Origin of the sequence: Methylobacterium sp. ME121, assembly GCF_000974725.1 — a bacterium.
GTDB classification, from domain to species: Bacteria; Pseudomonadota; Alphaproteobacteria; order Rhizobiales; family Beijerinckiaceae; genus Methylobacterium; species Methylobacterium radiotolerans.
Map to the genome: position 1 here is coordinate 1 of NZ_BBUX01000040.1, position 51728 is coordinate 51728.

Below are 51728 nucleotides of genomic sequence, written 5' to 3' on the forward strand. Positions count from 1 at the left end.
CACCCGCGTCGGCCGCGGCGCCCGAGGCCGCGGCGCCCTGCTCGGCGCGGGGCAGCACCAGCCGGAACCAGAAGGTCGAGCCCGCCCCCTCGCGGCTCTCGACCCCGATCTCGCCGCCCATGAGCGTCACGAGGTGCCGGGAGATCGCGAGGCCGAGGCCGGTGCCGCCGAAGCGCCGGCTGATCGAGCCGTCGACCTGGCTGAACCGCTTGAACAGCCGGTCCTGCTGCGCCGGCGCGATGCCGATGCCGGTATCGACCACCGAGAACCGGACCGTGTCGCCGGGCCGCCCGCCGGGCGCGCCGCCGTCGTCCTCCCGCTCCACGATCACCGTGACCGAGCCCTCGGGCGTGAACTTCACGGCGTTGTTCAGCAGGTTGAGCAGCACCTGACGCAGGCGCCCGGCATCGCCGACCACGAAGGTCGGCAGGGCCGGGTCGATCCGGGCCTCGATGGCGAGGCCGCTGCGGAGCGCGCTGCCCCGCACGATCGAGACCGTGCCGTCGACGATCGAGACCAGCGGGAAGGTGACCGGATCCAGGGTCAGCTCGCCCGCCTCGATCTTCGAGAAGTCGAGGATGTCGTTGACGACCGTCAGCAGGGCCGCGCCGGAGCTCTGGATCAGCTCCAGGCGGCGCCGGTCCTCGTTCTGGATCGCGTCGCCGTCGAGGAGCAGATCGGCGTAGCCCAGGATGCCGTTCAGCGGGGTGCGGATCTCGTGGCTCATGGCGGCGAGGAACTCGCTCTTGGCCGCGCTCGCCCGCTCCGCCTCGGTGCGGGCCGCCTCGGCGTCCCGCGTGGCGGTGCGCAGGGCCGCCTCGACCGCCTTGCGCTCGGTGATGTCGAGATGGAGGCCGACCATGCGCTGCGGCTGGCCGTCGGCTCCGGAGAGCGTCCGGCCCCGCGCGTAGAGCCAGCGCGCGCCGACCCGGAACTCGGCCGCGTAGGGGGTGCCGGACTCGACCGCCCGCCGGATCTCGGTCCAGACATCGGCCACGTCGTCGGGATCGATCAGCGCCGTCCACGCGGACGCCGAGATCGTGTGGGCACCGCCGGTATCCGGCAGACCGTGCATCCGCGCGCTTTCCGGGCTGAGGACGGCGAGCCCCGTGCGCATGTCCCAGTCCCAGGTGCCGGCCTCAGCGGCGTCGAGGGCGATGTCCAGCAGGCCGCGGGCCTCCTCGACGGCGAGCCGCGCCGTGACGATGTCGTCGACGTCGAGCGCGGTCCCGAGCCACTCCGCCACCGCGCCGTCCGCCGGATCGAGGCGAATCGGGATCAGCGAGAGCTTGTGCCACCGGTAGACGCCGTCGTGACGGCGGATCCGCCACTGGCCGCTGTATCCCGTGCCGGTCTCGACGGCCCGGATCCAGGCCGCTTCCATGGCGGCGGCATCCTCCGGGTGATTCCGGACGAGGCGCTCCGCGCGCTCGGGCCCGATCGGCCCGTAATAGGCCTGGAACTGCGCGTTCACGTAGGTCGCCTGGCCGTCCCCGACCCGCATGGTCCAGACGAGGAGCGGCAGAGCCTCGGCGAGGCCCCGGTAGCGCAGCTCGCTGCGGCGCACCTCGTCCTCGGCGCGCCGGCGCTCGGTCACGTCGATCAGCACGCCGAAGAGGCCGGCGCTCGCCCCCTCCCCCCGGGCCATGCCGCGCACGACGACGTCGCGGAGTTCGCCGTCCGGCCGCAGCAGCCGGGCCTCGAAATCGAACCGGGTCCGACGGGCGACCGCGTCGGCGACGATCGCCTCCAGCCGGGCACGGTCGTCGGGATGGTAGATCTCCGAGAAGACGTCGAGGTGCGGCGGCGGGGTCGCGGGGTCGCGGCCCGCGATGGCGTAGAGGCTGGCCGACCAGACCGGCTGCCCGTCCCCGAGCTCGATGCGCCAGTTCCCGACGCTGGCGAGCTGCTCGGCCATGGTGAGCTGGTGGTTCGCCGCCTCCTGGGCGCGGGCCCGCGCGTTGATCTCCCGGTGCTGCTCCCGGATGACCGCCTCGCGGATCGCCGCCTGCGCGATCTCCCGGTCGCGCCGGACATTGGCCTCCGTGAGGCGCAGATGCGCCACGACGACCTCGGCGAGGTCGCGGAGGGCAGCCGCTTCCTCGGGGGAGAAATCGGAGCGGGGCCGGGGATCGGCGAGGCAGAGGGTCCCGATCCGGAGGCCCGGCTGGAGACTCAGCGCGATGCCCGCGTAGAACCGGATCCCGCCCGGTTCGGCGGCGATGGTCAGGTCGCGGAAGCGCGCGTCGAGCCGGGCATCGGGGACCACCACGAGGGCGTCGCTGCGGATCGTGTGCTGGCAGAAGGTCTCCGCCCGCCGCAGCGTGGTCGGCAGCTCCGCGCAGGGGGTCTTGAGCCACTGATGCGTGTCGTCGAGGAAGGCCACGAACGCGGTGCGCACGCCGAACAGGCGGCGGGCCGTCCGGCAGACGGCCTCGAAATGCGGCTCGGACGGGGTCCCGAGGATCGCGAGGGCCTCGAGGGCCGCGAGCCGGTCGCGCTCGTTGTCCGGCTGTGTGTTCACGTACCGTCTCCGGGTGCCGATCGGCAGCTCGGCCGCCACCGAGCGATGCCGCGCCTAGCGCCGCGTTTCAAGCGCGCCTGCCTGCGGCGGCGTGCCCGCGCGCAACCGCGCGGCCTCCAGCGCCCAGACCATGCCCAGCATCATGTAGACGTGGCGCCACTTCTCGATGTCGATCTGGACCGCCTGCAGGAAGAACATCAGCAGCGCCGGCCAGACGATCTGGGCGTGCGCCCGGACCGGCGACGGCCGGGCCAGGAGCCGGAACCCGACGAGGCCGGTCGCCGCCACGAGGCCGATGAACACCGCGCCCCCGAGCCAGCCGCCGTTGGCGAAGGAGCCGATGTAGGAGTTGTGCGGTTCGAGCCCGAAGGTCAGCCGCCAGTGCATCGGCCCCATCCCGAACGGCCGCTCCAGCAGCATGGCGAAGCCGCGGATCTGGTTGCCGAAGCGCCCGGTCTCGCCCTGGTCGTAGTCCTGGGTCAGCGCCGCCCGGGTCTCGAACATCTTGTGGACGTGGTCGACCGAGAGCAGCCCGATCACCGCGGCGGTGCCGAGGACGAGGGTCGCGAGGGTCAGGAGCACGATGCGGCGGCGCAGGCGCGGGGAGGCGCTGCCGGCATAGACCGATCCCACCATCAGGAGCACCGCGACGACGCTCCCGCCCCAGGACCCGCGCGAGAACGACAGGAAGATGCCGGCCACGATGACCAGCAGGCCGGCGAGGGACACGAGCGGCCGGCGGGTGGAGCCGGTGAGCAGGCCGTGCATCAGGTAGAGGGCGCCCAGCGTCAGGAACGAGCCGAAGACGTTCGGGTCCTGGAAGGTGCCCGAGGCCCGGTCGTACTTGTAGAACAGGTCCTCGATCCCGAGCCATTGCAGGTAGCCGACGATGCCCAGCGCCGCCGAGAACACGCAGCTCGCCGTGTAGGCCTTGAGCGCCAGCTCCATCCGGGCGTGCGTGTCGTCCGCGAAGAACATGGCGAAGAAGATGCAGGTGATCGAGAGGTAGATCAGCTGCACGGTCCAGGTGACCGGGAAGTCCTCGTTCAGGTACGGCAGCAGCGCGGTGACGATGGCCGCGAGGTAGAGCAGGAGGAGCGCCACCAGGGGCACCGCCCCGCGGTGCAGCCGCACGCCGAGGCAGAGCCAGAGCAGGATCGTGGGGATCGCGACCGCGTCGTAGGGGGAGGTTTCCGAGAAGGCGAAGCAGGCGAAGAAGATGAACGCCGCGAACAGCGCCTTGGCCAGCCCCTCGACGGCCGCGATGAGCGGGACTCCGCCCACCGACCCGGACGGGACCGGGCCTGCGGGCGCTGCGGTGTGGGCCATGGATACGCGGGCTCCGCGGGCCGGTTACGCGGGCCCGCGCCGTCGGTGATGCCATCCAAACGTTGAGAATCGCCTTCCCGGCGCGCCGCGCCCATCGGCGGCGCACCGCCGGTTCAGGCGCGGCAGGCCTCGAAGCCCTCCTTGATCGCCGCCGGATCGAGGTTGCGGCCGATGAACACCACCCGCGAGACCCGCTCCTCGTCCTTGCCCCAGTCGCCCTGCACGTCGCCGTCGAGGATCATGTGCACGCCCTGGAAGACGAAGCGCTTCGGCTCGTCCGGGAAGGCCACGATCCCCTTGCACCGCAGGATGTCCGGCCCCTGCGACTGGGTCAGGTTCGAGATCCACGGCATGAACTTGTCCGGGTCGACCGCGCCCTCGATCTTCGCCGAGACCGAGCGGATGTCGGAATCGTGGTGGTGGTGGTGACCCGCCTCCAGGAAGTCGGGCTCGACGTCGAGGATGCGGTCGAGGTCGAAGGCGTTGCGCTCGAGCACGGCGTCGAGGGGCACCGCGCAGTTCTGCGTCCGGTGGAGCTTGGCAAGCGGGTTTATCGTGCGGATCTCGGCCTCGACGCGGTCGAGGTCGGCCGGGGAGACGAGGTCGCTCTTGTTGAGCAGGATCACGTCCGCGAAGGCGATCTGGTTCTTCGCCTCGGGCGCGTCCTTCAGGCGGTCGGACAGCCACTTGGCGTCGGCCACCGTCACCACGGCGTCGAGGCGGGCGGCCTCGCCGACATCCTGGTCGACGAAGAAGGTCTGCGCCACGGGGGCCGGGTCGGCGAGCCCGGTGGTCTCGACGATGATCGCGTCGAACTTGCCCCGGCGCTTGACCAGCCCGTCCATGATCCGGATCAGGTCGCCGCGCACCGTGCAGCAGACGCAGCCGTTGTTCATCTCGAACACCTCCTCGTCCGCGCCGACGACGAGGTCGTTGTCGATGCCGATCTCGCCGAACTCGTTGACGATCACGGCGTAGCGCTTGCCGTGGTTCTCGGTGAGGATCCGGTTGAGGAGCGTGGTCTTGCCCGCGCCGAGATAGCCGGTGAGCACGGTGACCGGGATCTTGCCGGCGGCTGAACCGGGAGCGGCCGGGACGGAAGCGTTGCTCGTATCGGACATGACGGGTTCTTCGGTGGCAGGTGCGGGATCGCGCGGGCCTGGACCCGCGAACGTTGTCATATTGTAACAAATCCCGTCAAAGGAAGACGGGGCCACACGGTTTCGCGACCGGGGCGCCGGATCGATTGCCTGTCTGACAAGCTTTGCTCTAGGCACGCGGGACCGCCGGAATCTTCCCGCGGCGCGCCATAGAAAAGCACCAGCGACCGCATTGATGTAGGCGTCGCCCGGTCACGAATCGTACTCTCGTCACGCAGCCCGGACTCTCGGCCCGGACCTAGAAGATCATCCGCATGGACGCCCGAAATCCGCTGGACCAGGACGAGGCCGTCACCGTGCCCGCGCGCGGGCGCCGGTGGCCCGGCCTGCTGGTCGCCGTCGTGCTGCTCGCGCTCGCCCTCGGCGCCGCCTTCGCGTTTCCCGACCGGACCCGCGAGACCGTCGCGCACCTCGTCGCGGCGGTGACCGGGATGTTCGCCCCGGGCAACCCCGACCCGGGCATCGACGTCGAGAAGGCCGGTCCGGTGGAGCGGGTGTTCCGGCCGTCCAAGGAGCAGCGCGCCGCCTTCGAGATCCTGCCGGTCGCCAACCTCGTGTTCCGGCCCGAAGGCACGGCCGAGGGACGCATCGCCCTCAACGAGGACGACAACGTCCCGGTGGTCTCGCCCTATGCCGGCCGGGTGACGAAGGTCCTGGTCCGCGCCGGCGACGACGTGAAGGCCGGCGACGTGCTGCTGACGCTCGAGGCCACCGACATGGTCCAGGCGCAGAACGACTATCAGGCGGCCGTGAACAACCTCCAGAAGCAGCAGGCGCTCCTGAAGCTCGACCAGACCATCGCGCAGCGCCAGCAGGAGCTGTTCCAGGCCCACGCGACGGCGCTGAAGGACTACCAGTCGGCGCAGAACGACGTCATCGCCGCCCAGAGCGACCTGAAGACCGCCGAGGGCGCCCTCGACGCGGTGAAGAGCCGCCTGCGCCTGTTGGGCAAGACCGACGCCGAGATCGCCGCCTTCGAGAAGAAGGGCACGATGAGCGCCGAGACGCAGATCCGGGCGCCGATCGCCGGCACGATCGTCCAGCGCAAGGTCGGCATCGGACAGTACCTCTCCGCCTCCAGCGACCCGGTCTTCGTGATCGGCGACCTGTCGACGGTCTGGCTCGTGGCCAACGTCCGCGAGAGCGAGATCCCGAAGATCCGCATCGGCCAGGAGGTCGAGGCGAAGGTGGCGGGCTTCGGCGCGCGGGTGTTCAAGGCCCGGGTGAACTACATGGCCTCCAGCCTCGACCCGGCGACGCGGCGGCTCGCCGTGCGCAGCGAGGTCGACAACCCGGACCGGGTGCTGCGGCCGGAGATGTTCGCCACCTACACGATCATCACCGGCAAGGGCGAGCCGAGCCCGAGCGTGCCGGTGGCCGCCATCGTGTACGAGGGCGACCGCACCCACGTCTGGGTGGCCCGGCCGGACGGCGCCGTGGAGGCGCGCGACATCAAGCTCGGCCTGATCAACGGCGACAACGCCCAGGTCGTGCAGGGCCTGCGCGCGGGCGAGCAGGTCGTCACCCGGGGGGCCCTGTTCATCGACCGGGCGGCCACCGGCGACAAGGCGTCCTGAGCGGGGATCCGGTCCGATGAACGCCCTGATCGCCTTCTCGCTGCGCCAGCGCGTGCTGGTGGTGCTGCTGTTCGTCGTGATGCTCGGCGTCGGCTACGGCGCCTACACGCAGCTCAACATCGAGGCCTACCCGGATCCGGTCCCGCCGCTCGTCGACGTGATCACCCAGAACCCGGGCCAGTCGGCCGACGAGATCGAGCGCTACATCACCATTCCCCTGGAGGTGGCGCTCGCCGGCATCCCGAACGCCCAGGTGGTCCGGACGATCTCGCTGTTCGGCCTCTCGGACGTGAAGGTCCAGTTCAACTACGAGTACACGTACGAGCAGGCGCTGCAGCGGGTCCTCAACCGCCTGTCGCAGGCCCCGACGCTGCCCAACGGCGCCACGCCGCAGATCTCGCCGACGAGCCCGGTGGGCGAGATCATGCGCTACAAGCTCGTCGGCCCGGCCGGCTACTCGCCCATGGACATGAAGACCCTGCAGGACTGGGTGCTGCAGCGCCGGTTCAAGGCGATCCCCGGCGTCGTCGACGTCACGGCCTTCGGCGGCAAGGCCAAGGAGTACGAGGTCGCGGTCGACCTGAACCGCCTCCAGGCCCAGGGCCTGACCCTGGTGCAGCTGACCAACGCGCTGAACAACGCCTCGATCAACGTCGGCGGCCAGACGCTGAACGTCGGGCAGCAATCGGCGGTGGTGCGCGGCATCGGCCTGATCCGCGACATGGACGACATCCGGGACACGATGATCAGCCTCGTCAACGGCACCCCGGTGCTGGTGCGGGACGTGGCGGAGGTGCGCGTGTCGAACGCCCCGCGCCTCGGCATCGTCGGCCACGACAACCAGCCCGACATCGTCGAGGGCATCGTGCTCATGACCCGCGGCGGCAAGAGCCTGCCGACGCTGGAGCGGGTCGAGGCCGAGATCGACAAGATCAACAGCTCCACGATCCTGCCGCCCGACGTGAAGATCGAGCGGATCTACGACCGCTCGGGCCTGATCCACACCACCACCCACACGGTGATGCACAACCTCGTCTTCGGCGTGGTGCTGGTCTTCGTGGTGCAGTGGCTGTTCCTCGGCTCGCTCACCAGCGCGATCATCGTGGCGGCCACGATTCCGTTCGCGCTCGGCTTCGCGATCCTGATCCTGGTTGTGCGCGGCGACTCGGCCAACCTCCTGTCGCTCGGCGCGATCGATTTCGGCCTGATCGTCGACGCGACCGTGATCATGGTGGAGAACGTCTTCCGCCACATCGCCGAGCCCGACCACGTGAAGGGCGAGGCCCCGCCCAGCGGCCTGACGGGCCGGCTCGGCACCATCGCGGTCGCCGGCCGCGAGGTGAACCGGGCGATCTTCTTCTCGGCGACCATCATCATCGTCGGCTTCCTGCCGCTGTTCACGATGACCGGCGTCGAGGGCCACATCTTCGGGCCGATGGCCAAGACCTACGCGTACGCGCTGCTGGGCGGCCTGCTCGCGACCTTCACGGTCTCGCCCGCGCTCTCGGCCCTGATGCTGCCGAAGAAGCTCGAGGAGCGCGACACCCTGATCGTGCGGGTGCTGCGCGTCGGCCACGAGGCGGCTCTGCGCTTCGGCCTGCGCAACCGCGTCCTGGCGATCGCCGTGATGCTGGCGGTGCTCCTGGTTTCGGGCCTCACGGCCCGCAATCTCGGCCTCGAGTTCCTGCCGCGTCTCGAGGAGGGCAACCTCTACGTGCGCGGGACGATGCCGTCCTCGATCTCGCTGGAGGCCGGCAACGCCTACGTCCAGCGCATGCGCAAGATCTTCCAGGAGGTTCCGGAGGTCACCACCGTCCTGTCGCACCAGGGCCGCCCGAACGACGGCACCGACGCCACCGGCTTCTTCAACGTCGAGATCCTGGCGCCGCTCAAGCCGATCGACCAGTGGCGCAAGGGCCTCGACAAGGAGACGCTGATCCAGGACCTCAGCAAGAAGCTGGAGGCGGAATTCCCCGGCATCGAGTTCAACTTCTCGCAGTATATCGAGGACAACGTCCAGGAAGCGGCCTCGGGCGTGAAGGGCGAGAACTCGGTCAAGATCTACGGCAACGACCTCGCCCAGCTGACCAAGACCGCCAACGCCGTCAAGGCCGCGCTCGCCACCGTCCCGGGCGTCACCGACCTGTCGGTGTTCGAATCCCTCGGCCAGCCGACGGTGCGGATCGACGTCGACCGCCACAAGGCCGCGCGCTACGGCCTGTCGATCGGCGACGTGAACACCACGATCCAGGCGGCGATCGGCGGCCAGACCGCGGGCGACCTCTACGAGTACGGCTCCGACCGCCACTTCCCGATGCGGGTGCGGCTCGCCAAGGAGTACCGCTCCTCGCTCGCGGGCATCCGCAACATCGCGGTCGGCGCCCAGAACCCCAACGGCGGCGTGATCCAGGTGCCGCTCTCCGAGATCGCCGACGTCGACCTCGTCTCCGGCGCCTCGTTCATCTACCGCGAGGACCAGCAGCGCTATATCCCGGTGAAGTTCTCGGTGCGCGGCCGCGACCTCGGCAGCGCTGTGCTGGAGGCCCAGCGCAAGGTCGCCGATGCGGTCGACCTGCCGCCGGGCTACCGGCTGGAATGGGTCGGGCAGTTCACCAACCTGAAGGAGGCGGCCGCTCGCCTCAGCCTCGTGGTGCCGATCACGCTGCTGCTGATCGCGCTGCTCCTCTACATCAACTTCTCGTCGGTGGCCGACATGCTGCTGACCCTGTCGGTCATCCCGATGGCGATGATCGGCGGCATCTTCGCCCTGGCGCTGACCGGCACGCCGTTCTCGATCTCGGCGGCGATCGGCTTCATCGCGCTGTTCGGGATCTCGACCATGGAGGGCGTGATCCTGCTCGCCTACTACAACCAGCTGCTCGACGAGGGCTGGAAGCGGCAGGAGGCGGTCTGGCACGCCGCCGTGGTGCGCATGCGCCCGGTGATGATGACCTGCGTGGCGGCCTGCGTCGGCCTGCTGCCGGCCGCGGTCTCCACCGGCATCGGCTCGCAGGTGCAGAAGCCGCTGGCGCTCGTGGTGGTGGGCGGCATCATCCTGGCGCCGAACCTGATCCTCGTGATCGTCCCGGTGCTGATCTCCCTGTTCTCCCGGCGTCGCCCGAACCCGGACGCCCAGGCGCGGCCCGCGCACCGGGCCGCCGCGTGAGCCGGCTCAGGAGCGCGCGCGGCGAGGCCGTCGTGGCCCCGCCCGTTGCAGGGGCGCCACAACGGCCTCGCCGCGCGCGCCATCTGGGAACGGTCGGATTGACTTGGCAGCGGGTCGCGCCGCTCTACCGAGGTGAGCTTTTCGGGGGCGGGATGGTGAGCTTTGCGCCGAGACGGTGCGGACGGGCGACCGCGTGGCTGGCGGCCTCCCTCGGCCTGTCGGCCTGCGCGGTCGGCCCGAACTACGTGGCGCCCGAGGCTCCGCCGGTCGGCCGCTACACCAAGGAACCGCTGCAGAATCCCTCCGCGGCCGACAAGATCCGGACCCGGCAGGGCGGCTCGGCCGACCAGAGCTTCGTCTCCGGCGCCGATATTCCTGGCTCGTGGTGGACCCTGTTCCACTCCAAGGCGCTGAACCGCCTCGTCGAGCAGGCGCTCGCCAACAACCCGACGCTGGAGGCGGCGCAGGCCTCCCTGCGGGTGGCGCAGCAGAACGTGCTCGCCCAGAAGGGCACGCTCTACCCGAGCCTGACCGCGACGCCGCAGATCCAGGGGGCGCTGGCGCCCGGCCTCGACCTGCAATCGCCCCTCAACAACCAGAACCAGTATCTCTACAGCCTGTCCACGCCGCAGGCGGTGGTCTCGTACAATCCCGACGTGTTCGGCGGGAACCGCCGGCAGATCGAGTCCCTGGAGGCCACCACCGAGAACCAGCGGTTCCAGCTGGAAGCGGCCTACCTGAGCCTGACCGCCAACGTCGTCGCCGCCGCGATCCAGGAAGCGTCCCTGCGCGCGCAGATCGACGCGACCCGCAAGGTGATCCAGGCGCAGACCGAGGTGCTGCAGCTCTACAACAAGCAGCTGTCGCTGGGTCAGATCGCCGGGGCCGACGTGGTGCAGCAGCAGGCAGCGCTGGCGCTGTCGCAGCAGCTGCTGCCGCCGCTGGAGAAGGCGCTCGCCCAGCAGCGCAACCTGCTGACCGCGCTGGCAGGACGCCTGCCCTCCGACGAGGTCTCCGAGACCTTCGACCTCGCCGCCCTGCGCCTGCCGACCCGGCTTCCGGTGAGCCTGCCCTCGCGGCTCGTGCAGCAGCGGCCCGACGTGAAGGCGGCGGAGGCCCTGGTGCAGCAGGCGAGCGCCAATGTCGGCGTCGCGGTGGCGAACCGCCTGCCGCAGTTCAGCCTGACCGCTACGGGCGGCTCCAGCGCCACGCGGATCGCGCAGGTGACCAGTCCGGGCGCGGCGTTCTTCACGATCATCGGGCAGGCGACGGCGCCGATCTTCGATGCCGGCACCCTGTTCCGGCGGCAGCGCGCCGCCGAGGAATCGCTGACGGAGGCGCAGGCGCAGTACAAGGCGACGGTGATCACCGCCTTCCAGAACGTCGCGGACGCACTGCGGGCGCTCCAGGCCGACGCGAAGGCCGTGGCCGCTGCCGACGCCGCGGTGAGCGCCACGAACCAGAGCCTCGCGCTGATCCGCAAGCAGTACACCGCCGGGGCGATCACCTCCTCGCAGGTGCTGATCGCCCAGCAGGGCTATCTCTCGGCGCTGGTGACCTCGGCGGCGGCGCGGGCCACCCAGTACGCCGACACCGCCGCCCTGTTCGTGGCCCTGGGCGGCGGCTGGTGGAACCGCGCCGACGTGGCGCCGCCCCCGCCCGAGAAGGACCCGCTGAAGTTCCTCTGACGGGGTCGCGTCAGGTGTACATCGCGATGGCGTCCTGCAGCATCTGGTCGGTGGTGCTCATGACCTTGGTGTTGGCCGTGTAGGCCTGCTGGGTCTCGATCATCTTCGAGAACTGATCCGAGATCCCGGCATTCGACTGCTCCACCGAGCCGGCCGTGACGGTCGCGCCGTTGAGGCCGTAGCTCGGTGTCCCGGACTGGCCGGTGGCCACGTAGGTGCCGCCGTCGAGGGAGGCGAGGTTGTCCTGCATGCCGAACTGCGCCAGCTGCAGCGTGCCGAGGGCCAGGGTGCTGCCGTCCGCGGCCGTGCCCGTGAGGGTGCCGGCGGGCGAGACCGCGAGGCTCGCCAGGGTGCTGGCGCCGGTCGGGACCTGCACGGGGGTCGTCGCCGAGGGGCCGGCGAACAGGTAGTAGCCCGCGCCGTTGGAGAGGTAGCCGCTGGCGTCCGGCGCGAAGTCGCCGCGCCGGGTGTAGCCGGTATCGCCGCCGAAGGCCGGGCTGTCCGGCGTCCCGGTGTTCTTCTTGACGATGAAGTAGCCGTTGCCCGAGATCGCGAGGTTGGTCGACACGCCGGTCGACTGCATCGTGCCCTGGATGTTGAGGCTGTTGCGCGTGCTCGGCAGCACGCCCCCGGCCAGCTGCGTGCTGTCGCCGGTCTCGGCCAGCATGTCGGCGAACCGCGTCTCGGTGGACTTGAAGCCCACCGTCTGGGTGTTGGCGATGTTCCCCGAGATGTTGTTCAGGGCCAGCGACTGCGCCGAGGCGCCGGAAATCGAGTTCGAGAGCGCAGTGAAAAGGCCCATCGGGGTCTCCGTTCGCCGGAGCGGCACGGTCCCCGATCCGACGGAGGCCGATAAGAGCCCGATATGGTTAACCGACGGTGTGTGACCGCGTGTTGCTGGGTCGGCGCGCCGCTCGCGCGACGCCGGCGGAGCGGTCACGCCCCGAGGACGCTCAGCACGATCTCGCGTCGGTGCGGCCGGTCGCGGTGCTCGATCAGGTAGATCCCCTGCCACGTGCCGAGCGCCAGCGCCCCGCCGACCAGCGGGATGGTCAGGGCCGAATCGGTGACCAGGGTGCGGATATGGGCCGGCATGTCGTCCGGCCCCTCGGCGCCGTGGACGTAGCCGGCCTGCCGCGGCGCGAACCCGTCCAGCGCGGTCATCAGGTCGGTCTGGACGTCGGGGTCGGCATTCTCCTGGATGGTCAGCGAGGCCGAGGTGTGCCGGCAGAACACCGTGACGAGCCCGTCCCGGACGCCGCTGCCGCGCACGAACTCGGCCACCGCCGCGGTGAAATCCGTGAAGCCCGGCCCCGGGGTCGCGACGGTGAGGCGGCCGCTGGCGTGGCGCGCCACCGGGCCGGAGGCCAGCGCCTCGACCGGCCCGATCCTGCCCTCCCGGCCGTGTCCCTGCCTCATGCGGTCTTCTCCATCAGCGTCGCGCCCGGCGCGATCTCGCGCTCGCCCCGGGCGAGGATCCGTTCGAGCACGTCGATCCGGTCGGCCTCCGCGGGCGGCTTGTCCCAGCGGATGCGGCTGACCCGGGGGAAGCGCATGGCCACGCCCGACTTGTGCCGGGTCGAGCGCTGCACGCCCTCGAAGGCGATCTCGAGGACGAGCCCGGCCTCGCGGCCGTGGGCGACCTCGCGCACCGGGCCGAAGCGCTTGGTGGTGTTGTTGCGGACGTAGCGGTCGAGCTTGGCGAGCTCGGCGTCGGTGAAGCCGTGATAGGCCTTGCCCACCGGCACCAGCTCGTCGCCGCCCTCGGGCGCCTCTCGCCAGACCCCGAACGTGTAGTCCGAGTAGAAGGACGAGCGCTTCCCGTGCCCGCGCTGGGCATACATCATCACGGCGTCGACGATGTGCGGCTCGCGCTTCCACTTCCACCACGGCCCCTTGGGGCGTCCCGGCAGGTAGGGGCTGTTGAGGCGCTTGAGCATCACGCCCTCGATGGCGTCGGCATCCGCGCCGGCGCCCACCGAGGCCGGATCCGCCCGGGCGGCCGCCAGGGCCTCCCAATCCGCGAAGGGCACGAGCGGCGAGATGTCGATCCGCGCGTGGTCGAGGCGCGTGACCAGCGCCTCCAGCTTCTGCCGCCGTGTTGCGAACGGCTCCCCGCGCAGATCGTCGCCCTCCAGGGTGAGGAGGTCGTAGGCCCGCACGTGGGCCGGGAACTCCTCCAGGAGCTTGCCCGTCACGGCCTTCCGGTTCAGGCGCTGCTGCAGCACGTTGAAGCTCTGCACCCGCCGCTCGCGGAGGATCAGCAGCTCGCCGTCGAGGGCGCCCGCGAAGGTGATGGCCTCGGCGAGGTCCGGGAACGCCCCGGTGATGTCCTCGCCGGTGCGGGAATAGACTTTCCCGACCTGCTGGCCGGCCCGGTCGAGACCGCCGACGAGCTGGACGCGGATGCCGTCCCACTTCCACTCGGCCGAGAAGGCCTCGGCCTCCAGCTTCTCGAGCTCGGCCTCCTCCTCGATCGGGTGCGACAGCATCGGCGGCCGGAACGGCGCGGGGTTCAGGGTCTCGGGCCGCTCGGCCCGGCCCTCGACCCAGGCGAACAGAGTCTCGAAGGGCGGGGTCAGGCCGTGCCAGACCTCCTCGACGGCGTCGGCGTCGTGGCCGCCCAGCGCGCCGACGGCCGTCTTGGCGAGCCGCGCCGACACGCCGACCCGCAGGTTGCCGGTGACGAGCTTCAGGAGCGCCCAGCGCCCGGTCTCGTCGAGGGCGTCGAGCCAGTCCGCGAGATGGCGGGGCAGCTCGCGCTTGGGGATGGTCGCGAGGGTCTCCACGACCTCGGCCAGGGTCGGGACGTGGGGCGGCGGATTGTTGTGGCCGGGGCCCGGCTCCCGCGGCGCCTCCGTCGGTCCCGGCCAGATCAGCGCCGTCGTCTCCGCGAGGTCGCCCACGTAGTTGTGCGAGAGCCGGAACAGCACCGGGTCGATCCGCTCCTCCACCAGCCCGCGGATCAGGGCCGGCTTGGCCTCGCGGAAGCTCAGCGTGCCGGTCATGGCGCCCAGCGCGTAGCCGCGCTCGGGGTCGGGCGTGCGCGCGAAGTAGTCCTGGAGCATGCGCAGCTTCGCGTTGCGGCGCGGCTCGTAGGCGAGGCGGTCGAGGAGATGGGCGAACTCGTTCACGCGGCCGCCTCCGCCTCAGAGTTCGCCTCCGAGGTCCCCTCGACCTCGCCGTCATCGCCGTAGCCGAGCAGGTGGAGCGGCTTCGCCCGGATGCCCTGCGTCCCGCACCAGTGGACCAGCGCGTCCTCCTGCCCGTGCGTCACCCAGACCTCCCCGGCGCCGGTGTCGCGGATGGTGCGGCACAGGTCAGGCCAGTCGGAATGGTCGGAGATCACCAGCGGCAGCTCGACGCCCTTCTGGCGGGCGCGGGCGCGCACCCGCATCCAGCCCGAGGCGAAGCAGGTCACCGGGTCGGGGAATTTGCGGGACCACAGGTCCTGGATCGACGAGGGCGGGCAGAGAACGATCGCCCCGTGCAGGTCCTTGCGCTCGGCGGCCACGACCTTGGGCGTTTCGCCCAGCGGCACGCCCTCCTCCTTGTACAGCGTGGTGAGCTTCTCCATGGCGCCGTGCAGGTGGATCGGGCGGTCCCAGCCCTCCTCGCGCAGGAGCGCCATCACCCGCTGCGCCTTGCCGAGCGCGTAGGCCCCCACGATGTGGGCGCGCTCCGGGAACAGTCTGACCGATTCGAGGAGCTTGCGGACCTCGCCCCGCGTGTCGGGGTGGGTGAAGACCGGCAGGCCGAAGGTCGCCTCGGTGATGAACACGTCGCAGGGCACGACCTCGAACGGCAGGCAGGTCGGGTCCGGCGCGCGCTTGTAGTCGCCCGAGACCACGACGCGGACGCCGTCCCGCTCGATGGCGATCTGCGCCGAGCCGAGCACGTGGCCGGCCGGGGCGAAGCGCACGGTGACGTCGCCGACGCGGAGCGCCGCCCCGAGCGGCGCCTCCTGCCGCTGGCGGCAGAAATCCGCGCCGTAGCGCACCGCCATGATCCGCAGGGTCTCGGGCGTCGCCAGCACGTGGCCGTGGCCCGCGCGGGCGTGGTCGGCGTGCCCGTGGGTGATGAGCGCGCGCTCCACCGGCCAGGTCGGATCGACGTGGAAGCGCCCGAGGGGGCAGTAGAGACCCTCGCGGGTCAGGGTGAGGAGATCGCTGGCGCGTATCGGCATCGGGTCCGTGCTGCCGGTGGAGTCCGCCGGTGGCCCCGGTATATAGGCGCCCCCGAACCGGCAGACGCATGGCCTCGCAGCTCAGTTCCGGCGACCTCCTCGCCGATCGCCGCTACCGCTACGCCGAGGCCTGCCTCGCCGACGGCGACCACGCGGGCGCCGCCGACCTCGCCGAGCAGGCCCTGGAGCGCGCCCCGCGCTACGCGCCGGCCTGGCTCCTGCTGGGCCGGGCGCGCGCGGGTCTGGCCACCTCCGGCACCGATCCGGCCCTGCGCGACGCGGCGGCGCAGGCCTACGCCCGCGCCCTCGACATCGATCCCGAGGACCGGCTGGGCGTGCGCGCGCATCTCGTCCGCCTGGGCGGCGGCGACACCCTCCCGGTCCTGTCGCCGGCCTATGTCCGCGCCCTGTTCGACGACTACGCGCCGCGCTTCGAGCGCCACCTCGTGGAGGGCCTCGGCTATGTCGGCCCGCAACTCGTCCGCGACGCCCTGCCGCGCGCTCCGGAGCGCTTCGCGGTCGCCCTCGATCTCGGCTGCGGCACGGGGCTGATGGGCGAGGTCGTGCGCGACCGGGTCGATCATCTCACCGGGATCGACCTCTCCCCCGGGATGCTGGCGCTGGCGCGGACCAAGACGGCGCGGGGTCGGCCGCTCTACGAGCGCCTCGTCGAGGGCGATGTCGCCGCCGCCCTGGCCGACCTGCCGGAGGCCTCGGCCGACCTCTGCCTCGCCGCGGACGTCCTGATCTACGTCGCGGACCTGGCGTCGTTCCTGGCGGGCGTGGGGCGGGTCCTGCGGCCCGGCGGCCTCGGTGCCTTCACGGTGCAATCCCACGACGGCCCCGGCTCCGTCCTGGGCGAGGACGGCCGCTACGCCCACGCGGATGCCCATCTCGCGGCGACGGCCGCCGTGTCCGGCTTGGAACGGCTGGCGGCGAGGCCCGCGGAAGTCCGGCGGGAGGGAGGACGGCCGGTACCGGGGCGCGTCGTTGTGTTGCGGCGCACATCGGCATGAAACCGCTCCGCTATTCGTCCATTGTCAGTCGACCGCGACTGGGCGCGGCGGCTCGATCGGGGGATCAGCATGGCGGAATACGGAAGTCGGACAGGCGGTGCAGCACCGGAGCGGAAACCTGAGCCTCCAGCCGACAAGTCGTTTCCCGCCGACCCGCGAACCCGAATTCCCTTCGCGATCGCCCTGGCGGCGCTCGCGGGCTGCGCCGACTCCATCGGCTTCCTGGAATTCTCGCAGCTCTTCATGTCGTTCATGTCGGGCAACACCACCCGCTTCGGCGTGGCGGTGGCCAACGGCGACTGGGAGAATGTCAGCCGCGTCGCCAGCACCATCTGCATGTTCTGCTTCGGCGCCTTCCTGGGGACGCTGATCGCCGCCTGGGTCGGGCGCTGGCGCCTCGCCGTGCTGCTCACGCTCCAGGCCCTGCTGCTCGCCGGCGGCCTGCTGATGCCCTGGGGTACCTTCGCCTACCCGCTGCACGCCTACCCGATCGTCCTGGCGCTGGGCCTCCAGAACGCGACGCTGCAGGACGAGGGCGGCCGCTCCCTGGCCCTCACCTACGTCACGGGCGCCGTGGTGCGTTTCGGCACGGGCTGCGCCAACCTGCTGCTCGGCACGGTGGCGCCCTCCTTCTGGATCCAGGCGCCGCTCTGGGCCGGACTGAGCACCGGCGCGGTCGTGGGTGGCCTGCTCGACATGCGCTACGGCGAATCGGCCTTCCTGTTCCCGGCGGCTCTGGCCGCCATCCTGGCCCTGATCGCGATCGCCCTCACCGTCGCCAAGCCGGGCAGCACCCTGGTCGCCGGATCGTCCCCGGCACCCGATGCCAGCCCGAAGGCCGAGGTCATCGACGCGATCCACTGAGACCCGACCGGGGCAGGTGGGGTCAGCCGTCGGAATCCCGGATGCTGCCCCGGCCCTGCTTGATCGCGGCGCGGCTCTTCTTCGTGCCGATGCGCCGCTCCTGCGAGCCCCGGGTCGGCTTCGTGGGCCGGCGGATCGGCGGCGGCGGCTTGGCCGCCTCCGCCACGAGATCGACCAGCCGCTGCAGCACGTCGGCCCGGTTGCGTTCCTGTGTCCGGTGCCGCTGCCCCGCGAGGACGAGGACGCCGTCCTTGGTCATCCGCCGCCCGGCGAGCCGCGCGAGGTTGGCCTTCACCCGCTCGTCGATGGCGGGGGACGCCAGCGCCGCCCAGCGGAGCTGGACGGCGGTCTCGACCTTGTTGACGTTCTGTCCGCCGGCGCCCGAGGCGCGCATGAAGGACAGCTCGATCTCGTCCTCGTCGATGGCGATGCGCGGCGTCACCCGCAGGGGCATGGCGGCCTCCCCGGCAGCGCGATGACGGCGCGCGGGCGGATGCGGATCGGCGGCTCCATCACCATATCTGTCCTGTGCTTCCCGCCCCGCTCACCGCGCCCCGTCGGAGCGATCTCCGGCAACCTCCCGGACGGAGCGACCCGGGCCGCGCCGCCGGTCGCCGCGCGTCGGCTCAGGCCGCCTCGGCCGGCGTGCGGGCGCGCAGCGCCAGGGCGTGCAGGCCCCGCTTGAACGCGTCGTCGAGCAGCGCGTTCACCAAGCGGTGCCGCTCGACGCGGCTCTTGCCCTCGAACGCCGACGCGACGATGTCGAGCCGGTAATGGGTCTCGCCCCCCGGCCGCGCTCCGGCGTGGCCGGCATGCAGATGCGACTCGTCGATCACGTCGAGCCGCGCCGGCGCGAGCTGCTCCCGCAGACGCGCCTCCATCCAGTCCCGCAGGGTGCCACCCGCGCCCGCACCGTCCGCCATCGTGCCCTCGCGTCGTGTCCGTGGGCGCCGTCAAGCCCGATCCCGCGCATGCGTCATCAGGCCCGGTGCCCTTGTGTCTCAGGTCCGCCCCCTCATAATCGGCTCGTCATGGATCTCAACTCGCGCCTGTTCGACAGCATCCGGATCAAACCGTCCTGCGACGAGCCGAAGGCCGCGGCCGAGGCCGTCTGCGAGAGTCCGGGCTGCACCCATCCGGGCCTCTACAGGGCACCGAAGGGGCGGAAGGCCGAGGGCCAGTACTGGCGCTTCTGCATCGACCATGTCCGCGCCTACAACGCCACCTACAATTACTTCGACGGCATGAACGACGCCGCCGTGCAGGCCTACCAGAAGGACGCGATCATCGGGCATCGTCCGACCTGGGCGATGGGCGTGAACCGGACCGGTCAGGCCAAGCCGGAGAACGAGCCGGCCCGCGACTGGGCCTACGTCGATCCGCTCGGCATCCTGCGCGGCGAGGGCGTCGGCGACGCGCGCCGGCGCGCCCGCCAGCCCGAGGAGCCGCGCAAGCCCAAACACTCGGCGACGGTGCGCCGCGCCCTCGACGTGATGGGCCTCGAGGAGGGGGCGGACTCGGCCGCCATCAAGGCGCAGTACAAGGTGCTGGTGAAGCGCTTCCACCCCGACGCCAACGGCGGCGACCGGTCGTTCGAGGAGCGCCTGCGCGACATCATCCGCGCCCACGACGTGCTCCGCGCGGCGGGTCTCTGCTGAGCGGCACGAACGATGCACGCCGGTTCGCAGCCAGGATAGGGCAAACCGCGCGGGGCGACCCTATATGGGATCCATGCCGGTCGGTGGCGCGCGAGCGCGCCGCCGTCTAAGGATGGCTCCGCCCCGCCGCGGAGGCCCGGCTCGACGTTCTTCCGCGCGGATGCTTCACTGTTTGGGAGTGGAGCGCCCGCGCCTCACGAGGTTCCGAATGCTCTCTGACGCTACGCCCGCCGCGCTGCCCGATCGCACCGTCTCCGTCCGCGATGTCTTCGGCATCGACCTCGACCTCAAGGTCCCGGCCTTCGCCGAGCCCGAGGAGCACGTGCCGGATGTCGACCCGGACTACATCTTCGACCGGGAGACGACGCTGGCGATCCTGGCCGGCTTCGCCCGCAACCGTCGCGTGATGGTCACCGGCTATCACGGCACCGGCAAGTCGACCCACATCGAGCAGGTGGCCGCCCGGCTGAACTGGCCGTGCATCCGGATCAACCTCGACAGCCACGTCTCGCGCATCGACCTCGTCGGCAAGGACGCCATCGTCCTGCAGGACGGCAAGCAGGTCACCGCCTTCCAGGACGGCATCCTGCCCTGGGCGCTGCAGAACAACGTCGCCCTCGTGTTCGACGAGTACGATGCCGGCCGCCCGGACGTGATGTTCGTGATCCAGCGCGTGCTGGAGCTCTCGGGCCGGCTGACGCTGCTCGATCAGAAGCGCGTGATCCGCCCGCACCCGGCCTTCCGGCTGTTCGCCACCGCCAACACGGTGGGCCTGGGCGACACGTCGGGCCTCTATCACGGCACCCAGCAGATCAACCAGGGCCAGATGGACCGCTGGTCGATCGTCACCACGCTCAACTACCTGCCGCACGACCGCGAGGTCGACATCGTGCTCTCGAAGGCGACCCATTACCGGGGCGACCAGGGCCGCGACATCGTCAACCGGATGGTGCGCGTGGCGGACCTGACCCGCAACGCCTTCATGAACGGCGACCTCTCGACCGTCATGAGCCCGCGCACGGTGATCACCTGGGCCGAGAACGCCGACATCTTCAAGGATATCGGCTTCGCGTTCCGGGTGACCTTCCTCAACAAGTGCGACGAGCTGGAGCGGACGCTGGTGGCCGAGTTCTACCAGCGCGCCTTCGGCAAGGAGCTGCCCGAGAGCGCGGTGAACGTCGCGCTGAGCTGACCCGCATGGAGGACGCGATGGCGCATCCGGCCCCCGCGCGCGAGGACGCCCCGGCGACTGCGCATGCCCGGGGACGGACGCGCCACGCGGACGATCTCTACACCTGGGTTCAGGAGCAGGTGGCACTGCTCCGCGCCGGCCGGGTGGACGCGCTCGACCTCGACAACATCGCCGAGGAGCTGAGCGACGTGGGCCTGAGCGAGTATTACCGGCTCCAGAGTGCGGTCGAAATCATTATCCTTCACATGCTGAAGTGGGACCATCAGCCGGAACGGCGAAGCCGCAGTTGGGCACTCAGCATCGCCGAGCATCGGGAGCGCGCCACGATCCAACTGCGGAAGAGCCCGGGCCTGAAGTCGAGCCTCAATGAGATTCGGCACGACAGCTTCCGGCTCGGTCGCCTCGGGGCAGCCCGGCAGATGAAGCGCTCGCCCAAAACCCTGCCCGCGGACTGTCCCTACAGCTGGGATGAGATCCTGAACCGCCCCTTCGCGTTCGAGGACGACCGGTAGCGCTGATGTCCATCTCCAACCGCAAACCCGGCGAGCGCCGCGAACCCGTGGCCGAGCCCCTGAAGCGCTCGGTGGCCGGGTGCCTGCGCGCCATCGCCCGGCGCTCCGAGGTCGAGGTCACCTACGCCACCGACCGGCCGGCGCTGACCGGCGACAAGGCCCGCCTGCCCGAGCCCCCGCGCAAGCTCTCGGCGCAGGACGTCGCGGTGCTGCGCGGCAACGCCGACGCCATGGCGCTGCGGCTCGGCTGCCACGACGTCGCCGTCCACCGCCGCCTCGCCCCCGAGAACAGCGCCGCCCGGGCGGTCTATGACGCGGTGGAGCAGGCGCGCGTGGAGGCGATCGGCTCGCGCCGGATGGCGGGCGTCGCCAGCAACATCTCGGCGATGCTGGAGGACCGCTATCACCGGGGCGGCAAGTACGAGACCATCACCGACCGGGCCGACGCCCCGATGGAGGACGCCGTCGCCCTGATGGTGCGCGAGCGCCTGACCGGCCAGAAGCCGCCCGAGGCCGCCACCAAGATCGTCGATCTGTGGCGGGAGCACATCGAGGCCAAGGCCGGCCCGAACCTCGACGGGCTACTCGGCTCGATCGAGGACCAGCGCAAGTTCGCCCGCTCGGTGCGCGAGCTCCTCACCTCCCTCGACATGTCGGACGAGACGCCGTTCGACGCCGAGGACGACGAGAACGACGACGAGAACGACGCCCAGGACGACGAGCAGAATCCCAGCGAGGGCGACTCGGAGGAGAAGAGCCAGGGCGAGCGCGCCGAGATCGAGACCTCCGAGGAGGCCTCCGACGAGATCGAGGAGGGCGCGCAGGAATCCGCCGACGCGCCGTCCGGTGAGTTGCCCGAGGAGGCCGAGGACGCGGAGTCGGAGGAGGCGTCGGAGGCGTCGCGCCCGCCGCAGCGGCAGGGCAACGAGGCGCGCGGGCCCGAGTACAAGGTGTTCAATCCGCGGTTCGACGAGGTCATCCACGCCGAGGAGCTGTGCGACGCCGACGAGCTGTCGCGCCTGCGCTCCTACCTCGACAAGCAGCTCTCGCATCTGCAGGGCGTGGTCGGCCGGCTCGCGAACCGGCTGCAGCGGCGATTGCTCGCCCAGCAGAACCGCGCCTGGGATTTCGACCTGGAGGAGGGTCAGCTCGACCCGGCGCGGCTGGTCCGCGTGGTCATCGACCCCTACCAGCCGCTCTCCTTCAAGCAGGAGAAGGACACGAATTTCCGCGACACGGTGGTGACGCTGCTCCTCGACAATTCGGGCTCCATGCGCGGCCGGCCGATCACCGTGGCGGCGACCTGTGCCGACATCCTGGCGCGGACGCTGGAGCGCTGCGGCGTGAAGGTGGAGATCCTGGGCTTCACCACCCGGGCCTGGAAGGGCGGCCAGAGCCGCGAGGCGTGGCTCGCCGCCGGCAAGCCGCCGAATCCCGGGCGCCTGAACGACCTGCGCCACATCGTCTACAAGTCGGCCGACGCGCCCTGGCGGCGCGCGCGCAAGAACCTCGGGCTGATGATGCGCGAGGGGCTGCTCAAGGAGAACATCGACGGCGAGGCGCTCGACTGGGCGCACAAGCGCCTGCTCGGGCGGCCGGAGCAGCGCAAGATCCTGATGGTGATCTCCGACGGCGCGCCGGTGGACGACTCGACCCTGTCGGTGAATGCCGGCAACTACCTCGAGCGGCACCTGCGCTGGATGATCGAGGAGATCGAGACGCGCTCGCCCGTGGAGCTCCTCGCCATCGGCATCGGCCACGACGTGACCCGCTACTACCGCCGCGCCGTGACGATCATCGACGCCGAGGAGCTCGGCGGGGCGATGACCGAGAAGCTGGCCGAGCTGTTCGAGGAGGACGGCGCGGCGCCGACCGGCCGCATGCTGCGCGCGGCGGGCGGGCGGCGCTGATCGCCGGTCCGACCTAGCCGCTGCTCTGGCTCTCGGGCCGTCCGATCCGGGGCCTCATCCCGAGGCGCCCGAGCGCCGCGACTGACGCGTCCCTACCGTCACCGCGAGCGAAGCGCAGTGATCCAGGGCGCCCCGACCCCGGTGGGCGCAGCGCCATTGGTCTGCTTCGCTCCGCCCGCGATGACGGCGGCGTCGGAGGCATCGACCGGAGACGGTATGCATGGGACTGTCCGGACAGTCTGCCTGTCGCGCAAGCGGAAACCGCCGCGGCCCCGAGGGTCACGGCGGTTGAAACCATCCGGTCAGGAACGGTGAAGCCCGACGACTCAGGCCGCGGCGGCCGGGGTCTCGGCGAGCTTCTTGTGGATCTCGCGCTTCAGGAGGCGCGCGGTCTGCGACAGGTCGCCCTCGCCGGCCTTGATCAGGAAGGCGTCGAGGCCGCCGCGGTGCTCCACCGAGCGCAGGGCGTGCGCGGTGACCCGCAGGCGGACACGCTTGCCCAGCGCGTCGGACTGAAGGGTGACGTTGCACAGGTTCGGCAGGAACCGGCACTTGGTCTTGCGGTTCGAGTGGCTCACGAGGTGGCCGACCTGAACGGCCTTGCCGGTGAGTTCGCAGCGGCGCGCCATGATAAAAAACGATCCCGTCTCGTTCCGCCCGGTAGAGACCCGATCGCGGCCGGCGCGATCTTCGTCGCAGCGGGCGGCGCCCGTTGCGTGTTCCAGGTCCGGCGGAGTCCTGTTGAAGGCGCGAGCCTATAGGCGACGAAGGCGCGGTGCGTCAAGGTGCCGACGGGTGCCGGAGCCGCGCCCGACGCCCAACGGTCTGTTAACCACGATGCCGGGATATAGCCTTCTTCCACCTGCAGGAAGGCGCCTCTCCCCGCTCCGTGCGTCGCAGAGGACGCTGGCGAGCGGGTGTGTTCGAGAGGGCGCGTTCGAGCGAGTGTCTTGGCCCGCCCGCCCTGGGATGCGATCCGGATCATGAGCGCCACGCCAGTCCGTCGGATGATCAAGCCGTTGACCGAGCCGTCGACGAAGCACGCTGTCGGGCGGCTCGCGGGCAGCCTCCTCGCGGTCGCGGCCCTCGCGGCCCCGACCGATGCCGGGGCGCGGGTGTCGCGGGCCAAGCGGGCCGCGCCCGCCGCCGCGACCGTGGCGGTCGATTACGGCATCAACCTCGCCGGCCTCCCGATCGGCACGGCGCGCCTCGCCGGCTCCTTCGACCGCGACCGCTACATGATGGACGTGTCGGCGGTGCTCACCGGCCTCGTCGGGGCGATTACCGGCGGGAAGGGCTCCGCCCGGGCCTCGGGCAGCTTCTCGGCCGCGCCGCAGCCCGGCGCCTTCGCCATCGCCACTCAGACGGCGAGTTCCGGCATCGCGGTGCGCATGGCCCTGGCGCACGGCAACGTCGTCCAGGCCGAGATCACGCCGCCGTTGATCGACATGCAGGACCGCGTTCCGGTCACACCGGCCAACAAGCGCGGCATCATCGACCCGGTGAGCGCCCTGCTGATGCCGACCCAGGGGCGCGGCGAGCCCCTCGACCCGGAGAATTGCAACCGGACCCTGCCGGTCTTCGACGGCGCCACCCGCTTCAACGTCGTGCTGAGCTACGCCGAGACCCGCCCGGTGCAGAAGCCCGGCTATGCCGGCCCGGTACTCGTCTGCAACGCCCGCTACCAGGCGGTCGCCGGCCACCGCCCGGACCGGCCGGGGGTGAAGTTCATGGAGGAGAACCGCGAGATGTCGGTCTGGCTCGCCCCCGTCGAGGGGACGCGCGTCCTGATCCCGCTGCGCATCTCGGTGCTCACCACGATCGGCACCAACATCATCGAGGCCACGCGCTGGAGCCAGAGCGGCACGCCGACGACCACCGGCACGGCCGGCACCGGCGTGGCCGGCAACAGCGTCGCGCAGGCGAGCTTGGCCGGGCAGTAGCGCCGCCGCCCAGGCGTTTGACCGGCGGCCGGTTTCCCGGCACCTCGGCGCGGCGCGGCAGCCGCGCGGGGAGGTCAGCAGTGCCCAAGGGCTACATCATCGTCCGGATGACGGTCACCGATCCGGACACCTACAAGGACTACGCCGCCATGGCCTCCGAGGCGATGCGCCGCTACGGCTGCAAGCCGCTGGTGCGCGGCGGCCGGTGCGAGGCCCTGGAGGGCGAGGGCCGTCCGCGCAACGTCGTGCTGGAATTCGAGTCCTACGAGGCGGCGCGCAGCTACTACTTCTCGCCCGAGTACCAGGCCGCGGTGGCCAAGCGCCGGCCGGCGGGAATCGGCGAGGTGGTGCTCGTCGAGGGTGTCGACTGATCGACGTCTGGGTTGCTCCCGGATTCCGCGCGGTCCGCGAAACGCCCCTGGGAGGCGCGGAGCCGGACCTCACCGCTCTCCCGGCTCGCCGTGCCGGTGGGGACGCACGCGGCGAGGCCCGCAGCCGCGCGGGTGGAGGGAATCTTCACGTTCCCGGCGATAATGCCCGGATGTGCTCGCCTGCCCTCCGAATCGCCCTCGCCCTGGCCGCGCTCGCAGGCCCGGCCGCCGCACAGCCCCTGAGCGCCGGATCCGCCGATCCGGGCTGCGGCGGTGACGCCTTCTCGTCGGCCGAAGTGGTCGAGAACAGGCCGCCCCGCCGCGGTCCCCTCGTCGCGACTCCCGACACGCTCTGCGCCGACCTCGCGCCGCAGCCGGGCACCCCGACGACGCAGATCGATATCTACCCGATGATCACGCCGCAGATTGGACCTGGCGGCGGCGGCATCCCATATGGGGGAGGACCGTACCGGCCCTAACGTCCCCGACGCGGCCGGCCGGTCGGACCCGCCTCCCCGCCCGCGCCGCGACGGCGCCGCGACGGCCTTCCCGCTCGAAGGAACCGCCGACCATCGACGCGCTGCTCCGCCCCACGTCCAGTCGCTCGCTGTCCCGCGAGGCCCGCGCCCGCGGCGTCACCGCGGTCCTCGGGCCGACCAACACCGGCAAGACGCATCTCGCCATCGAGCGGATGCTCGCGCACCCGACCGGCATGATCGGGCTGCCCCTGCGGCTGCTCGCCCGGGAGGTCTACCTGCGCGTCGTCGCGAAGGTGGGCCCCGAGAAGGTCGCCCTCGTCACCGGCGAGGAGAAGATCAAGCCGGACCGGCCGCGCTACTGGATCTGCACCATCGAGGCGATGCCGCGGGACCTCGACGTGGCGTTCGTGGCCATCGACGAGATCCAGCTCGCCGCCGACATGGATCGCGGCCACGTCTTCACCGACCGCCTGCTCTACGTCCGCGGCCGGGAGGAGACCCTGCTGATCGGCTCCTCGACCATGCTGCCGCTGGTCCAGGACCTGATCCCCAACGTCCACACCACGACCAGGCCGCGGCTCTCGCAGCTCACCTTCGCGGGGGAGAAGCGGCTGTCGCGGCTGCCCCGGCGCACCGCCATCGTGGCGTTCTCGGCCGAGGAGGTCTACGCGATCGCCGAGCTGATCCGCCGCCAGCGCGGGGGCGCCGCGGTGGTGCTCGGTGCCCTGTCGCCGCGGACCCGCAACGCCCAGGTCGAGATGTACCAGGCGGGCGACGTCGACTACCTCGTGGCCACCGACGCGGTCGGGATGGGCCTCAATCTCGACGTCGATCACGTCGCGTTCGCGGCCAACTGGAAGTACGACGGCACCCGCTTCCGCAAGCTCACGCCCGCCGAGATGGGCCAGATCGCGGGGCGCGCGGGGCGCCACCTCTCGGACGGCACCTTCGGCTCCACCGGCCGCTGCCCGCCGTTCGAGGCCGAGCTGGTGGAGCGGCTGGAGAGCCACGACTTCGATCCCCTGCGCATCCTGCAGTGGCGCAACCCGGATCTCACCTTCGGCAGCCTGGACGGCCTGCAGGCGAGCCTCGACGAGCACCCGCGCGAATCGGGCCTGACCCGCGCCCCGATGGGCGAGGATCAGCAGGCCCTCGAGATCCTCATGAAGGAGGACGACATCCGCGACATGGCGCGCAGCGCCGCCGCGGTGCGCCGCCTGTGGGACGTCTGCGGCGTCCCGGATTACCGCAAGGTCCACCCGCAGGTGCACGCCGACCTCGTGGCCCAGCTCTACCGGTTCCTCATGAAGGGCATGGCGGGCCGCATCCCCGACACGTGGTTCGCCGAGCAGGTCGCGATGATCGACCGGACCGACGGCGACATCGACACGCTGTCCCGCCGGATCGCGCAGGGGCGCACCTGGACCTTCGTGGCGAACCGTCCCGACTGGCTGCGCGACCCAGAACATTGGCAGGGCGAGACGCGTCGGGTAGAGGACAGGCTGTCCGACGCCCTGCACGAACGCCTCGCGAGCCGCTTCGTCGACCGGCGCACAAGCGTCCTGATGCGGCGCCTGAGAGAGAACACGATGCTCGAAGCCCAGATCACCGCCGACGGTGACGTCACCGTCGAGGGTCAGCATGTCGGCCACCTTCACGGATTCCTGTTCGTTCCCGATGCCAGCGCCGAGGGGCACGAGGCAAAGACACTGAGGAGCGCCGCCGAGAAGGCGCTCGCGGGCGAGATCGAGGCGCGGGCCGAGCGATTCGCCGCGGCCGCCGATTCGACCCTCGTGCTCTCGCACGACGGCACGATCCGCTGGACCGGCGCGCCCGTCGCCAAGCTCACGCCCGGCGAGAAGCTGTTCGCCCCGCAGATCCGTCTGCTGGCGGACGACAGCCTGACCGGCGCGCATCGCGAGAAGGTCGAGGGCCGCCTCGACGCGTGGCTGAAGGCCTACATCGTGCGGCTGCTCGGCCCGCTCATGGAGATCGAGACCGCGGCCGACCTCACCGGCCTCGCCAAGGGGATCGGCTACCAGGTGGTCGAGGCGCTCGGCGTCCTGGAGCGCTCGAAGGTGGCGCACGAGATGCGCAGCCTCGACCAGGACGGCCGCGGGGCCCTGCGCCGCCACGGCGTCCGCTTCGGCGCCTACCACATCTTCCTGCCGGCCCTGCTGAAGCCGGCGCCCCGCACGCTCGCGGCCCAGCTCTGGGCCCTGCGCAACGGCGGCCTCGACCAGCGCGGACTCGACGAGATCGCGCATCTCGCCGGCTCCGGCCGCACCTCGATCAAGGTCGATCGCGAGATCGCCAAGGGCCTCTACCGCGCCGCCGGCTTCCGGGTCAGCGGCGAGCGGGCGGTGCGCGTCGACATCCTGGAGCGGCTCGCCGACCTGATCCGCCCGGCGATCGCCTACCGGCCCGGCACCACCCCGGGCGCACCGCCGGACGGCACGGCCGACGGCGACGGCTTCGTGGCCACCGTCGGCATGACCTCCCTGGTCGGCTGCTCGGGCGAGGATTTCGCCTCGATCCTGAAGTCGCTCGGCTACACGGCCGAAGCGCGCCCCGGCCCGGCCATCACGGTGCCGCTCGTCCCCGCCGCCGCCACCGCGCCGGCGGCACCGGCCGTCGCTGCCGAGGCATCCTCCGAGGAGGCCGTCGCCGCGCAGGCGGACGCCGCCGAGCCGGTCGGCGACGAGGTTCCGGACGCCGAGGGCGAGACCGCCGCCGACAACGCTCCCGCGGCCGAGGAAGCCCCGGCCGCCGAAGCCGAGGCGGCGCCCGCCGTGGGCGAGGTTCCGGACGACGCGGCCGGCGCGCCCGTCGAGGAGGCTGCCGCGTCGCCCGCGACCGAGGCCTCCGCGGCCGAGGCCTCCGCGACCGACGCGCTCCACGCCGGGGCGGAGCAGCCGGCCGACGGGGCCGCCGAGCCCATCGCCGAGTCCATCGCCGAGCCCCCGGCCGCATCCGCCGAGGAGACCGCGCCCGAGATCGCCGCCGAGCCGCAGCCCGCCGCGGCCGACACGGCGGACGCCTCGGGTGCCGAGGGCGAGGGTGCCGCCGAGATCCCGCAGATCGAGGTCTGGCGCCTGCAGCGCCACCAGCGCCCGGCTCACCAGCGCCCGCAGAACCGCCCTCGCGGGGGCGGCCGGGGCCGTGACGGCGGCCAGCAGGGCCAGCACCCGGGACAGGGTCGGCCCGAGGGCGGCCGGCCCGAGCAGCGCCGGGCCGAGGGCGACGGCCCGCGTCCCGGCCGGGATCGCGGTCCGCGCCGCGACCGGTTCGAGGGTGGGCGGCCGGAGCGCCGCGACGACCAGCGCAACGCGGAGCAGCGCCATTCCGGCCCGCGGCCCGACCAGCGGCCGCCGCGGCGCGAGCGGGCGCCCGACCCGGATTCGCCGTTCGCCAAGCTCGCGGCCCTGAAGGCGCAGCTCGAGGCCGGCGACGGCGGGAAGCGCTGACCCGCGGCGGATGCGCGAGGACCGGCAGCGCCTCGACAAGTGGCTGTGGTTCGCGCGGTTCGCGCGGACCCGGTCGCTCGCGGCGCGGCTGGCTTCCGACGGCTTCGTGCGGGTGAACGGCAGCCGGGCCGAGAACCCCGCGAAGGCCATCGGCGTCGGCGACGTGGTGACGGTGGCCGCGCCGCACGCGACGCTGGCGGTGCGGGTGCTCGGTCTCGGCCTGCGCCGCGGCCCGGCGCCGGAGGCGCGGCTGCTCTACGACGACCTGTCGGGCGGTGCCCTGTCGGTCGAGGCCGGCCCGGAGGGGCCATCCGAGTGATGAGGCCGGGCCACAGCGGCCGCGCGAGCGACCCGGCACGAACCCATGCGGCGCCCGCACGCTTGTCAGTCCGGGAGGCAGCGTCTAGAGCCGTGGGCCTCCGAGGCCCGGCTCCGTGCCGTGTCTCACCGGCGTTCCCCTCGCAGCACCCTCCGGGCGCGCGGGCCGTCTCCAGGCTCCGCCCGGGCCAAGTCGAGTTTTAGGACGAAGACATCCGATGACCTACGTCGTCACCGACAATTGCATCAAGTGCAAGTACACGGACTGCGTCGAGGTCTGTCCGGTGGACTGCTTCTACGAAGGCGAGAACATGCTCGTCATCCACCCGGACGAGTGCATCGACTGCGGCGTCTGCGAGCCGGAATGCCCGGCCGAGGCGATCAAGCCCGACACGGAGTCGAACCTCGACACGTGGCTGAAGCTGAACGCCGACTACGCCAAGAGCTGGCCGAACATCACGCAGAAGAAGGAAGCCCCGGCCGACGCCAAGGAGTGGGACGGCAAGACCGGGAAGCTCGAGGCGCATTTCTCGCCCAACCCCGGCTCGGGCGACTGAAGTCCGGCCTCGCAGGTTCTGGCGTCGGTCCGCGGCTCGCTCTCCAGATCGCAGGAAGATCTGCCGAGCCCGTCCCGCCGCTGAACCGCGCGGCGGGGCTGCGTCATACGAAGCCCTGATACGCGGCCAGGTCATTCCTGTCCCGCCGCACCAGTGTAAAACTCTTTGGCGCCGCGCTCGGTCCGCGCGTGCGTCTTCAGGGATGCTTTGATCTGCGCGCCGGATTGTGGTAGACAATCTGCCTGCCGTCGCTCGCGCCTGACGTGCTCCCTCCGGCCGAAACGCCTTCGAATTTCGTGGGTTAGGAGTAGTACGCGCCCGACCGCTGAAGGAGACTTCGGCGGACGGGCCAGGCGTTCGCACGGCCGCGCCGGGGAACGTCCGGATTCGTGCGCTCGGCGCCGGGTCCGGGAGCGGCGAGGCAGACCGGGTGTCCCGCCCGGAAGAACACGGTTTCGCGCGGCGCCGAACGCTGCGCGCCAGTGGAGGCCCTTCTCGCATGACCACAGCCAAGAAGACGACGACCGCAGGCCGGCAGGGCTTCAAGACCGGCGAGGCTGTCGTGTATCCGGCCCACGGCGTCGGTCGCATCACCGCGATCGAGGAGCAGGAGATCGCCGGCTACAAGCTTGAGCTGTTCGTCGTATCGTTCGAGAAGGACAAGATGGTCCTGCGCGTCCCCACCGCGAAGGCCAACAGCGTCGGCATGCGCAAGCTCGCCGAGCCGGAACTGGTGAAGAAGGCCCTCGACCTGCTGACCGGCCGCGCCCGGATCAAGCGCACCATGTGGTCGCGCCGCGCGCAGGAATACGAGGCCAAGATCAACTCGGGCGACCTGCTCGCCGTCACCGAGGTCGTGCGCGACCTGTTCCGGTCCGAGGCCCAGCCGGAGCAGTCCTACTCCGAGCGTCAGCTCTACGAGGCCGCGCTGGATCGGATCGTGCGCGAGATCTCGTCGGTGAACCGCATCACCGAGACCGAGGCCCTGAAGCTGATCGAGCAGAGCCTCGCCAAGTCGCCCCGCCGCGCCAAGAGCGAGGCGGAGCCCGAGGCCGAGGCCGACGGGGACAGCGAGGGCGACGACATCCAGGAGGAGGCCGCCTGAGGCGCCTCTCTCCGCGAACGGCATCGAACCCGGCCCAGGTGGCCGGGTTTTTTGTGTCTGGCGGGCCGGACCGAAGCGCTGAACGCGGTCGTTTCGGGACTTGCGGCCTGGACGGCGCAGGGCCGGATCCCATCTGATCGGGACAGAACACGATTTCGTGGCCGCCCGACTGTCGCATTGTGGGGCATCGGGACGGAACTTTCGCGTTTTGCCTTCCGTTGTCGGTTGCCTGGCGTCGCCCCCCGGTGGCGCCTGCGCGTCGGGCTATTGGCTCGACGCCGCAACAGCACTCGACAACAAGAGGCAGGCGGATGGCTGAGATCGCGGGAATTCGACGGCAGTTCATACGGACTGCCATGGAGGCACCCTTCCTGGCCCGGGAAGAAGAGCGCGGCCTCGCCGTCCGCTGGAAGGACGAGCGCGACGAGCGGGCCCTCCACCGTCTGATCTCGGCCCATATGCGCCTCGTCATCGCCCTGGCGGGGCGTTTTCGTCACTACGGCCTGCCCATGGCCGATCTCGTCCAAGAAGGGCATGTCGGCCTGATGGAGGCCGCGGCCCGGTTCGAGCCCGAGCGGGACGTCCGCTTCTCGACCTACGCGACGTGGTGGATCCGCGCCTCGATCCAGGACTACATCCTGCGCAACTGGTCGATCGTGCGCGGCGGCACGTCCTCCGCGCAGAAAGCCCTGTTCTTCAACCTGCGCCGGCTGCGCGCCCGGCTGATGCAGTCCACCGAGGAGCATGTCGGCGACGAGATCCACCGCCGCATCGCCAGCGCCATCGGTGTCTCCCGCGACGACGTCGCCCTGATGGACGCGCGCCTGTCCGGGCCCGACATGTCGCTCAACGCGCCCGTGGGCGAGGACAGCGACGCCTCCTCCGAGCGGATGGACTTCCTCGTCGACGGCGCCGACCTGCCGGACGAGACCGTGAGCGCCACGGTCGACGGCGAGCGTCGGTTGAGCTGGCTCCAGCAGGCCCTGACGGTCCTGTCGGAGCGCGAGCTGCGCATCCTGCGCGAGCGACGCCTCGCCGAGGATCAGGCGACCCTGGAGGCCCTCGGCCAGCGGCTCGGCATCTCCAAGGAGCGCGTCCGCCAGATCGAGAACCGGGCCCTGGAGAAGCTGCGCCGCGCCCTGGCCGACCGCTTCCCGGCCGCCACGGGCAGCCCGCATATCGGCTGACCCTCGGCCGCGACGCTGTCCCGAAGCCCGGCCCTGGGGCCGGGCTCCCGCATGTCAGACATCAGTCGTTCGGTGCCCCGCCGTCCGGACGCGAGGCCGCGACGGCGCGGCCGATTCAGGCTCCCTGAACGGCGGCGCCGCGCCGCTCCCGCCGGCGGCGGCGTCGGCCGGGTTCGGGCGTCGCGTCGAGCCAGATCACCAGCGCGAGGGCAACGAGCGCCGGCACGCCGAGGGCCAGGAAGGCGCCGGTCCAGCCGAACAGCCCGTAGGACAGGCCGCCGTACCAGCCCGACAGCGCCCCGCCGACGCCCTGCACGGCGTTGACGCTCCCGAGGGCCGTCTGCGTCCGGCCGGATCCCCAGGTCAGGTCGGCGACCACCACCGGCACCGCCACCCCGACGATGCCCGAGGCGACGCCGTCCAGCACCTCGGCGGCGATCAGCCAGACCGGATCGTCGATCAGGCCGGACAGGAGCGCCCGCACCGGCAGGACCGCGAAGGCGACCATGAGCAGCTGGCGGCGGCCGCGTCTGTCGGCGAGCGATCCGGCGAACAGCGCCACCGGGACCATCACCAGCTGGGCCACCATGACGTAGCGGGCCGTCCAGGTCGTCGCGTCGGAGGCGGTCGCGACCAGCTTCTGGCCGAGCAGCGAGAGCATGCCGCCGTTCCCGAGATTGAACAGGGTCAGCGCCACGGTCAGCACCAGCAGGCGGCGGTTCCCCAGGACTTGGCGGATGCCGCTGCGCTCCGGCTCGTCGGCATCGTCCTCCTTCCAGCCGACGGCGCGGCGGCGGTTCCAGGCTCCGGCCGGCGTCGTCACCGTCGCGACGATCGCCGCCAGCGCCATGCCGCCGAGCACCCAGAAGGCGATCGCGGGCCCGAAATAGCCGGTGCCGAGGCTGATGCCGCCCGCCGCGATCAGGATGCCGATGTGATTGAAGGCCTGATTGCGCCCCTGCTGCGCGGGGAACCGGTCCTTCCCGACGATGCCCAGGGTCAGCGCCGCGACGGCCGGCAGCAGCAGCGTGCCGCCGGCCGCGGCGAGGAGCTGCGCGCCCAGCACCGCCGGGAAGCTGCGGGCCGGCAGGAGCAGCAGCGTCCCCACCAGGATCGCCCCGCAGGCCAGCGCGATCAGCAGGCGCGGGCGCGGGAACCGGTCAACCAGGGCGCCGAACGGACCGCTCAGGAACAGCGTGCCGAATCCGACCAGCGTGATGACGAACCCGACCCGGGCCGGGCTCCACGAGGCCGACTGCGCCAGCCAGGTCCCGAGGAAGGGTCCGAGGCCGCCCTGGATGTCTCCGATGAACAGGTTGATCAGGGCGAGGTTTGCGGTGGGGGCCATGCGATCCTGGAGCCGTTTCGGGCCCCGGACCTGTACTCCGCCCCCGGAACGGTCAAGCCCGGATCGTGGCCGCCATCGCCGCACCGCGCCCGCGGCGGCTTCGCCGCGCCGGCCTCACGGCTCCGGGGCCCGTCCTGCATCGGCCCGTTCCCGAGCGATCGGGCCTCCGCGCTGACCTCGACGGAGTTGATGAAGACGTCCGCCGGTGCCACGCCGGGGTCGCGGGCGAGATTGCGGCTCACCGCGGCGCAGGGGGCGCGCTTCTGCGCCGTGCCCTGCGCGGCGTTGGCGCGGATCTGGACGATGACGGGGCGGTCGCGGCGCCGGATCCCGAGATCGTCGGGTCCGTGGCCGGGATCCGACACGCGTGGTCGATCTCGGCAGCGTCACCCGGACGCCGAGGCGCTCGCCGCCCGGCCGGGCGCCCAGCGGCGGCCCTGCGCGCGCTGACGGGGGCCTATCGCGGTCCCGGCGGCCGCTGAGCGGCCGCCGGCGCGTCCTGACTCAGGAAGCGAGCGGGCCCTGGGCGCCCTGCTGCTCCATCACCTTCTGCCGGTAGAGGCCGACGAAATCGATCGGATCGATGTACAGCGGCGGGAAGCCGCCGTTGCGCACCGCCTCGGCCACGATCTGGCGGGCGAAGGGGAAGAGCAGGCGCGGGCACTCGATCATCACCGCCGGATGGATCTGGTCGGCCGGGATGTTGAGGAGCCGGAACACGCCGGCATAGGTCACCTCGAAGGCGAACAGCACCTCGTTCTGGATCTTGGCGTCGCCCTCGAGCTTCAGCTCGACCTCGAAATCGGTCTCGGAGAGCTGCTGCGCGTTGACGTTCACCTGGATGTTGATCTGCGGCCCCTGGCCCTCCTTGGGCTGGAGCGAGCGCGGCGCGTTCGGGTTCTCGAAGGAGAGATCCTTCGTGTACTGCGCCAGGGCATTGATGGTCGGCACATCGCCCTGCGGCATGCCGCCGCCGTTGCCGTTCGCTGCCGGGGAATCGGCCATGCGGATCATCCTTCTCGATCGACCGGCAGGGCCGGCGCGGGTTGTTGTCGCGGCGGGAGCGGCTGGATCACGCCGCGGAACTGCCCAAACGGCAGGGCCGCTAACACGCGGGCCGAGCCTGGACAAGCGAGCGAGCGGGCGCGGCGCTGGCGCCCGCGGCCCCCGCGACCCATATCGGCCGGTATCGCAATTGACGCGTGGGTTCGATCGTCCGGCCGACACAACCGGCTCGCTCCCGACGCGTTGGTCGGATATGAGTCGGCCAGACCTCTGCGCGCTTAGCCGGCGCCGCACCGCGCGTGGCCTGAGCAAGGGGCACAGGGTCTCGCCGCGGCCACCATCGGATCGGTGATGCAGGACAGTTTCGACGTTACGACGATCATCTTCCTCGCGCTGGCCGTCTTCGTGATCTGGCGTCTGCGCTCCGTGCTCGGCCAGAAGACGGGGGCGGAGCGCTCCCCGTTCAAGCCGGTCGACCGCAGCCGCACCGAGCCGCAGGCGCGCTCCGACGGCGACAACGTCGTGCGCCTGCCCGGTGCCGACCGGGTCCAGGCCGCGCCGCCGCCCGCCGCCGCGCCGCGGGACTGGCGGGGCATCGCCGAGCCGGGATCCGAGGTCGCCCGCGGCCTGGAGGCCTGCATCCAGGCCGAGCCCAGCTTCGATCCCCGCGCCTTCATCGAGGGCGCGAAATCCGCCTACGAAGCCATCATGATCGCGTTCGCCAAGGGTGACCGGAAGACCCTGCGCGGCCTGCTGTCGAAGGAGGTCGGCGAGGCGTTCGAGCGGGCGATCGCGGAGCGCGAGCGCAACCGGCAGACGCTCGAGACCACCTTCGTGTCGATCGACAAGGCCGAGATCGTCGCCGTCGAGGTGCGCAACCGCGTGGCGCACGTCACCGTGCGCTTCCTGTCGAACCTGATCACCGCCACCCGCAACGCCGACGGCAAGGTGGTGGACGGCAGCGCCGAGACGGTGGTCGAGGTGCCGGATGTCTGGACCTTCGCCCGCACGCTCGGCTCGCGGGATCCGAACTGGCAACTCGTGGCCACCGAGGCCGGCGCCTGAGCCCGTGACCGGCGTGCCGTGACGATCTCGCCGTGCCGATCCCCCGCGCCCGGTCCGGAGCAGTCCCGGCCGCCCTCCTCGCGTCCCTCCTGAGCCAGGCCGTGTCCGCCGCGCCGGCGGCGGTCGGCGACGCGGTGCTGATCCCCGTCGCCGCGGCCGACCTGCCGGGCTTCCCCGGCGCGCGGGCGGACGCGGCGCTCGCCGCCTTCCGCCGGGTCTGCGCGGCTCCGCCGCCCGCCCTGCCCCAGCCCGACGGCGTCGCGGGGGATCCGGCGGCCCTCGCCGAGGCCTGCGCGGCCGCCGCCGACCCCGTGCCGGACGCGGCCGCCTTCTTCCGGGACCGGTTCGCGGCGTTCCGCGTCGCGCGGCCCGGCGCGGACCGACCCGGCTTCCTGACCGGCTATTTCGAGCCGGAACTCACGGGCTCCCTCGAGCCGGGCCCGGACTTCCCGACGCCGGTGCTCGCCCGCCCCGACGACCTGATCTCCCTCGGCCCCGGCGAGACCCGCCCGGGGCTCGATCCCGGCCTGCGCGCCGCCCGGGCCACGGCGGACGGGTTCGCCCCCTACCCCGACCGCGCCGCGATCGAGGACGGTGCCCTCGGCGCGCGCGCGAAGCCGATCCTGTGGCTGCGCGACCCGGTCGACCTGCTGGTCCTGCAGGTCCAGGGTTCCGGGCGCGTCCGGCTGCCGGACGGGCGCGCGGTCCGGGTGCTCTACGACGGCCGCAACGGCCGCCCGTACACGGCGGTGGCCAAGCTGATCGTCCAGGAGGGCCACCTGCCCCTGGAAGGACTGACGCTCGCCCGCTGGACCGGCTGGCTGCGCGCCCATCCCGAGACCGCCAAGCGCCTGATCCGCGCCAACGCCTCCTACATCTTCTTCCGCCTCGCCCCGGTCGCCGACCCGGCCCTCGGGCCGCCGGGCGCCGCGAACGCCCCGCTCAGTCCGGGCCGCAGCCTGGCGGTGGATTCGACCCTCTGGCGCTACGGCCTGCCGTTCTGGCTCGCGGGTCCGCTCCCCGCGGAGGCGGAAGCCGGCGCGCCGGACACGGCCGGGCGCCTCGTCGTCGCCGCCGATACCGGCTCGGCGATCGTCGGCCCCGCCCGCGGCGACCTCTTCGTCGGCACCGGTCCGGAGGCCGGGGCGGTCGCCGGAAACCTCCGCGACGCCGTGGGTTTCGTGGTCCTGCTGCCGCGTCGCGGCGGTGCATCCGGAGCCGCGCCGTGAGGGCCCCGCGCCGCGGGCGCCGCCTCACCGCGGGCGAGGCCCGGCTCTGGGACGCGATCGCCAAGCTGGTGACCCCGTTGCCGGGCCGCGCAGCCCCGATGCCCGAAGCGCCTCCGCCAGGGCCGGGCCCGACCGCCACCATGCCGGCCCTCTCGGCTCCGATCCTGAAGCCCAGCGCGCCGCCGGCCGCCAAGACGCCGCGGCCGAAGCATCCGCCGAAGCCGGCGCCCGAGCCGCCGCGCCCGGCCACCGCGCTGCCGTACCAAGCCCCCCCGCAGCGGCACGCGCCGACCGCGGGGCTGGAGCGGACCGCCAAGCTCGGCCTGCGCCGGGGACGGCTCGCGATCGAGGCGCGGATCGACCTGCACGGGATGGTGCAGGCCGAGGCCCACGCCGCGCTGACGGGATTCCTGCTCCGCGCCCGGGCCGCCGGGCATTCCTACGTGCTGGTCGTCACCGGCAAGGGCGGGCCGGGCTACGCGGACGCCTTCTCCGAACGGGGCGTGCTCCGCCGCAGCGTGCCGCACTGGCTGCGGGGGCCGGATCTGCGCGGCATCGTCCTCGGCTTCGAGGAGGCTGCCCGCCACCACGGCGGCGGCGGCGCGCTCTACGTTCGCCTGCGCCGCCGGTAGGGCGGGCCTCGTCAGGGGCCGCGCGGCAAACCGCGCCGGTTCCGCGCGGTTGCGGCCCGGGCCGATCCCGCCGATATCCGGGGCCGGCGCACCGGGCGCCGCGCACGCGAAAGCCGCGAGAGAGATGCCGGAGCTTCCCGAGGTCGAGACCGTGCGGCGGGGATTGGCGCCCGCCCTGGTCGGCGCGCGCTTCAGCCGCGTCACCCTGCGCCGGGCCAACCTGCGCTTCCCCTTCCCCGAGCGCTTCGCCGCCCGCCTCGAGGGCCGGACCGTCACGGGCCTCGCGCGCCGGGCGAAGTACCTCACCGCCGCGCTCGATTCCGGCGAGACGCTGGTCATGCATCTCGGCATGAGCGGCCGCTTCGACGTGGCCCTGCCCGACGGCAGCAACCTGTCGCCGGGGGATTTCTACCTCGAGGGCGCCCAGGGCACGCCCAAGCACGACCACGTGGTGATGGCGATGAGCACCGGCGCCACGGTGACCTACAACGACGCCCGCCGCTTCGGCTTCATGGATCTGGTCCCGAGCGCGGAGCTCGCGGCCTGCCGCCACTTCGCCCGGATGGGCGTGGAACCCCTCGACGGACTGACCGGGGCGGTGATCGCGCGGCTCTTCCGGCACAAGATCGCGCCGCTGAAGGCCGCCCTGCTCGACCAGCGCCTGATCGCGGGCCTCGGCAACATCTACGTGTGCGAGGCGCTGCACCGGGCGCGCCTGCATCCGGAGGCCCCGGCCGGGAGCCTCGCCCGGCCGGACGGGCGCCCGACGCCCGAGGCCAACGCCCTGGCCAAGGCGATCGTGCAGGTCCTCGAGGAGGCCGTGAAGGCCGGCGGCTCGACCCTGCGCGACTACGCCCACACGGACGGCAGCGCGGGCGCCTTCCAGCACGCCTTCCGGGTCTACGACCGGGTCGGCCTGCCCTGCAGCCGGCCGGGATGCGCCGGCGCGATCACCCGCATCGTGCAGGCCAACCGCTCGACCTTCTTCTGCGCCACCTGCCAGCCCCCGGGCTGAGCGCGCCAGCCGGCGCCTATCGCGCCGCGGAACGGCAATTTCGCCACAAACCCGACTAGGGTTAGAGCCCTCGACGTGCGCACCCGGTTGCGGGCAGCCGATCCCGGCCCGCGACGCGTGACGGGTCGCGCGGGCCCAGACAGGATCCCGATGTTCTTCCGCCGCTCAAAGACGCCCGCGCCCGAGACCACCGCGCAGGATCCGACGGACGAGCCCGCCCTGCCGCAGCGGCTGTCGCCGCGCTCGCCCGGCGAGGCGATCAAGCCGACGGTCGCGCCCCCGCCGCCGGAGAAGCCCGAGCGCGAGCGGAGCGGGCTCGTGGGCCTGATCAGCGGCGCCCTCACCTTCGCGGTCGTCATCGCCATCGCGGCGATGATCGGGATCACGCTGTTCCAGCGGCAGGTGCGCGAGCCGGGACCGCTCGCGGCCGACAAGGTCGTGGTCATCCCGACCCACAGCGGAACGGCCGAGATCGCCGAGACCCTCAAGCGCGAGGGCGTGATCGACCATACCGGCCTGTTCGAGTTCGCCGCCCGCTTCGGCGGCCGGCCGGCGCTGCGGGCCGGCGAGTACGTCTTCAAGGCGCACGCGAGCATCTCCGACGCGCTCGACACGATCGCCACGGGCCGGCAGGTCCAGCACGCCATCACCTTCCCGGAGGGCCTGACCTCCGAGCAGATCGTCAACCGCCTCAACGACAACGACGTGCTCGCCGGCGAGATCAACGAGATTCCCCCGGAGGGCTCGCTCCTGCCAGACACCTACAAGTTCGAGCGCGGCGCCACCCGGCAGCAGATCGTCAACCTGATGAAGGCCAAGCAGCGCGAGGTCCTGAACCAGATCTGGCTGCGGCGCAGCGCCGACGTGCCGGTGCGGACCCCGGCCGAGATGGTCACCCTCGCGTCGATCGTCGAGAAGGAGACCGGCCGCGCCGACGAGCGGCCCCGGGTGGCCGGCGTCTTCATCAACCGCCTCAACAAGCGGATGAAGCTGCAATCCGATCCCACGATCGTCTACGGGCTCGTGGGCGGGCGCGGCACCCTCGGCCGCGGCATCCTGCGCTCCGAGATCGACCGGCCGACCCCCTACAACACCTACGTGATCGAGGGCCTGCCGCCGGGCCCGATCGCCAATCCCGGCCGCGCCGCCCTGGAGGCGGTGGCCAACCCGTCCCGGACCAAGGATCTGTACTTCGTGGCGGACGGCACCGGCGGCCACGCCTTCGCCGATTCCCTCGAGGCGCACCAGCGCAACGTCGCCCGCTGGCGGGCGGTGGAGAAGAGCCGGCAGGCGCCGCCGGACGCCGTCGACAAGGTCGAGCCGGGCCCCGATCCGGCGACGCCCGGCCGCGCCTCGGCCTACGCGCCGGGCGGCGCCCCCGCGGGCAACGGGATCAACACCAACGCGGCCTTCGCCCTGGATACCGGCACGCCGGGCACGCGCGCCTTCGACGCCTCCGAGGGCACGCGCCTCGATCCGCTCAAGAACCGCACCTACGACCTGGGCTCGCCCAAGACGGTCCCGACCCTGAGCGAGCCGGCGCCGGCGCCCCGGGGTCGCCGCTAGGGAGCGGCGCCGGCCGCGACGCCGTCGCGCCGGCCTCAGTGCGCCTTCGGATTCCGAGGACGCCGCGCCACGTCCGGAGGGCTGCCCGACAGGGAGGCCGCGATCTGGCGTCCCAGCTCATACAGCAGGGCCTCGAGCAGCGGCTGAACCCGAGCCGCCTCGTCGGGCCCGAGATCGCCGACCATCTCCCACAGGCGCATCGCGTAATCCGCCATCCGCTCGACCGCGGTACCCTGCTCGGCCGGGGCGCCGAGAAAGCCGGCCGGCGGCTCGAGCGGGCCGTCGATCCGGCTGTCGGTGATGTCGATCACGATGCCGCGGCCGTAGACGTGCCCGTCCGGGCGCCGCTCGAACCGGCCGCGCGCCAGGACCCAGCGCACGAGCCCCGGGGCGGGCACGATGCGGTGCTCCCAGGCGAAGAGGCCGCCTTCCTCGCGCACGCGGCGGCGCTCGCTCTGATCCCGGGCGAGATCCTCGGGGTGGAAGATCGCGGAGAGCTGCTCCCAGGAAATCCCCTCCGCCGCCTCGGCCTCGCTCAGGCCGAAGATCCGCGCCATCGTCGCATCGCCGCGCACCCAGCCCTCGTGCGGCGCATCCTCCCAGATGCCGACGCCCAGCGCGGACATCCCGAACGGCTTGAGCGCGGCCCACCCCAATACTGATCGCGGCATGCGCCATCCGAGGTCATGTGCAAACGTGCGAGATTTCGAGCACACCTTCACTGCCAAATGCAACGTCGGCCGCGCGACACGACAGCGGAAACGTGGCGAGCCCGACCGGGCGATGACGACGGGCGCGCGGCCGCGGTCACGGTCGCGGACAGCCATCCCCGGTCGGGCAAGGATCCCGGCGCGTCCCGGCCGCACCGCCCTACAGGGCCGAGCCTGCGGTCGCCTTGCACGGGTCGCGCGGTGCCGGTCGCGGCGCGACGGCGGCGACCGGCCTCTTCCCCTCGGAGAGATCCGTGCTACAGGCCCCGATCTTCGAGGAGACGGGGGTCGGCGTGGCCCAGATCGCGAGCATGACCGGTTTCGCCCGGACGGCGGGCAGTGCCGGACCGGTGCACTGGGCCTGGGAGGTCCGCAGCGTCAACGGGCGCGGCCTCGACGTGCGCACCCGCGTGCCGGCCGGCTACGACGGGCTCGGCGAGACCGCCCGCACCGCCCTGCAGAAGACCCTGACCCGCGGACAGTGCCAGCTGACGCTGACCCTCACCAAGCCGGAGACGACCGCGCGGGTGCGGATCAACGAGACGCTCCTGGCGAGCCTCGCCCAGGCGGTGGCCCGGGTGCCGGTCCCCGAGGGCGTGGCCCCCGCCACGATGGACGGGCTGCTCGGCGTGCGCGGCGTGATCGAGGTCGAGGACGAGGCGGCCGACACCGACACCCTCGCCCGGGATCTGGCCGCGGGCGTGGTCCAGCTGGTCGCGGATCTCGTCGAGGCCCGCCGCGCCGAGGGGCGCCAGCTCGAGCAGGTCGTCACCGGCCAGGTCGAGCGGATCGCCGCGCTGACCCAGGCGGCCGAGGAGAATCCGGCCCGCCAGCCCGAGGCCGTGCGGGCGCGCCTGGAGGCGGCCGTCGCGGCCCTCGGCGGCAGCGGCCTCGACCCGGACCGCCTGCACCAGGAGGCGATGCTGCTCGCCGGCAAGGCGGATGTCCGCGAGGAGCTGGACCGGCTCCGCGCCCACGTGGCGAGCGCCCGGGACCTGCTGGCGGCCGGCGGGGCGATCGGCCGGCGGCTGGACTTCCTGGCCCAGGAATTCGGCCGCGAGGCCAACACCCTGTGCGCCAAGGCCAACGATATAAGCCTGTCGCGGATCGGACTCGACCTGAAGGCCGTGGTCGAGCAGTTCCGCGAGCAGGTGCAGAACATCGAGTGATGCCGGGCACGATGCCGGATCGGGACGTGAGGATGCGGATGCGAAACGTCGGGGAGCCACGCGCATGACCGAGGCGGCCGGGAACGTCTCCGACTCGATCGCGCGGCGCGGGTTGATCCTGATCCTCTCCTCGCCCTCCGGGGCGGGGAAGACCACCCTGACGCGGGCGATCGCGCAGGATCCGAGCTGGGCGCTCGACCTGTCGATCTCGGTGACCACGCGGGGGCGGCGGCCCTCGGAGATCGACGGGCGGCACTACCACTTCATCGATCGCGAGGCGTTCGACGACCTGCGCAACCGCGACGACCTGCTCGAATGGGCCGAGGTCCACGGCAACTTCTACGGCACGCCCCGGCGGCCAGTGGAGAAGGTGCTCGGCTCCGGCCGGGACATGATCTTCGACATCGACTACCAGGGCACGCGGCAGGTTCGCTCCAAGCTCGCCCAGGACGTGGTGACGGTCTTCATCCTGCCGCCCAGCATGGCCGAGCTGCGCCAGCGCCTGGAGCGCCGGGCGGAGGATTCCGCCGAGACGATCGAGAAGCGTCTCGCCAACGCCCGGACGGAGATCCAGCGCTGGGTCGAGTACGACTACGTCATCGTCAACGACGACCTGCAGAACGCCTTCCGGGCCCTCCAGGGGATCCTGGCGGCCGAGCGTCTCCGGCGGGCGCGCCGCACCGGACTCGCCCCCTTCGTCGAGGGCCTGCTGGCCGAGACGCCGTGATCCGGCCCTAGCGACGGATCAGCACGACGCCGCCGATCAGGAGCGCGATCCCGAGGAGGCGCGGCAGGTCGACGGGCCGCTGCGCGAGGCCGAGCAGGCCGGCGTGGTCGAACAGCACCGAGGCGAGCATCTGGCCCGTGACCAGGAGGGCGAAGAAGGTCGCGGCGCCGAGCTTCGGGACGAGCAGGATCGCGAGGCCGATGAACACCGCGCCGAACAGGCCGCCGCTCCAGGTCCACCACGGGATCCGCTCCGCCGCGCCGGCGGTCGGCACCGGGTCGCGCAGGGCGGCGGCGAGGAGCGCCATGCAGGCGAGACCGACCGCGTAGCTGGAGACGCCCGCCCAGGACGCCGAGTCGAGGCCCGCGCGCAGATTCGCGTTCAGGATCTGCTGCAGGACGAGGCCGGCGCCCGCCAGCACGGCGAGCAGGGCGGAGAGCGCGAAGGCGAGCATTGCGGGACGGACCTCTCAGTCGGGACGGCGGGCGGCATTGACGCCCGTCCCGGCCGGTGCCGTCAAACGCCGCGCCGGCCCGCGTCCATGCGTTCCGGCATGCCGAGTCCCGCCCGTCGCGACTTCCGCGGCGTCGCGGCTGATGGTCCATCCGGGGGAGAGCGCGACGCCCTCGGCGGCGCCCGAACGGCTCAGGCAGCGGCCGGCAGGTCCGGGACCGGGCAGAGCCACGCGCGCATCGCCGCGAAGGTCGACACGGCCGCGCCGGTGAGCGCGGCCTCCGCGGCCGGGTCGTCGCCGAACGCGTCCAGGCGCGCGCGGAAGGCGGCCCACATCGCCCCCGCGGCGGGCCCGTGCGCCCGGTAATAGGCGAGCCCCGCGCCGGAGAATCCGTGCAGGCCGGCGATGTGCCGGCCGATCAGCTGCCCGCCGAGGGTCGATCCCTCCAGCACGTAGAGCGCGCCCGTGGCGGCGGCCGGCCCGTGGAGAGCCGGAGCGGCCGGCCGCGGGAGCGCCGCGACCGCGTCCGGACGGAGGCCGAGATGGTCGAGATCGGCCGCGAGGAGCGCTAGACGGCGCCGCGGCGCCAGGAACGGCTCGTCGGCGAGTCCCGATCCGATGGCCGCCTCCCAGACCGCGTGGAAGCCGTAGAGGCGCCCCAGCAGGTCCCGGTAGCCGTCGAGCGTCGCCACCCGCGCCTGCCAGTCGAGGGACACCTCCAGCGCCCGGTGGGCCGGATCGGTCGCGGCGCGCAGCCGCGCGTGCAGGCCGTCGCGGGACCTCACGCGGTGATCGTGAAGCAGGCGCCGGGATTGTTGGCGACGGTGAGCTTGGCGTTGATCTGGTCGAGCATCGCCCGGATCAGTTTCATGCCGAGGCCCGAGCCCTTGCTCCGCGCCTTGGCGTCGGCCCAGTCGTCGGGCAGGCCGGCCCCGTCGTCGCAGACGCGCAGCTGGACCTCGCCGGGGCCGGAGGCCGAGACGCTGACCTCGACACGGCCGCCGCCGGCCGGGTTCGCCGCGTACTTGAAGGCGTTGGTGACGAGTTCCGTGGCGATCAGCGAGAGCGCCACCGCCTTGCGGTAGGGCACCATCAGGCCGGGCTCCGCCGACATGTCGACCGCGTGCCCGTCGCCGGCCAGCCCCGCGAGGTCGTTGCACAGGCTCTCGATGGTCTGGCCGAGATCGACCTCGTCGAACCGATCCGCCTGGTACAGGCTGTCGTGCACCCGCGCGACGCTCATCACCCGCGCGGAGGTGTCGGCGAAGGCCTGCCGGGCCTCGCCGTCGGCGATCTGGCGCCGCTGCATCTGCAGGAAGGCCGAGACGATCTGCAGGGAGTTCTTGACCCGGTGGTCGATCTCCCGCGTGAGGAGATCCTTCTGCTCGAGCAGGCGCTCCTTCTCGGCGAGCAGGCCGGTGAGTTCGTCGATCTTGCGCCGCTGGCGCAACACGACGCCCTCGACCGCCTCGGCCAGGGAGCCGGCGAGCTGGACCTGCCATTCCGCGAAGGGCGCGGCGAAGCCGGTGCGCTCCTCGACCCAGCGCTCGAACGAGCGGCGGGGCAGCACCGCCACGGGACCGCTTCCGGCGAGGACGGGCTTGCGCGGGTCGCCGCCCCACGTGACCGTGCTGGGCACCTCGGGCCGGAACCACACCAGCAGGTTCTCGCGCGAATCGTCCACGAAGGCCGAGAGCAGGCCGCTGGCGATCTCGCGATGCGGCCCGGTCTCCGGATAGTCGGCGCTGAAGCTGTCGCTGCTGTAGACGACCTCGCCCTCCGGCACGCGCGCCCGCAGCCAGCCCGCGATCGCCGCCACCATCTCGGCCGGCGGCGTCCGTCCGATCAGCGTGACCCGCTCGCCGGAGACGATGCCGGCGCCGGTGGCGCTGAACAGGTCGAGCAGCGTCGTCGTCCCGGCGGTCAGGGCGGCGACGAAGTCGTCGGATCGGGTCAGGCCGCGCACGAGGCGTCCCTCGACGTCGAGATGCGCCTGCCGCTCGGCCCAGAGCCGGCGCGACTCGATTTCCTCCACCCGCATGGCGAAGGCGTCGGTGAGCACCGTGGCGGCCGCGCGCGTCTCCGGCGTGACGTAGTGCGGGCGGCGATGGTGACCGATCATCAGGCCCCAGAGCCGTCCCTCGACCATGATCGAGATCGACATCGAGCCGTTCACGCCGAGGTTGCGCTGGTACTCCAGGTGGATCGGCGAGAGCGTGCGGTGCTGGGCGAAGGTCAGGTCGATCGGGCCGTTTCCGGCCCCGGGCGCCGCGACCAGCCCGACCGGGACGCTGTCGCGGTCGATGACGAAGCGGCTCTTGGCCTTGGTGTAGAGGGCCCGGGCCTGGGCGGGAATGTCGGAGGCGGGAAAGCGCAGGCCCAGCAGGCTGCGCGACCAGCCGGGCACCTTGTCCTCCGCCACGGCCTCGCCGTTCCAGTCCACGTCGAAGCGGTAGACCAGCACCGCCTCGAACCCGGTGAGGGCGCGGATCTCGAGGGCCGCGATCCGGGCGGCCTCCGCCAGGGTCCCGGCCTCGCGCAGGCGCCCCACGGCGAGTTCGGTGTCGACTTGGCTCGCCGTGGCGAAATCGTCGGCCGAATCCGGTTCCAGCTCGAGCTCGACGATGACGCGGCCGGCATGGGCGTGGGCGACGGCGTGGTAGGCGGCGCCGCGGTCCGGGATGGTCAGGGTCCGGCGCATGGAGGCGCCGTCGTCGAGGGTCCCGCTCGCGAGCCGGGCGCGGATCGCCGCGACGAACTCCGCCGGCAGCACGTCCGCCAGGGGCCGGCCCGCCAGCGGCGGCTCGATCGGGTCGATGATCTCGCCGACATTGGCCGAGTAGGCCGCGACCAAGAGAGTTCCGGCATCGGCCGCGAGCATCACGGCGTTGGGCTGGATTGAGCCCGGAATGTGGATCGGCTCGCGCTCGCAGATGCTGGCATCCACGGGCTCGGCGCGCACCCGCTGGCCGATCGCCGCCAGGACCGCCTCGCGCGACAGGTCGGCCCCGAGGCTCTCGACGGGATCGATGGTCAGCCACGTCACGGGGCGCAGGCCGCCGATCTGGCCGTGACGCATGTGGATCCGGGCCCGGAGCGGCTGCGGCAGCCGGCCGAAGACGTAGTCGAAGGTCTCGTCCAGGGCACCGCGACGCGCGCCCGCCAGGAACCGGCCGCGGAAGCTCGGCACGTTCGTGCCGGGCATCACGTCGCGGAAATAGTCGCGCCCGAGGACGGCCTCGCGCGACAGCCCGGAGATCGCGCTCGCGCCCTCGCTGAAGGCCACGACGGTGCCGGCCGGGTCGAGGCCGATCACGCCCTGGTCCAGGCGGTCGAGCGCCTCCGGCGCGATGGCGTCGAGATCGACGTCCGTATCGGGGATCTGACTGGGCGGCATCAGGAACGAAACCGGCGTATTCAGCGGGGTATGGCGACCGAAATGGCCGAGCGCAATGCTTGTGATATCGGCAAGATCAACGCCTCAGCTTCTCTGTATCATCTTAGACATAATACTAGTAAGCCCTTCTTCAACCGTAGGATGATATACCGGCCGGTCATGCACGGCCTGGGCCGTTTTCTCGTCGGCGACGGCGTAGGTGAGCAGGTGCGCGAGGTGTTCCACCGCCGGCCCGAGCATCTCGCCGCCGAGCAGTCGCCCGGACCGATCGGCCCAGATCCGCATGCCGCCGCGGTTCAACCCCTCCACGCGGGCGCGCCCCTGATCCGAGAAATCCAGGGCGCCGACAATCCGTCGATCGTCCTCCGGATCGTAGGGCGCGCCGATCACCGCCGCCTGGGGATGGGTGAAGACCATCGCGAGGCGCGTCCACGGCTCCGGGGTCGCGACCGGGCGGCCCGCCGCGAGGGCTGCCGCGTTGGCACCCGCGATCCCACCCTGGCGGCTCGCCTCGTGCAGCACCGGCCTCCAGCCGTCGACGTCGCCCGCGATCAGGATCGGTGCCCCCGCGCAGACGAGGCTGCGCCGGTCGAAAGCCGGCAGGCCCTCGGGCTCGAGGCATAGACCGGTCGCCTCGAGCCGGAGGGCCTCCAGATTGGGAGAACGGCCGGCGGCGGCCAGCACCCGCGCCGCCCGCGTGGTCCGCTCGCGGCCGGCGCGGTCGGTCCAGTGGAGACACACGCCGTCGCCTTCCGGAACGGCCTTCCGGAGCTCGGCGCCGAGGTGGAGATCCAGCTCCGCGCCGAAGATCGCGGCGGCCTGCCCGGCGAGGTCGGGCTCGGTCAGGCCGGCGACGGTGTCGCCCGCGTCGATCACCGTGACGGCGACGCCGAGCCGCGCCATCGCCTGCGCGATCTCGATTCCGACGGCTCCGGCACCGAGGACCGCCAGCGAAGCCGGGAGGTCGGGGATCTCGAAGAGGGTGTCGGTGGTGAGGACGAACGCGCCGAGGCCGCGCAGAGGCCCGGGGACGATCGGGCTCGATCCCGTGGCGATGACCGCCGCCCGGAAGCGGATCCGGGTCGCGTCGTCGACCAGGAGGGTACGGTCGTCCTCGAACCGGGCCGTGCCGTCGAGGCGCTCGCCCTCGGGGAGATCGTCGAGGCCGTCGAGGACACTGCCGACGAACCGGTCGCGCTCCGCGCGGAGGCGCCGCAGCACGGCGGGCCCGTCCACCGCGACCTCCGGAATCCGGATGCCGAACAGGTCCGCGGTGCGCGCCGCGTGGGCGGCAGCGCCCGCGGCGATCAGGAGCTTCGAGGGCATGCAGCCGACCCGCGCGCAGGTCGTCCCGCCGGGTCCGCGCTCGATCAGCACCGAACGCGCCCCAGCCGCCGTCGCGGCGCGATGGGCCGCGATGCCGGCGGTCCCGGCACCAATCACCGCCACGTCGTAGTCGAGCTCGCGCATCAGCATCCCGGACCGTCCGCCGGGGCCAAAGCGTCACGGCTCAGGTTCGTTCCGCCTGCGCGCTCACGTCTCAGCCCGACCTGCACCGGCCGGAGCCCCGCGCCCGCCCGCCCGGGCGGCGCGGAGCCGGGATGTCAGGCGCTGCGGCCGGGGGCCGTCCCGCCGAGGTGGAAGACCCGGTGCGGGATCAGCTCGCCGCGCTCCACGTCGCCCACGGCGACCAGGATGCCGGCGCAGGTCGCGAAGGCCTTGCCCTCGACGGGGGCGTCGCGGCCCCGCAGGATGACCGGCTGCCCCCGCATCAGGCGCAGGCCCAGATCGCGCGACACCGCGACCTCCGGGATGGAGTCGAGGGCCGTCTCCACGGGGCGCAGGTAGGCGAGGGCGGCCTCGGGGCTGCCGTCGGTCAGGGCCGAGACCGCGCAGGCCTCGGCCTCCGAGAAGGGCCCGACGCGGGTCCGCCGCAGGGCGGCCACGTGGCCGTAGCAGCCGAGCATCCGCCCGAGATCGCGGGCCAGCGCCCGCACGTAGGTGCCCTTGCCGCACTCGGCCTCGATCACCGTGCGCTCGCCGTCGTGCTCGACCACCGCGAGCCGGTCGATCTGCACCGGCCGGGCGACCAGCTCCACGGTCTCGCCTTCGCGGGCGAGGTCGTAGGCACGCTCGCCCTGGATCTTGATGGCGGAGTAGCGCGGCGGGACCTGCTCGATCGCCCCCACGAAGGCCGGCAGCGCCGCCTCGACCGCCGCCCGGTCCGGGCGGGCATCGCTCGTCGCGACGGGGCGCCCCTCGGCATCGTCGGTGTCGGTCTCGATGCCCCACTGGACGGTGAACCGGTAGGCCTTGCGGCCGTCCATCACGAACGGGACGGTCTTGGTCGCCTCGCCGAGGGCGATCGGCAGGATGCCGGAGGCCAGCGGGTCGAGGGTGCCGGCATGGCCGGCCTTCTTGGCGTTGAAGGCGCGCTTCACCACCGCGACCGCGTGGGTCGAAGTCATGCCGACATGCTTGTCGAGGATCACCCAGCCCGAGACGTCCCGGCGCTTCGGCCGGTCGGGACGCGGCCCGCGCTGAGGACGGCGCCCCTCCGGCCCGCGGCGCTCAGCGCTCGGCAGGGGAGCCTGGCGCTCGGCCGGCGGCAAATCTTCCATGGAAACCGTCATGTCCGCGTGTCCCCCGGGGTCGATGCCCCGTCCCTTTCTGCTTGGTATCGGGACTCAATGCCCCGTCCCGGTCTCCGGTTCGTCGTCCTCGGGCGCGGAGTCGAGGTCGCGCTGGACCCGCTCGTCCCGCAGCAGCCTGTCGATGCGCGCCGCCTCGTCGAAGGTCTCGTCCCGCCGGAACCGCAGCTCCGGCGCGAATTTCAGGTTCACTCGTCGGGCCACCGCCTGGCGCAGCACCTTCCGGTGGCGCTCCAGAGCGGCGATCACAGGCGCCTCGTCGAGGCCGCCGAGCGGCATCACGTAGGCGGTGGCGAGCTTCAGGTCCGGCGACATCCGCACCTCCGGCACGGTCACGACATGCGTGCCGAGCACCGGATCCTGGATGTCGCCCCGCTGGAGCACCTCGGCGAGCGCGTGCCGCACGAGTTCGGCCACGCGCTGCTGGCGCTGCGAGGGGCCGGTGGAGGTCGGTTTCTGAGCCATTCTGTCTCGGGCCGGCCCGCCGGAGCGGTCGGCGCACGTCCTGAAAAAGAAAAGACGGCCGCGGCAGGTGCCGCGGCCGCCCTGTCCGGATGAGTCCGGAGCGTCAGAGGGTGCGGCGGATCTCCTCGACCCGGTAGCACTCGATCACGTCGCCCGCGCGCATGTTCTCGAAGTTCTCGAAGGCCATGCCGCACTCCTGGCCGGAGGTGACTTCCTTCGCGTCGTCCTTGAACCGCTTGAGCGTCTTGAGCTTGCCCTCGTGGATCACGACGCTGTCGCGGATCAGGCGGACATGGGCGCCCCGCTCCACGATGCCGTCGGTGACGCGGCAACCCGCGACCTTGCCGACCTTCGAGACCTCGAAGACCTCCTGGATCGTGGCCTCGCCCAGACGCTCCTCGCGCAGCGTCGGCGGCAGCATCCCCGACAGCGTGGCTTTGATGTCGTCCACGAGGTCGTAGATGATGTTGTAGTACCGGATCTCGATGCCGGCCCGCTCGGCGGCCTCGCGGGCCTCCTTGTGGGCGCGCACGTTGAAGCCGATGACGACCGCCTTCGAGGCCTGCGCCAGGGTGATGTCCGACTCGGTGATGCCGCCGACACCCGCCAGAAGGATGCGGGCCGCGACCTCGTCGTTGCCGAGCTTCTCCAGCGCGCCCGAGATCGCCTCGACCGAGCCCTGCACGTCGCCCTTGATGACGACCGGCAGCTCCTTGCGGCCGGCACCTTCCTTGAGGTCGCGCATCATGTCGACCAGCGAGCGGTTGGCACCGCCGGTCCGCGCGTTCTGGCGCTCGCGCTTCTGACGGGCGCGGTACTCGGTGACCTCGCGGGCGCGGGCCTCGCTCGGCACCACGATCACACGGTCGCCGGCGTCCGGCGTGCCGTTGAAGCCCAGCACCTCGACCGGAACCGAGGGGCCGGCGTACTGCACGTTCTCGCCCAGATCGTCGATCAGGGCGCGCACACGGCCCCACTCGGCGCCCGCCACGACGATGTCGCCGGTGAACAGGGTGCCGCGCTGGACCAGAACCGTAGCCACAGGGCCGCGGCCGCGGTCGAGCTGGGCCTCGATGACCGTGCCCTCGCCGTCGCGCTTCTCGTTCGCGCGCAGATTCATGATCTCGGCCTGGATCTGGATACCCTCCAGAAGCTGCGGCAGGCCGGCGCCGGTCTTGGCCGAGACCTCGAACTCGAGGGTCTCACCGCCCATCGACTCGACCTGGATGTCGTGCTGCAGCAGCTCTGTGCGGACCCGCTCCGGCTTGGCATCCGGCTTGTCGATCTTGTTGACCGCGATGATCATCGGGACACCCGCCGCCTTGGCATGCTGGATGGCCTCAATGGTCTGGGGCATCACGCCGTCATCGGCCGCGACCACGATCACCACGATGTCGGTGACCTTGGCGCCGCGGGCGCGCATCGACGTGAACGCCGCGTGGCCGGGCGTGTCGATGAAGGTGATCATGTCGCCGGACGGCGACGCGACCTGATAAGCGCCGATGTGCTGGGTGATGCCGCCGGCCTCGCCCTCGACCACGTTCGCCTTGCGGATCGCGTCGAGCAGCGACGTCTTGCCGTGGTCGACGTGTCCCATGATGGTGACCACCGGCGGACGGGGATCGAGATCCTCCTCCAGATCCGGCTCGTCGGAGGACAGGCCCTCCTCGACGTCGGACTCGGCGACGCGGCGCACCGTGTGGCCGAGCTCCTCGGCGATGAGCTGGGCGGTGTCCGAGTCGATCACGTCGGTGATCTTGTGGATCTGGCCCTGCTTCATCAGCAGACGGATCACGTCCACGGCCCGCTCCGACATGCGGTTGGCGAGTTCTTGGATGGTGATCGTCTCGGGGATCGTCACCTCACGGGACAGCTTCTCCTTCTGCTCCACGTGGCCGCGGCCGCTCATCCGCTGCTGGCGGCGGCGGAACGAGGCAACGGAGCGCGTGCGCTCCTCCTCGCCCGAGGTCGCGTTGGCGATGGTCAGGCGGCCGCGGTTCCGGTCGCCGCCCGGAGATTTCGGGGTCTTCGGCGGCGCGATGATCTTGAGCGGCATGCCGGGACGGCGGATCACCCGCTTGGTCTC

At 72.0% G+C, this 51728-nt stretch carries 44 protein-coding genes; 23 read left to right on the plus strand and 21 right to left on the minus strand.

The features are described from left to right. The 3 genes from ME121_RS21260 to ME121_RS21270 form a co-directional block, all read right to left on the minus strand. Nucleotides 1-2524, minus strand: a 2524-nt coding sequence (locus ME121_RS21260; protein WP_491892854.1) for an ATP-binding protein, incomplete at its 3' end; no start/stop codon positions are given. 54 nt (nucleotides 2525-2578) lie between these two features. Then, a complete protein-coding gene (locus ME121_RS21265; protein ID WP_012320619.1) occupies nucleotides 2579-3853 on the minus strand; it encodes an O-antigen ligase family protein in 1275 nt (424 codons plus the stop codon). A 113-nt stretch (nucleotides 3854-3966) separates the two neighbouring features. Next, on the minus strand, nucleotides 3967-4974 hold the full coding sequence (locus ME121_RS21270; RefSeq protein ID WP_012320620.1) for a CobW family GTP-binding protein: 1008 nt from the start codon (nucleotides 4972-4974) through the stop codon (nucleotides 3967-3969). A gap of 293 nt (nucleotides 4975-5267) precedes the next feature. Here ME121_RS21270 and ME121_RS21275 point away from each other — a divergent pair, with 293 nt between their 5' ends. From ME121_RS21275 to ME121_RS21285, 3 genes are all read left to right on the plus strand, one after another. Further along, complete coding sequence (locus ME121_RS21275) at nucleotides 5268-6590, plus strand: efflux RND transporter periplasmic adaptor subunit (protein WP_024829173.1); 1323 nt, start codon at nucleotides 5268-5270, stop codon at nucleotides 6588-6590. Nucleotides 6591-6606: 16 nt separating this feature from the next. Next, nucleotides 6607-9756: an efflux RND transporter permease subunit gene (locus ME121_RS21280; protein ID WP_024829172.1), complete on the plus strand. Its 3150-nt coding sequence runs from the start codon at nucleotides 6607-6609 to the stop codon at nucleotides 9754-9756. 152 nt (nucleotides 9757-9908) lie between these two features. Beyond that, on the plus strand, nucleotides 9909-11444 hold the full coding sequence (locus ME121_RS21285; protein WP_012320623.1) for an efflux transporter outer membrane subunit: 1536 nt from the start codon (nucleotides 9909-9911) through the stop codon (nucleotides 11442-11444). Between the two features lie 10 nt (nucleotides 11445-11454). Here the strand turns inward: ME121_RS21285 and ME121_RS21290 are convergent, their stop codons facing one another. The 4 genes from ME121_RS21290 to ME121_RS21305 all read right to left on the minus strand — a co-directional run bounded on the left by ME121_RS21290 (nucleotide 11455) and on the right by ME121_RS21305 (nucleotide 15630). After that, the gene (locus ME121_RS21290) at nucleotides 11455-12246 is read right to left on the minus strand and encodes a flagellar hook basal-body protein (protein ID WP_012320624.1); all 792 of its coding nucleotides are present in this window, start codon (nucleotides 12244-12246) and stop codon (nucleotides 11455-11457) included. Between the two features lie 134 nt (nucleotides 12247-12380). Further along, entirely contained in the window at nucleotides 12381-12863 is a 483-nt protein-coding gene (locus tag ME121_RS21295; RefSeq protein ID WP_012320625.1) for a secondary thiamine-phosphate synthase enzyme YjbQ, read from the minus strand. Continuing rightward, nucleotides 12860-14578: a cisplatin damage response ATP-dependent DNA ligase gene (locus tag ME121_RS21300; protein WP_058607596.1), complete on the minus strand. Its 1719-nt coding sequence runs from the start codon at nucleotides 14576-14578 to the stop codon at nucleotides 12860-12862. The genes ME121_RS21295 and ME121_RS21300 overlap by 4 nt, the downstream gene beginning before the upstream one ends. Next, nucleotides 14575-15630 carry a ligase-associated DNA damage response exonuclease gene (locus tag ME121_RS21305; protein WP_059409555.1) on the minus strand — a complete coding sequence of 352 codons (1056 nt, stop codon included), beginning with the start codon at nucleotides 15628-15630 and terminating at the stop codon, nucleotides 14575-14577. Before ME121_RS21305 ends, ME121_RS21300 begins: the two co-directional genes overlap by 4 nt. Before the next feature lie 68 nt (nucleotides 15631-15698). On the opposite strand from ME121_RS21305, the gene ME121_RS21310 reads away from it, so the two are divergent. Next, complete coding sequence (locus ME121_RS21310) at nucleotides 15699-16646, plus strand: class I SAM-dependent DNA methyltransferase (RefSeq protein ID WP_059409556.1); 948 nt, start codon at nucleotides 15699-15701, stop codon at nucleotides 16644-16646. A 69-nt stretch (nucleotides 16647-16715) separates the two neighbouring features. Next, entirely contained in the window at nucleotides 16716-17510 is a 795-nt protein-coding gene (locus tag ME121_RS21315) for a YoaK family protein (RefSeq protein ID WP_012320629.1), read from the plus strand. A 22-nt stretch (nucleotides 17511-17532) separates the two neighbouring features. Here the strand turns inward: ME121_RS21315 and arfB are convergent, their stop codons facing one another. Further along, nucleotides 17533-17964 (minus strand): alternative ribosome rescue aminoacyl-tRNA hydrolase ArfB, encoded by a 432-nt coding sequence (gene arfB, locus ME121_RS21320; protein WP_059409557.1) that lies wholly within the window; start codon nucleotides 17962-17964, stop codon nucleotides 17533-17535. 172 nt (nucleotides 17965-18136) lie between these two features. After that, on the minus strand, nucleotides 18137-18433 hold the full coding sequence (locus tag ME121_RS21325; protein ID WP_024829170.1) for a BolA family protein: 297 nt from the start codon (nucleotides 18431-18433) through the stop codon (nucleotides 18137-18139). A 108-nt stretch (nucleotides 18434-18541) separates the two neighbouring features. On the opposite strand from ME121_RS21325, the gene ME121_RS21330 reads away from it, so the two are divergent. The 4 genes from ME121_RS21330 (at nucleotide 18542) to cobT (ending at nucleotide 22782) form a co-directional block, all read left to right on the plus strand. After that, on the plus strand, nucleotides 18542-19168 hold the full coding sequence (locus ME121_RS21330; protein WP_012320632.1) for a J domain-containing protein: 627 nt from the start codon (nucleotides 18542-18544) through the stop codon (nucleotides 19166-19168). Nucleotides 19169-19376: 208 nt separating this feature from the next. Then, nucleotides 19377-20360: a cobaltochelatase subunit CobS gene (cobS, locus tag ME121_RS21335; RefSeq protein WP_012320633.1), complete on the plus strand. Its 984-nt coding sequence runs from the start codon at nucleotides 19377-19379 to the stop codon at nucleotides 20358-20360. Between the two features lie 5 nt (nucleotides 20361-20365). Then, nucleotides 20366-20872: a DUF29 domain-containing protein gene (locus ME121_RS21340; protein WP_106427843.1), complete on the plus strand. Its 507-nt coding sequence runs from the start codon at nucleotides 20366-20368 to the stop codon at nucleotides 20870-20872. A gap of 5 nt (nucleotides 20873-20877) precedes the next feature. Further along, entirely contained in the window at nucleotides 20878-22782 is a 1905-nt protein-coding gene (gene cobT / locus ME121_RS21345) for a cobaltochelatase subunit CobT (protein ID WP_012320635.1), read from the plus strand. A 326-nt stretch (nucleotides 22783-23108) separates the two neighbouring features. Here the strand turns inward: cobT and rpmB are convergent, their stop codons facing one another. Further along, the gene (gene rpmB / locus ME121_RS21350) at nucleotides 23109-23411 is read right to left on the minus strand and encodes a 50S ribosomal protein L28 (protein ID WP_012320636.1); all 303 of its coding nucleotides are present in this window, start codon (nucleotides 23409-23411) and stop codon (nucleotides 23109-23111) included. A 378-nt stretch (nucleotides 23412-23789) separates the two neighbouring features. Between rpmB and ME121_RS21355 the strand changes: the two genes are divergently transcribed. The 7 genes from ME121_RS21355 to ME121_RS21390 all read left to right on the plus strand — a co-directional run bounded on the left by ME121_RS21355 (nucleotide 23790) and on the right by ME121_RS21390 (nucleotide 32209). After that, complete coding sequence (locus ME121_RS21355) at nucleotides 23790-24725, plus strand: DUF3108 domain-containing protein (protein ID WP_012320637.1); 936 nt, start codon at nucleotides 23790-23792, stop codon at nucleotides 24723-24725. An 80-nt stretch (nucleotides 24726-24805) separates the two neighbouring features. Continuing rightward, complete coding sequence (locus ME121_RS21360; protein ID WP_012320638.1) at nucleotides 24806-25096, plus strand: DUF1330 domain-containing protein; 291 nt, start codon at nucleotides 24806-24808, stop codon at nucleotides 25094-25096. 580 nt (nucleotides 25097-25676) lie between these two features. Next, on the plus strand, nucleotides 25677-29042 hold the full coding sequence (locus ME121_RS21370) for a helicase-related protein (protein ID WP_408902621.1): 3366 nt from the start codon (nucleotides 25677-25679) through the stop codon (nucleotides 29040-29042). 10 nt (nucleotides 29043-29052) lie between these two features. Further along, the gene (locus tag ME121_RS21375; protein WP_012320641.1) at nucleotides 29053-29361 is read left to right on the plus strand and encodes an RNA-binding S4 domain-containing protein; all 309 of its coding nucleotides are present in this window, start codon (nucleotides 29053-29055) and stop codon (nucleotides 29359-29361) included. Nucleotides 29362-29578: 217 nt separating this feature from the next. After that, on the plus strand, nucleotides 29579-29917 hold the full coding sequence (fdxA, locus tag ME121_RS21380) for a ferredoxin FdxA (protein ID WP_012320642.1): 339 nt from the start codon (nucleotides 29579-29581) through the stop codon (nucleotides 29915-29917). Between the two features lie 499 nt (nucleotides 29918-30416). Further along, the gene (locus tag ME121_RS21385; protein WP_012320643.1) at nucleotides 30417-31022 is read left to right on the plus strand and encodes a CarD family transcriptional regulator; all 606 of its coding nucleotides are present in this window, start codon (nucleotides 30417-30419) and stop codon (nucleotides 31020-31022) included. A 311-nt stretch (nucleotides 31023-31333) separates the two neighbouring features. Then, nucleotides 31334-32209, plus strand: a complete 876-nt coding sequence (locus ME121_RS21390; RefSeq protein ID WP_012320644.1) for an RNA polymerase factor sigma-32 — start codon at nucleotides 31334-31336, stop codon at nucleotides 32207-32209. A 115-nt stretch (nucleotides 32210-32324) separates the two neighbouring features. On the opposite strand, the gene ME121_RS21395 is transcribed toward ME121_RS21390, so the two are convergent. The 3 genes from ME121_RS21395 to secB all read right to left on the minus strand — a co-directional run bounded on the left by ME121_RS21395 (nucleotide 32325) and on the right by secB (nucleotide 34562). Then, nucleotides 32325-33557 carry an MFS transporter gene (locus ME121_RS21395; RefSeq protein ID WP_012320645.1) on the minus strand — a complete coding sequence of 411 codons (1233 nt, stop codon included), beginning with the start codon at nucleotides 33555-33557 and terminating at the stop codon, nucleotides 32325-32327. Beyond that, complete coding sequence (locus tag ME121_RS33970; protein ID WP_083743806.1) at nucleotides 33530-33922, minus strand: tautomerase family protein; 393 nt, start codon at nucleotides 33920-33922, stop codon at nucleotides 33530-33532. Before ME121_RS33970 ends, ME121_RS21395 begins: the two co-directional genes overlap by 28 nt. A 139-nt stretch (nucleotides 33923-34061) precedes the next feature. Next, nucleotides 34062-34562 carry a protein-export chaperone SecB gene (secB, locus tag ME121_RS21405; RefSeq protein WP_012320646.1) on the minus strand — a complete coding sequence of 167 codons (501 nt, stop codon included), beginning with the start codon at nucleotides 34560-34562 and terminating at the stop codon, nucleotides 34062-34064. Nucleotides 34563-34913: 351 nt separating this feature from the next. On the opposite strand from secB, the gene ME121_RS21410 reads away from it, so the two are divergent. The 5 genes from ME121_RS21410 to mltG all read left to right on the plus strand — a co-directional run bounded on the left by ME121_RS21410 (nucleotide 34914) and on the right by mltG (nucleotide 40069). Next, a complete protein-coding gene (locus ME121_RS21410; RefSeq protein WP_012320647.1) occupies nucleotides 34914-35627 on the plus strand; it encodes a Tim44/TimA family putative adaptor protein in 714 nt (237 codons plus the stop codon). Between the two features lie 32 nt (nucleotides 35628-35659). Then, a complete protein-coding gene (gene mltA, locus ME121_RS21415) occupies nucleotides 35660-36856 on the plus strand; it encodes a murein transglycosylase A (protein ID WP_059409559.1) in 1197 nt (398 codons plus the stop codon). Beyond that, complete coding sequence (locus tag ME121_RS21420; protein ID WP_029361227.1) at nucleotides 36853-37488, plus strand: Smr/MutS family protein; 636 nt, start codon at nucleotides 36853-36855, stop codon at nucleotides 37486-37488. The genes mltA and ME121_RS21420 overlap by 4 nt, the downstream gene beginning before the upstream one ends. A gap of 124 nt (nucleotides 37489-37612) precedes the next feature. Further along, the gene (gene mutM, locus ME121_RS21425; protein ID WP_012320650.1) at nucleotides 37613-38503 is read left to right on the plus strand and encodes a bifunctional DNA-formamidopyrimidine glycosylase/DNA-(apurinic or apyrimidinic site) lyase; all 891 of its coding nucleotides are present in this window, start codon (nucleotides 37613-37615) and stop codon (nucleotides 38501-38503) included. 150 nt (nucleotides 38504-38653) lie between these two features. After that, nucleotides 38654-40069, plus strand: a complete 1416-nt coding sequence (gene mltG, locus ME121_RS21430; protein WP_012320651.1) for an endolytic transglycosylase MltG — start codon at nucleotides 38654-38656, stop codon at nucleotides 40067-40069. 35 nt (nucleotides 40070-40104) lie between these two features. On the opposite strand, the gene ME121_RS21435 is transcribed toward mltG, so the two are convergent. Further along, the gene (locus ME121_RS21435; protein ID WP_245295814.1) at nucleotides 40105-40896 is read right to left on the minus strand and encodes a PAS domain-containing protein; all 792 of its coding nucleotides are present in this window, start codon (nucleotides 40894-40896) and stop codon (nucleotides 40105-40107) included. A gap of 194 nt (nucleotides 40897-41090) precedes the next feature. On the opposite strand from ME121_RS21435, the gene ME121_RS21440 reads away from it, so the two are divergent. After that, nucleotides 41091-41948, plus strand: a complete 858-nt coding sequence (locus ME121_RS21440) for a YicC/YloC family endoribonuclease (protein ID WP_041372727.1) — start codon at nucleotides 41091-41093, stop codon at nucleotides 41946-41948. A 64-nt stretch (nucleotides 41949-42012) separates the two neighbouring features. Then, nucleotides 42013-42675: a guanylate kinase gene (gene gmk, locus ME121_RS21445; protein WP_012320654.1), complete on the plus strand. Its 663-nt coding sequence runs from the start codon at nucleotides 42013-42015 to the stop codon at nucleotides 42673-42675. Between the two features lie 7 nt (nucleotides 42676-42682). On the opposite strand, the gene ME121_RS21450 is transcribed toward gmk, so the two are convergent. From ME121_RS21450 to infB, 7 genes are all read right to left on the minus strand, one after another. Continuing rightward, complete coding sequence (locus ME121_RS21450) at nucleotides 42683-43129, minus strand: DMT family transporter (protein WP_012320655.1); 447 nt, start codon at nucleotides 43127-43129, stop codon at nucleotides 42683-42685. Between the two features lie 191 nt (nucleotides 43130-43320). After that, nucleotides 43321-43914 (minus strand): biliverdin-producing heme oxygenase, encoded by a 594-nt coding sequence (locus ME121_RS21455; RefSeq protein WP_012320656.1) that lies wholly within the window; start codon nucleotides 43912-43914, stop codon nucleotides 43321-43323. Further along, complete coding sequence (locus tag ME121_RS21460) at nucleotides 43911-46526, minus strand: histidine kinase dimerization/phosphoacceptor domain -containing protein (RefSeq protein ID WP_012320657.1); 2616 nt, start codon at nucleotides 46524-46526, stop codon at nucleotides 43911-43913. The genes ME121_RS21455 and ME121_RS21460 overlap by 4 nt, the downstream gene beginning before the upstream one ends. 84 nt (nucleotides 46527-46610) lie before the next feature. After that, complete coding sequence (locus tag ME121_RS21465; protein ID WP_059409560.1) at nucleotides 46611-47996, minus strand: dihydrolipoyl dehydrogenase; 1386 nt, start codon at nucleotides 47994-47996, stop codon at nucleotides 46611-46613. A 134-nt stretch (nucleotides 47997-48130) separates the two neighbouring features. Continuing rightward, the gene (truB, locus tag ME121_RS21470; protein WP_024829159.1) at nucleotides 48131-49147 is read right to left on the minus strand and encodes a tRNA pseudouridine(55) synthase TruB; all 1017 of its coding nucleotides are present in this window, start codon (nucleotides 49145-49147) and stop codon (nucleotides 48131-48133) included. 66 nt (nucleotides 49148-49213) lie between these two features. Then, nucleotides 49214-49642 (minus strand): 30S ribosome-binding factor RbfA, encoded by a 429-nt coding sequence (rbfA, locus tag ME121_RS21475; RefSeq protein WP_012320660.1) that lies wholly within the window; start codon nucleotides 49640-49642, stop codon nucleotides 49214-49216. Nucleotides 49643-49745: 103 nt separating this feature from the next. Then, nucleotides 49746-51728: translation initiation factor IF-2 (gene infB, locus ME121_RS21480; protein ID WP_059409561.1), on the minus strand; the 1983-nt coding region annotated here is incomplete at its 5' end.

Excerpts from the sequence above, each read along its gene's own strand:
- ME121_RS21265 (WP_012320619.1), bottom strand. The coding sequence starts at position 3,853 with ATGGCCCACACCGCAGCGCCCGCAGGCCCGGTCCCGTCCGGGTCGGTG.
- ME121_RS21270 (WP_012320620.1), bottom strand. The coding sequence starts at position 4,974 with ATGTCCGATACGAGCAACGCTTCCGTCCCGGCCGCTCCCGGTTCAGCC.
- ME121_RS21275 (WP_024829173.1), top strand. The coding sequence starts at position 5,268 with ATGGACGCCCGAAATCCGCTGGACCAGGACGAGGCCGTCACCGTGCCC.
- ME121_RS21280 (WP_024829172.1), top strand. The coding sequence starts at position 6,607 with ATGAACGCCCTGATCGCCTTCTCGCTGCGCCAGCGCGTGCTGGTGGTG.
- ME121_RS21285 (WP_012320623.1), top strand. The coding sequence starts at position 9,909 with ATGGTGAGCTTTGCGCCGAGACGGTGCGGACGGGCGACCGCGTGGCTG.
- ME121_RS21290 (WP_012320624.1), bottom strand. The coding sequence starts at position 12,246 with ATGGGCCTTTTCACTGCGCTCTCGAACTCGATTTCCGGCGCCTCGGCG.
- ME121_RS21295 (WP_012320625.1), bottom strand. The coding sequence starts at position 12,863 with ATGAGGCAGGGACACGGCCGGGAGGGCAGGATCGGGCCGGTCGAGGCG.
- ME121_RS21305 (WP_059409555.1), bottom strand. The coding sequence starts at position 15,630 with ATGCCGATACGCGCCAGCGATCTCCTCACCCTGACCCGCGAGGGTCTC.
- ME121_RS21310 (WP_059409556.1), top strand. The coding sequence starts at position 15,699 with ATGGCCTCGCAGCTCAGTTCCGGCGACCTCCTCGCCGATCGCCGCTAC.
- ME121_RS21315 (WP_012320629.1), top strand. The coding sequence starts at position 16,716 with ATGGCGGAATACGGAAGTCGGACAGGCGGTGCAGCACCGGAGCGGAAA.
- arfB (WP_059409557.1), bottom strand. The coding sequence starts at position 17,964 with ATGCCCCTGCGGGTGACGCCGCGCATCGCCATCGACGAGGACGAGATC.
- ME121_RS21325 (WP_024829170.1), bottom strand. The coding sequence starts at position 18,433 with ATGGCGGACGGTGCGGGCGCGGGTGGCACCCTGCGGGACTGGATGGAG.
- ME121_RS21330 (WP_012320632.1), top strand. The coding sequence starts at position 18,542 with ATGGATCTCAACTCGCGCCTGTTCGACAGCATCCGGATCAAACCGTCC.
- cobS (WP_012320633.1), top strand. The coding sequence starts at position 19,377 with ATGCTCTCTGACGCTACGCCCGCCGCGCTGCCCGATCGCACCGTCTCC.
- ME121_RS21340 (WP_106427843.1), top strand. The coding sequence starts at position 20,366 with ATGGAGGACGCGATGGCGCATCCGGCCCCCGCGCGCGAGGACGCCCCG.
- cobT (WP_012320635.1), top strand. The coding sequence starts at position 20,878 with ATGTCCATCTCCAACCGCAAACCCGGCGAGCGCCGCGAACCCGTGGCC.
- rpmB (WP_012320636.1), bottom strand. The coding sequence starts at position 23,411 with ATGGCGCGCCGCTGCGAACTCACCGGCAAGGCCGTTCAGGTCGGCCAC.
- ME121_RS21355 (WP_012320637.1), top strand. The coding sequence starts at position 23,790 with ATGATCAAGCCGTTGACCGAGCCGTCGACGAAGCACGCTGTCGGGCGG.
- ME121_RS21375 (WP_012320641.1), top strand. The coding sequence starts at position 29,053 with ATGCGCGAGGACCGGCAGCGCCTCGACAAGTGGCTGTGGTTCGCGCGG.
- fdxA (WP_012320642.1), top strand. The coding sequence starts at position 29,579 with ATGACCTACGTCGTCACCGACAATTGCATCAAGTGCAAGTACACGGAC.
- ME121_RS21385 (WP_012320643.1), top strand. The coding sequence starts at position 30,417 with ATGACCACAGCCAAGAAGACGACGACCGCAGGCCGGCAGGGCTTCAAG.
- ME121_RS21390 (WP_012320644.1), top strand. The coding sequence starts at position 31,334 with ATGGCTGAGATCGCGGGAATTCGACGGCAGTTCATACGGACTGCCATG.
- ME121_RS21395 (WP_012320645.1), bottom strand. The coding sequence starts at position 33,557 with ATGGCCCCCACCGCAAACCTCGCCCTGATCAACCTGTTCATCGGAGAC.
- secB (WP_012320646.1), bottom strand. The coding sequence starts at position 34,562 with ATGGCCGATTCCCCGGCAGCGAACGGCAACGGCGGCGGCATGCCGCAG.
- ME121_RS21410 (WP_012320647.1), top strand. The coding sequence starts at position 34,914 with ATGCAGGACAGTTTCGACGTTACGACGATCATCTTCCTCGCGCTGGCC.
- mutM (WP_012320650.1), top strand. The coding sequence starts at position 37,613 with ATGCCGGAGCTTCCCGAGGTCGAGACCGTGCGGCGGGGATTGGCGCCC.
- mltG (WP_012320651.1), top strand. The coding sequence starts at position 38,654 with ATGTTCTTCCGCCGCTCAAAGACGCCCGCGCCCGAGACCACCGCGCAG.
- ME121_RS21435 (WP_245295814.1), bottom strand. The coding sequence starts at position 40,896 with ATGGCTGTCCGCGACCGTGACCGCGGCCGCGCGCCCGTCGTCATCGCC.
- ME121_RS21440 (WP_041372727.1), top strand. The coding sequence starts at position 41,091 with ATGACCGGTTTCGCCCGGACGGCGGGCAGTGCCGGACCGGTGCACTGG.
- gmk (WP_012320654.1), top strand. The coding sequence starts at position 42,013 with ATGACCGAGGCGGCCGGGAACGTCTCCGACTCGATCGCGCGGCGCGGG.
- ME121_RS21450 (WP_012320655.1), bottom strand. The coding sequence starts at position 43,129 with ATGCTCGCCTTCGCGCTCTCCGCCCTGCTCGCCGTGCTGGCGGGCGCC.
- ME121_RS21460 (WP_012320657.1), bottom strand. The coding sequence starts at position 46,526 with ATGCCGCCCAGTCAGATCCCCGATACGGACGTCGATCTCGACGCCATC.
- ME121_RS21465 (WP_059409560.1), bottom strand. The coding sequence starts at position 47,996 with ATGCGCGAGCTCGACTACGACGTGGCGGTGATTGGTGCCGGGACCGCC.
- truB (WP_024829159.1), bottom strand. The coding sequence starts at position 49,147 with ATGGAAGATTTGCCGCCGGCCGAGCGCCAGGCTCCCCTGCCGAGCGCT.
- rbfA (WP_012320660.1), bottom strand. The coding sequence starts at position 49,642 with ATGGCTCAGAAACCGACCTCCACCGGCCCCTCGCAGCGCCAGCAGCGC.